Genomic DNA, 56,364 nt, shown 5'->3' on the forward strand with positions numbered 1-56,364 from the left:
GGCCCGAGGCGGTCGCCTCCCGGCCGAGCCGTGAAGAAGCCGAAGACGCCGTCCGCGTGCTGTTGCGCTGGGCCGGCGACGATCCCGCGCGCGAAGGCCTGCTGGACACACCCGCACGCGTCGTGCGCGCGTACGAGCAGTTCTTCGCCGGCTATGCGCTCGACCCGCGCGACATCCTCGCGCGCACGTTCAGCGAAGTCGACGGCTACGACGAGATGATCGTGCTGAAGGACATCCGCTTCGAGAGCTACTGCGAGCACCACATGGTGCCGATCATCGGCCGCGCGCACGTCGCGTATCTGCCGAACCATCGTGTCGTCGGCATCTCGAAGCTCGCGCGCCTCGTCGATGCGTTCGCGAAGCGCCTGCAGATCCAGGAAAAGATGACCGTGCAGATCGCCGACACGCTGTTCGACGTGCTGCAGCCGAAGGGCGTCGGCGTGATCCTCGAAGCCGCGCACCAGTGCATCTCCACGCGCGGCGTGCACAAGCCGGGCGTCGAGATGGTCACGTCGCGCATGCTCGGCACGTTCCGCACCGATCCGTCGACGCGTCGCGAATTCCTGTCGATCGTCGCGAATCCTTCCTCGGTCAACCTGACGAATACCTGATGGAGCAGACGAAGCAAACGGCGCACGCGCCCGTCGTGCTCGTGACCGGCGCCGCGCGCCGGGCCGGGCGCGCGTTCGCCGAGTATTTCGCGGCGCACGGCTATCGCACCGCGGTGCACTACGACCGTTCGGCCGATGCCGCGCAGGCCGCCGCCCGCGCGATCGCCGAACGCGGGCACGATTCGGTGGCGCTGCAGGCCGACCTGTCCGATGCCGCGCAGATCACCACGCTGATCGACCAGGTGTACGCGCGCTTCGGGCGCCTCGACGTGCTGGTCAACAACGCGTCGGTGTTCTGGCAGGACCATTTCCCGAGCTTCGATCTCGCGGCGTTCGACCAGGCGTGGGCCGTCAACTGCCGCGCGCCGATCCTGCTCACGCGCGCGTTCTACGAACGGGCTCGCGCGGCCGGCACGCAGGGCGTGGTCGTGAACGTGGTCGACCAGAAGATCAAGGAAAACTTCCACCGCGACCATTTCAGCTACACGGTCGCGAAGGCCGCGCTCGGCAACCTGACGCAGATGCTCGCGCTGTCATCCGCGCCGGTGCTGCGCGTGAATGCGGTGTTCCCGGGGCTGATGCTGCCGAGCGACGACCAGACGCAGGCCGACTTCGAACACGCGAGCCGCGCCTCGACGCCGCTCGCGCGCATCGCCGGCCCCGACGACGTCGCCAGCGCGATCCTGCTGCTGACGGGCAATGCGTACAACGGCGTGGATTTCGTCGTCGATGCGGGCCAGAACCTGATCCGCGTGGACCAGGACGTGCTGTACAAGCACCGCTCGCCGGACGGCAAGCACTGACGCTTCGATGAACGAAGGCTGCTGCACGCCGCCCTCGTGCGCCGGGCCGAGCGGGCTTCGCACCGCTCACGCCCGCGAACGCCGGACGGCGGTCCGGCCGCCGATCCATTCCGCGTCATCCGCCGCGTTGCGCGGAACGGCGCCCGCGCATTCGCTGCCGCGTTACGGCTTCTCGGCGCTCCCGCCTTCGCGGACCTTGCCCTGCGCGACGCTCGTGCCGGGCGGCACGCTGTGCGTGAGCCACACGTTGCCGCCGATCACCGAGCCGCGCCCGATCGTCACGCGGCCGAGAATCGTCGCGCCCGCGTAGATCACCACGTCGTCCTCGACGATCGGGTGCCGTGCATTGCCCTTCACCAGCGCGCCGTCGCCATCGGCCGGGAAACTCTTCGCGCCGAGCGTGACGGCCTGGTACACGCGCACGCGCTCGCCGATGATCGCGGTCTCGCCGATCACGACACCAGTGCCGTGGTCGATGAAGAAGCTCGGGCCGATCTGCGCGCCGGGGTGGATGTCGATGCCGGTGGCCGAGTGGGCGATTTCATTGATGAACCGCGCGAGCAGCGGCACGCCGAGCTGGTGCAGCGCGTGGGCGAGCCGATGGTGCATCATCGCCAGCACGCCGGGATAGCACAGCAGGATCTCGGTGATGTGCTGCGCGGCCGGGTCGCCCGCGTACGCGGCCTGGATGTCGCTGACGAGCAGCGCGCGGATCGCCGGCAACTGCCGGCCGAATTCGCGTGCGATCTCGAACGCACGTTCGTCAAGCTCGGCGAACGGCGTATCGACGTGCTCGGGCAGGAACGGCAACGCGCGGCGGATCTGTTCGGACAGGATGCGCAGCGTGCTTTCGAGCGTGTGGCCGACGTAGTAGTCGACGCTTTCGTCGGTCAGGTCGGGCGCGCCGTAGTGCGTCGGAAACATCGACGCGCGCAGGCCGGTCACAATCTTGCAGATTGCATCGCGCGACGGCAGTTCGCGGATGCCGCGCGGATGGCGCGTGCGATGGAGTTCCTCGCGCGACTCGCGCAAGCCGGCGACGATTTCTTCGAGGCCCCACTGACGGGCGGGTGATGTCGACATATGCCAATGCGGGCAGCCGCGCGCGGATGCGCGGCTGCTAATAAAGTGACGGGTTCCGCAAGATTACCGCGTTTTTTGTCCGGGAGCGGCGCCCCGGGGATCGGCCGGACGGCCGGCGCTGCTCGACCGCGACGGCGTCACATCGAGATGCTGCTCGCGTCGATCCAGCGCACGGCCCAGTCGCGCGCGTGCGCGATCGCGTCGCCTTCGTCGTTGAACTGGAGCTCGATCGGAAAAAAACGGTTCGCAACCAGCTCCCCGTCGCTCGATCGGGAGATCACGACGTAGGGCTTGAATGAACCGTCACTGGCGCGTGCGGGCGCGCAATTCAACAGATAACCGCGGTGCGTGAAGGCAGTAGTCGCTTGCATGAATCCGCCACCTCTAGTCCCTTGCTTTGTTGTTCACTACCCGTCTTTAAGGGTGCTGCGGCGCCCCGGCGCGGGCAGAGGCGGCGAGACTTCATCCCCTGTCGCCGCTTCGCAGGAAAAGAATCATACTCTGTAGAAAACGCGTCTTCTAGCTGAAATAAATCATGACAAATCAGTGCGCGTCGCGCGACCGCGGCGATCGCCCGCGCGCCTTTTCCCGTCGTGCCCGGAACGGGATTTGCTTCGATCCGGAGCGTGTCGCCGCCAGGAGAGCCGTGATGGAATCATCCGCTCAAACAGGTCGTGCGCATCCGCGCAGCGTCGAACTCGACAACGACGACACGCACGACAGCACGGTCGATACCGACGGCAAGCACCGCGAAGCGTCGCGCCTCGCCGGGGTCGGGCCGATCTCGCCCGACCAGATCACGCGCAGCAACGCGTCGCTCGTCAATGCGATGCCGGAAGCCGGCGACGGCTTCGCCGGTTTCGACAGCCGCCCCGACGGCAATCATCCGGCGTTCGCGCTGCGTGCCGGCTACCGGGTGATCGAGAAAGGCTTCGACACGCCGCCCGCGGGCGACGCGCCGTTCGGTCCCGTTCACCGGATGTACGGCAGCGCGTACTGGCCCGGCCACGGCCGCCGCCCCGAGCGCGTCATCGAGTTGACCGCCGTGCCGGGATAGCCCGCGGCGTTTGAATCGATCGTTCGATTCGGAATCGCCGTCGAACGATGGCGGTGGATCGGCGCGTACGATTCGCGCTACGCGCCGATACTCGTTCGCGCGATGCCGAAGCGAACGGTTCCGCGCACGGGCCTCGGCGTTCACGGTCATGCCTGCCGCGCATCGCATCGACGCACATGCATTGACCGAAGTCATGGCGGCGCGGCGCGATTGCGATTGAATGGCGATGCGTGCCGCGCATCGGCGTGACTGCCGTGTCGGGTCGATGCGCGCGCATGCGGTTTCGCCGACGATCCGGCCACACCACGCGACACGCATCGCGCGGTGCAGCATGCGTCGCATGCATGGCCCTGCCCGGCCGCGACCGGAACCGCGCGACCGTGCGGCAGCGCGGGCATCTCGCTGCACGATCCTGCCCGTTGGTTTACTCTGCCTCGCAGCATCGCGCATTGCCCAGCCCGCTCGGCCATCCGGCCGACTTCGTTTCAACCCGCCACTCGGAGACACTATGTACAAGCGTATTCTGGTTGCCGTCGACGGCAGCGACACGTCCCGCCATGCGTTCGACGCCGCGCTGGCGCTCGCGAAAGCGCACGGCGCCGAGCTGCAGCCGTTCTACGTCGTCGAAAACGCGGCGATCTACTACAACGTGCCCGGCTACGATCCGTCCGTGCTGCGCGATCAGCTCGTCGCGCAGGGCAACACGCTCGCGCAGGATTTCGCGAAGCGGATGCAGGCCGCCGGCGTGAAAGGCGAAACGCGGCTGAACGAAGCGACGTCGCTCAACGACGTATCGTCGCTGATCCTCGACGGCGCGAAAGCGTTCGGCGCCGATCTGCTCGTGCTCGGCACGCACGGCCGTCGCGGCTTCCGCCGCCTCGTGCTCGGCAGCATCGCCGAACAGTGCGTGCGCCACGCGACGCTGCCCGTGCTGCTGATCCCGGCGGCCGCCAACGCGGACGAGCCGGCCGCCTGAGCGGCGCTCGGCAGGCGCGGCCGGTCGCGACGTTTTGTCACCCGACAGCGGCAACTTGCGGTGGGACAATGATTTCGTCGATTCAACGCCGGAGTAAACGATCATGCTGACGCCCGTCGCCACCCGCCCCGCCGCCACGCCCCATGCCGGTAGCTGGGCTCCTCGCCAGGCCGCGCACTGCTCGTCGTGCGCGATGCGGCACCTGTGCATGCCGCAGGGCCTGGCGCCCGAAGCGCTCAGTCGCCTCGAGTCGGTCATCTGCGCGGCACGCCCGGTCAAGCGCGGCGAAGCGCTGTTCCGCGAAGGCGACGCATTCGACAACCTGTACGCGGTGCGCTCGGGTTCGCTGAAAACCGTCGCGACGCGTCACGACGGCCGCGAACAGGTCACGGGCCTGCACCTTGCCGGCGAAGCGCTCGGCCTCGACGGCATCTGCGACGATACGCACCCGCGCACCGCGGTCGCGCTGGAAGACAGCTCGGTCTGCGTGATTCCGTACAGCGCGCTCAAGACGCTGTGCTCGGAAGCCGGCTCGATGCAGTTGCGCATGCACAAGCTGATGAGCGAACAGATCGTGCGCGAAACGTCGCAAACGATGCTGCTCGGTTCGCTGAATGCCGAAGAGCGCGTCGCCGCGTTCCTGCTCGACGTGTCGTCGCGCTACCTGAAGCGCGGCTACTCGCCGTCGGAATTCAACCTGCGGATGACACGCGAGGACATCGGCAGCTATCTCGGCATGACGCTCGAAACGGTCAGCCGCACGCTGTCGAAATTCCAGAAGCGCGGCCTGATCGAAATGCAGGGCCGCCACGTGCAGATCATCGACTTCGACGGCCTGCAACACCTCTGATACCGCACGGCGCGCGCCCGTCGCGCGCCGCCTGCCCAACGTCGCCGGTCAATCGAGAAACAGCGCGGCACGCGCTTTCAGCGCCGCGCTGAAATCGTCGAGCCAGCCGATCGACAGACGCCAGCTCTGCCAGTACAGATCGATGTCGATGGTTCGCCCGCGCGACATGTCGATCAACTCGCCCGCCGCCAGTTGGCGGTCGACCATCCGGTCCGGGCACATCCCCCATCCCAATCCCGTTTCGCACGCGCGCAGGTAGCCCGCGACGTGCGGTATCCAGTGCTGCGGCGGATCGAGATCCGCGCGCGTCACGCGCCGGATGAAGCGCGCCTGCAAGCCGTCCTTCGGATTGAACATCACGCACGGCGCGCGGCGCAGCGCATCGCGCGTGATCCCCGCGTCGAAATAACGTGCGTAAAACGCCGGCGAACACACCGCGCGATAGCGGATCCGCCCGAGCCGCTCCGACCGGCATCCCTGGATGGGCTCGGCCTGCGCGGTCACGGCGCCCTGCACGCTGCCGTCGCGGATGCGCGAGGCCGTGTAATCCTGATCGTCGATCACGAGGTCGAGCAGCGTCTCGCGCTCGGTGCAGAACGGCCCGACCGCGTCGATGAACCACGTCGCGACGCTGTCGTCGTTGACGGCCACGCGCAGCGTCGGCCACGCGCTCGCGATCTGGCCCGGCAACGCGGGCATCCGGCCGCCCAGTTCGGCTTCCAGCAACTGCACGCGTTCGGTATGCCGGCACAGCAGCGCGCCCGACGTGGTCGCGACGCACGGCTGCCCGCGCTTGACGAGCACGCTGCCGACCCGCTCCTCCAGCAGCTTCACGCGCTGCGACACCGCCGACGGCGTGACATTCAGCTCCTTGGCCGCCCGCTCGAACGAACCGTGCCGGATCACGGCGGCGAGGGCATCGAGCAACGCGTAGTCGAGCATTAGATTTCCTTAATCTGCATTAGGTGATTTAGCTTCTCTTATTCTCGCGCTGCTCGCAGACTAGCGCTACCCGATTCGTTCGTCTACTGCTTCCACGGCTGTCCCCCATCATGAACTGGCTCGCTTTTTCTCACGGCGCCGCCCTGTGCGCGTCGCTCATCGTCACCATCGGCGCGCAGAACGCATTCGTCCTGCGCCAGGGCATCATGCGCTCGCATGTCGGCAAGATCGTGCTGCTGTGCGCGGTGTCCGACATGATCCTGATCGGCGCGGGCGTCGGCGGCGCGTCGGTGCTCGTCGAGCGCTATCCGACCTTCGTCCACGCGGTGCTGTACGTCGGCCTCGCATATCTCGCGTGGTTCGGCATCAATGCGCTGCGCCGTGCGTTCAAGCCCGGCCACGACACGCTCGACGTGCGCGGCGACGCGGTCGCGCCGCCGCCGCAGAGCGCGCTCGCGATCGTGCTGATGACGCTCGCGTTCACGTGGCTCAACCCGCACGTGTATCTCGATACGTTCCTGCTGATCGGCACGGCCGGCGCGCGCGAGCCGGAAGGCGGGCGGCTCGCGTTCGCGATCGGCGCGATGACGGCCAGCGTCGTGTGGTTCCTCGGGCTCGGCTATGGCGCGCGCTTGCTGGCGCCGTGGTTCCGCAAGGCGGTCGCGTGGCGCGTGCTGGATGGCGCGATCGGCAGCATGGTGCTGTTTCTCGCGGCCGTGCAGTTGCGGTAGGGCGGGAGCGTCGCGGCAGACGCGGTCTGCCGCGACGTGAGGTCAGCCGGTCGCGGTCGCGACCGGTATCGCGTTCGGCGTCAGGCCGTCGAAGTCGCGTCGGGCAGCGTGCCGCCAACCGCCGCGGGCTGGTTGCTGGCGAGCTGCGGCTCGTTGGCTGCCATCGGGTCCTGCTGCTTCGCCGGATCGGCCTTGGCGAGTTGCGTGGCGGCCTGCTCGGCCTTGTCGCCCTCGTAACGCCAGTACAGGAACTTCTTGCCGCGCTTGCCCATGAAGTACTGGCGGTTGACCGACCAGCGGCTCGCTTCGGCGAAGCCGGCGTAACCGTCTTCCATCTGCTTCTTGAAGCCCGCAATCGAGTCGTGCACGTAGTGATCGAAGAACCGGTCGAACGTCGCGCGCGCCGCCGGATCGATGCCGCCGAGCCAGTTGCCGGTGACCCGCGTCGCCGCGTCGATCGCCTTGTACTGCTCCGAGATGGTCCGCGTCAGGATGCCCCCGTTGGCCCGACGCACGGCATCCGCATCTTCGTTCCATTCGCCGTCGGTGATGGCCATGTGGGGGTCCACGCCGCCCGGCGGCTTCAGCCGGCCGTCGTGCAGGCGCCGGCTGCGGCTGGCGCGCCACTGGTAGTAGCGGTTCATGTGCCAGATGATCTGCGACTCGAGCCGGTCGCTGTTCGACGCCACGCCCGCGCGACGCTCGTTGCCCTGCCCCATGTACACGTTCCAGGCCGCCTCCAGCTCGCGGGAAATCGCGAACAGCCCGCCGGCCGTTTCCATGACGTCCTTCGGCTCGCGGAACGGCACGCCGGCCTTCCAGGCCTCGATGAAGAGATTGTTCAGCGCGACGTTGGCCAGTTCGTTGGTTCGCCCTTCCTGGTAATTGCGCTCGTAGCCGCCGCCCACGTCCGAGTGCATGCCGGGGTAATACACCTCGCGGCAGTTCGCGGGAAGCTTCTGATCCTCGCGCACCGAGTCGCCGGGGAATTTCTCCCGGACCTCATGCGACGCGACATAGTGCACGCATTGCCGGACGTAGTCCGGAATGCGGATGTCGTTCGCCCATTCCGCATGGCCGCCCTTGTCGATGCCGTGCAGCACGCCGCCATAGACCGGCCCGAGGATCGCGCCCACGATGTAGGGCGCCGCCTTCTCCAGGCGGCTGCCGCCGAAGCCCGTCGACGCCACCGTATCGAGGATGCCCATGAAGTAGACGACCACTTCGGGACGCATCCCCTTCATGTTCTTCTTGTTCCACCAGAGCCGGCCGCCGATGTTCTCGGCCAGTTGCTCGGTCAGCATGCGGACGAACGCGCGTGCCTCGGTGGCGCCGCGCGAGAAACCGAACGCGGCCACGTTGATCTGGCTCACGGCCGGCATGTGGTTCGTCACGTGTTTTTCGAGCTCGCGGAGCATCCAGCGGATGCGCGCCTCGCCCTTGCTCGCGGCCGCCATGCCCAACACGCCGTCGAGACCCTTGCCCGAATCGCCGACCTTGCTGCAGGGGGTGCCGACGCCCTCGACGTACCGGCCCATCGTGCGCGGATTGGCCTTGTTGAACGGGACATGGGCGAACATCGCGAGCTTGGCGATGTTGCTGTACTTGGTCCTCGCGACGTCCGTCGAGCCGTTGCCGTCCTCGCCGTAGTTGTTGCCCGTGCCATCGAAGAAGGCCGTGAACCACACGGGCTTCGGACACTCCTTGCATTGCTCGACCCGCAGCGGATCGAGCGCCTCGCGGTGCGCGTGGCGGATCGAATCCTCGACCGGCGTGATATCGGTGATGCGTCGAATGAGGGGAGGATTGCTCATGGCGGTTACGCTCCTGTTCCGATCAGGTGTCCGGCGTCAATTCCACTGGGCCGGCTTCTTGCGCCCATAGAACGGATTGGGAATTTCCTTCAGGCACGCGCGGTCGGCCAGCTTGGGCTGCGCGTCACGCTTGGACAGGGCCACCTTCGGGTCCGGGCCGTCGACTTCGAAATCCATGTCGCCTTCCACCCGGCCATCGGGGAAGAAGTGCAGCACGATGCCGCCGCTCTTGTCCTTGACGGGCGGCCGCGTGACCGTGATCTCGCCTTCGCACCACGCCATCCCCGGCTGGGTTTCCCGGTGCGTGTACGGGTCGTAGTTCGCGGACGACGCTTCCATCGCGCGCTTGTCGACCACGCGCTCCCACCACACCTTGAACGTCTTCGGGGTCTTCCAGCGGAAATCCCACGCGAGACTCGGGCGCGAGCCGCCCCCGCCGGACCAGTACTTCGCATTCCGGGGCGTGGCGTGCGCGCCGTCGGCGCTCGCCGCGTCGTCGAGGCTGTTCTTGTCGGGCGGCAGCAGATAGACGCCGTAGATGTCGTAGTCCGTATAGTTGAAGGACCCGGCGGTGATGACGTCGTAGTTCGGGTCGTTCCATTTATTCACTTCGCCCGGCGCCAAGCTGTCCTTTTCGGCATCGTTCACGCTCTTGCTGCAGGCAGCCGTGGAGAAAACCATCACGGACAGCAAGGTGATCCAGCAGCGGTTCATATTGAACTTCCTTCTCTTTCAGTCGATTTCATTCGCGTCGCGTCGCGCACGCGCCATCACGCGGCCGCTTCCTGCATCCGCCGCCAGTCTTCCGCCGACACCCGCGCCAGCGCCTCCGGAAACGCCTGCCCCTGCGCTACCGCGTCGAACACGGCGGCCATCGCCGGATCCTCGTCGAAGCGCGCGCCGTACCGCAACGCCAGTTCGCAATAGATCAGCAGCGACGCCGCGCTGTCGGCGCCGTGCGCACGGCAGCGCGCCAGTTGGTCTCGCACGAAGTCGTAGTGCTGCGCGGCCGGCAACGACGCCAGCAGCGCGGGCTTTTCGACCCGCAGCCGCTCGAGCAGCGTGTACGGATAGCACGCGGCGAGCAGTTCGTCCTCCTGCGCCTGGGTCAACTGCAGCGGAAATTCGGCGGCCTGCCTGACGTCGGCGGGCGCGGCGATGTCCGCCGTGCGAAGCTGCAGCGCGGTATCGCGGTGAATCCAGTGCCGCACACCCTGCGCCAGATACGCGCGATGCGCGGCGGGCAGCATGTCGAGCCAGAACGGCAGCACGCGCGGATCGAAGAAGCGCATCAGCATCACGCTCTCCATCTGCTCGAGCTGGACGTCCACCATCGGCGCCAGATGCGCGGCCAGTCGCGCGAGCGACAGCGGCGACACGAGCACGCTCGCCGCCGGCCATGGAATGCTGCGCACCTCGATCGCGTCCGCGGCATCGGCGCCGTCGGCGCCCGGCTGCCATTCGAACAGCAGCGGCCCGACGATTCTCGCCTCGTCGTCGGCGTCGTCGAGCAGCGAAGCCGCGACGAACGCGGGCCACGACGCCTTCTCATCGTCCGGCAAGGTATCGAGCAAGGCACCGTCGATCAGGACGTAAGCGCGCAGCCCGTCCTGCGACGACAGCGCCGCCTGCAGCGCGTCGGCCGCCTGCGCGGCTGTCGGGTCATTCGTCATGCGCTGCCCTGCCTCACGCCTTGGCCGCGAACGGTGACGCCATCGACGCCGCGTTGACCATGCACGGCGCGCACGCCGTGCCCGGGAACGCGCGCGCGGGCACCGGCAGGCTGTCCGGCCCGATGAACGTATGCGACGCGGCATGCGCGGTGAATTCGCCCTTGGTCCCGTGCACGATGCCGCTGCCGTTCCAGCGCGTATAGCTGGTGCCGCCGTTGATCAGGACTTCTTCCTTCGCGGTGATGGTGATGCGGTTCGCATCGACCTTCACGTCCAGCTTGGCCAGCACGTTGATGCTGTCCTTCAGCGCCTGGATGTCGATGTCGGCGGCGGCGGCCACGAGCCGGATGCCCTTCTCGAACGCGGCGACGCGCACCGCCTCCTGCGCGCTGACCAGCATGCTCTTGCCCGCACCGATGCTCGTGTGGGCGCCGCTCGTCAACGCGACGTGCTGATCGCTCGCGACATGAGTCGACCCCGTCGTCGTGGCCAGGATCCCGGCCGGGCTGGCGAGCGCGAGAAACGGCTGCGCGAACTCCGGAAACTCGCCTTGCTGCGGATTGCCGCCGCTGCCTCTCAGGCCGTCGTTCTGCGTGCGAAGCGCCTGGTGGACGGCATCCTGGTCGCCGGACTCCTGCGCCTTCACGTCGTGCGCGGAACCCGACAGCGACTCGTGCAGGTCGTGCGCCTTGTCGAGACGGGCGACGGTCTCGCCGATGTCGGTCGCGTGGGCACGCGCGTCGTAGCGCGCCTCGCTGGTGACGAGCAGGCCCTTGGCCGCCCGCACCGCGCCATGCGCGTCGGTCCGCAACTCGAAGCCGCGGGCGCGCTGATCGGTGCGCCCCTGGGTTGCATCGATGCGGACGTTGTGCCCGAGCGTCAGCTCGCTCGCGTCGGTATCGCTGCGCAGCTTCAGCTGGAGCTGCTGCGGCGTGTCGTCGAGCAGCACGTGGTTCGAACGCCCGCCCGCCGCGTTGCCGCTGTCGCCCGACAGCTCGCGGCTGCGCAGGCCGGTCAGCACGTGCTGGTCGGGCAGCGCCCACGGCGGCATCCGTTCCGCGTTGTACGTGGTGCCCGACACGACGGGGCGATCGGGATTGCCGTCGAGGCACATCACGAGCACCTCGCTGCCCACGCGCGGATGCGCGATCATGCCCTTCTCGCCGCCCGCCCAGCCGGCGGCCACGCGGATCCGCGCGCTGATCTGCGCCGCACGATCCCAGTGATAGACGATGCAGACGCGGCCATATTCGTCGACGTCGACGCTGCCGGCCCCTTTCGCGCCGGCGACGGTCGCGGTTTGCGGCGCCAGCACGCGCACCGGTTCGCTGTTGAACCCGCGGCCCGGGCGCCACGGCGTACGTCGATGGCCCGCGACGAAGCGGTTGCGATACTCGGGTTTGCCGTCGGCCTGCAGGTAATTGTTCGCCGCTTCGTGACGGGCTTCGAGAATCAGGTACTCGTGATCCTGCGGGCTACCCGACGCCGCGCTGAAGTGATCGGACAGCTGGAACCAGCGGCCGGGCAGGATGCCGTGATGGTTGCCGGCCGCGTCGAAACGCGTCGCGGCCGCCTCGATCTCTTCCATCCGCACGCGCGCGAGCGCATCGCCGGCGCGCGTCTGCTTCGCGAACCCGTAGTGCCCCACGTACTCGTGATGCTCGACCTGCGGCGCGACGCCCGGCGGATGCAGCGTCGGAATCTGCGCATGGGCCGCATGCGGCGCCTTGAAATCGAACGCGGTCGCGCTGTAGCTGCCGGCGGACAACGACCGCACCGCGGACCATTGGGAAATGGCGTCGGCGGCCATCGGGCCGTCGTGGGTCTGGAAACGGATCACCGGCGAGCGGCCGTCGACGGCCGGGCACTGCACCGTGCTGTCGTCGCCGACGATCAGCTTCAGGCCTTTCTCGTCGTGCTCCCACCAGTACAGGAACCCGACGGCTTCCAGATGGCGGACGATGTAGTTCCAGTCGCTTTCGCCGAGCCCGCCGCCCTGGACGTTCATCGTGCGCGCCGGATCGTCGCCGCGCACGCGCCACTCCCACGACGGCGCGAGCCCCTGGTAATCGGCGAGCAGCGTGCCGATCTGCTGCTGAAGCGATTGGCCGAGGAACAGGCGGTTGTTCACGCGAGTCCGCAGGAAATGGCTCCACGGGCGCAGCACCGCGCGGTATTCCGCAATCGAATCGTCGTTGCGGACCAGCGAAAACGCGGTGCAATAGCCGGTGAAATAACGCAGGCCGCCGTCGGGGCGCACCATCGACACCGCGAGCAGCTTGCCCAGCATGTCGGCCAGCGTGATGCCCGCCTCGCTGGACAGCAGCGTCACGTCGAACGTGAAATCGATCCCCAGCCCTTCGTGCGCGACGAGACGCTCGGCAACCAGCCGCGCCGGACGTTGCCGCCCGTACGCGTCGGTCACCGACGGTGCGTCGTCGTGCGGAAAAGACAGCGCGAGCAGGCGTTTGTCTTGCAGGAAAAACGGGGTTCGAATGAATGCCGCCAGGTCAGCCATGACCGCCTCAGAATGATTTTTCGTTCGTATGGAAACGGCCCGCTGCCATCCCTAATTTTGGGATGAAAGGATATCGTAGACAACGCAGCGCGACAACGTTGACGCCCTACGTCATTTCCCTGTGCCGGCACGGAAAATCGGTAATAAATACAGCACGTTGCGCGCGTGGGAGCCGGTGCTCGAACGGACGTCGCCGCCATGATGACGTCGCCTCGTCCGGCATCCCGACGCACGCGCGCGAAACCCGCCGGTTGCTGCGCCGGCGGCGGAACCTCGCCACGCGCTTCGCCGTCTCAACGCGACCGGCTTCACGTCCCGCAGTCCCTCCCGTCACCCGCAGCTTACGGAGCAGAACATGGCACATCGCACCCTCGGTACATCCGGCATCCAGGTTTCGCCGCTCGCGTTCGGCGGCAACGTCTTCGGCTGGACCGTCGACGAAAACGCATCGTTCGCGTTGCTCGACGCGCTCGCCGACACCGGCATCAACTTCATCGACACGGCCGACGTCTATTCGGCCTGGGTTCCCGGCAATCACGGCGGCGAATCGGAAACGATCATCGGCAAGTGGCTGAAGCGCTCCGGCAAGCGCGAGCAGGTCGTGATCGCGACCAAGGTCGGCCTGCTCGACGCGCGCGCGGGGCTGTCGAAAGACAACATCCTGAAGGCCGTCGACGATTCGCTGCGCCGCCTGCAGACCGACTACATCGACCTGTATTTCTCGCACCGCGATCTCGCCGACACGGCCCCGCTCGAAGAAACGCTCGGCGCGTATCAGACGCTGATCGACGCGGGCAAGGTGCGCATCATCGGCGCGTCGAACTACAGCGGCGCACGCCTGCGCGAGGCCGCCGCGATCAGCGCGCGCGACGGGCTGCCCGCCTACCAGGTCATCCAGCCCGAATACAACCTGCTCGACCGCGCCGACTACGAACGCGATCTCGAGCCGGTCGTGCGCGACCTGAAGCTCGGCGTCGTCAACTACTACGCGCTCGCGAGCGGGTTCCTGTCGGGCAAGTACCGCAGCGAAGCCGACCTGAAGAAGAGCGTGCGCGGCGATCGCGTCGCCGGCTATCTGAACGCGCGCGGCCTGCGCATCCTCGCCGCGCTCGACGCGGTGTCGGCGAAGCACAATACGCAGCCGGCCGCGATCGCGCTCGCGTGGCAGATCGCGCGGCCGACGATCACCGCGCCGATCGCGAGCGCGACGTCGCTCGCGCAGCTCGCGCTGCTCGGCGAGGCGATCCGCGTCACGCTCGATCAGGACGACATCCGCCGGATCGACGAAGCCAGCGCCCCCTGAAGTCCGCCGCGGCGGCAAGCCGATGGAATCGCACGGGCAGGCGGCTCCACGGCCTGCCCGCGATTCGCCCAGGGCGGATGGATACAATGGCGAGCATCCGATGGCCGCGGGGCTCGACCGGGCTTCTTCGCGCCGAATCAAAACCACGCATAAGAAACCGCCGATGATCCACCTTGCCCGCCGCTCCCGTGCTGCCCGTCATGTCCGTCCGCTCGCCACGACGATCGCCGCGCTGCTCGCCTGCGCACCGGCCGTATCGTTCGCGGGCTGGTACGAAATCGCGAACTACACCGGCACGATCGGCAACGCGCCGGTGCACGTGTCGCTGCAGACCTACGACGCGATCAACCACAACGACGCGGGCCGCTGGCGCGTCGACGGCAGCTACTATTACGACGCGCATCGCAAGCCGATCCCGTTGCGCGGCCAGCGCGAGCCCGACGGCCGCCTGACGCTGTGCGAAGCGTCGTCGCCCGCATCGAACGCCGACGCGCCGGTCGTGCCGGCCGCCTCGCCGTCACGACCGAAGCCTTGCCCGATCGCGCTGACCGTCAGCGGCAAAGCGGCGACCGGCACGTGGGACGACGGCCGCAAGACGCTGCCGATCACGCTGAACGAAGTCGGGCGGCTGAACGACACCGACGACCCGCATCCGCAACTCGACGGCAGCGTCGATATCCCGATGTGGTATCGCACCAAGACGCACATGCTGGTCGGCGTCTACGCGCTGTCCGACAAGTGCGGCGTGGCGATGCAGTCGCTGCGGGCCGTGAACATCGCGACGGGGCGCGTCGATCGCACCATCGCGCTCGACTGCGACGCGGGGATGGTGATGACGTCGATCTACGCGAACGTCACCGGCGCGCACCGGGCGGACCACGTGAGCGTCGAATTCCGCGACGGCAAGATGGGCTACGCGGAGGACGTGTCGCTCGGGCTGCCATCGTCCTCGTCGAAGCCGAAGTAAGCCGGCCACGCCTACCCCACAAAGCCGCATACGTGTCTTGACTCGCACGGCCGCTTTCGTTGACCCGGACGGCCATCGATCGCGCAATCGCGCGCCGCGCCCCGCTGCAAGCGCGTCACGCGCATGTCCCGGGTCTTTCACGGATTGACCGCGACGTTCGGCGTGCCCGAGACTGCGCCGCTCGGGCCGTCATCGGGAGAACGTCATGCCGGACACCAGCACGGAGATCGCCACGATCTCGACGCGCGCCGTACGCGGCGCCGAGCGCGTCGACTTCTGGGTCGACCACGTCGCACGCACGCTCGTGCGGATCGAATGCAGCGGAAAGTCGTCCGAAGGGATCGATGCGTCGCTGCGCAAACGCGATCTCGGGCTGTTCCGCGCGTGCGACATCGTCGCGAACCGGCACGCGGTCGTGCGCACGTCGCACAACATCCACGCCGACCAGCGCGACGCCGTGTTCATCTGCCTGATGCACGAAGGGCACGGCTATACGTTCCAGGACGTCGACTGCATGCAGCACGGGCCCGGCGACCTCGTGCTGTACGACACGTCGATGCCGTACGGTCACGGCTTTCCCGCCGACATGGCGATGACCGTGCTCGACGTGCCGCGCGACGTGTTCGAAGCCCGCGTCGCCCCGTGGCGCTACCGCAGCCTCGTCAAGATCGATCGCGACGACGGGGTCTCGTCGTGGGCCGTGCGGCAGGTGGTTGCGCTGCTCGCCGCGCCGCAGGAGCCGACGCCCGACGCGCGCGAACGGCGCGCCGCCGCGATCCTCGAGCTCGTGCAGTCGATGCTGCGGCTGCGCGACGGCGACGCGTCGCCGACGAAATCGACGGTCCACACGCTGTCGCGCGCGAAGGCGTTCATCGACAGCCATCTCGCCGACGACGATCTCGACAGCCGGTCGGTCAGCCGCGCGATCAACCTGTCGCCGCGCCAGCTCGCCCGCGTGTTCGAGATCGAAGGCACGCCGCTCACGCGCTACATCCTCGCGCGGCGGCTCGAACGCTGCCGCGCCGACCTGCGCGACCGGTCGCTGAAGCACCTGACGGTCAGCGAAATTGCGTTCCGCTGGGGCTTCAACAACAGCGCGCACTTCAGCCGCAGCTATCGCGCGCGGTTCGGCGAAACGCCAAGCGACACGCGCGCGCCGGCCGACACGCGCTAACCGCTGCCACCCGCTCCTCGCACCGCCGCTCGCCGCATGTCCCGCCGAGGCAAGCACGGCGTCCGCGTCGGTCAAATCGGGCCGCAACCCGCTCGCTAAGCTGGCTTCCTGCGCGGCGGCATTCGTTCCGCCGCCCGACAGCAAGGAGAAGAAGCGGGATGGAGACGTACGACCACATCGTCGTCGGCGGCGGTTCGGCCGGCTGCACGGTTGCGCACCGGCTGGTGAAGGCCGGCCGGCGCGTGTTGCTGCTCGAGGACGGCCCGAAGGACGACAGCCTGTTCATCCGGATTCCGGCGACGTTCATCCGCGTGCTCGGCACGCAACGGACGGTGACGTTCGAGAGCGAGCCGCAGCCGGGCGCCGCGGGACGCAAGACCTACGTGCCGCAGGGCCGCACGCTCGGCGGCGGCAGCTCGGTCAACGCGATGCTGTACGTGCGCGGCACGCGCGACGACTACGACGACTGGGCCGCGCTCGGCTGCACCGGCTGGGGCTGGGACGACGTGCTGCCGGTGTTCAAGCGCGCCGAATCGCATCTGCGGCTGTCCGAGCCGTTCCACGGCACCGACGGGCCGTTGAAGGTCGGCGACACGCGCTTCCGGCATCCGCTGAGCCTCGCGTTCGTGAAGGCCGCGCAGGAAGCCGGCATCGCGTACAACGACGACTTCAACGGCGCCGCGCAGCATGGCGTCGGCTTCTATCACACGACGATCTTCGACGGCCAGCGCGGCAGCACCGCGGCCACCTATCTGGCCGACGCGATCGCCGATCCGAACCTGCGCGTGCTGACCGGCTGCCGCGTGACGCGCATCCGGTTCGACGGGCGCCGCGCGAGCGGCGTCGAATGGCGCACCGCGAGCGGCGCGACGGGAGCGGCCGCCGCGCGCGCCGACGTCGTGCTCGCGGCCGGCGCGCTGAGCACGCCGAAGCTGCTGATGCTGTCGGGCATCGGCCCCGGCGCGCACCTGCACGCGCACGGCATCGACGTGCTGCACGACAGCCGCGACGTCGGCGCGCACTACCAGGATCACCTCGAGGTATCGATCTACGGCCGCACCCAGGCACCGGTCAGCCTGCTCGGCGAGGATCGCGGGTGGCGGGCGTTGCGGCACGGGCTGCAATGGATGCTGTGCCGCTCCGGCCTGCTGACGTCGAACGTCGTCGAATCGGGCGCGTTCGTCGATACGACCGGTGGCGGCCGCCCGGACATCCAGTTCCACGTGCTGCCGACGCTCGTCGGCGACGTCGACCGCGCCCCGCTGCCCGGCCACGGCCTGTCGATCAACCCGTGCCTGCTCCGGCCGCGCTCGCGCGGCACCGTGCAACTGCGCGGCAACGATCCGGCCGCGCCGATCCTGTTCGACAGCGGCGCGCTGTCGGACCCGGCCGACGTCGAGGGCCTCGTGCGCGGCGTCAGGCTCGCGCGGCAGATTCTCCGCGCGCCATCGCTCGCCCGCCTCGTTCGCGAAGCCGAGACGCTGACCGACGCCGCGCTCGCCGACTACGTGCGGCGTCGCGCGAAAACCGTCTATCACCCGGCCGGTACGTGCCGCATGGGCAGCGACGCGCACGCGGTCGTCACACCGCGTCTCGCCGTGCAAGGCGTCGACGGGTTGCGGATCTGCGATGCATCGGTGATGCCGCGCATCGTGTCCGGCAACACGAACGCGCCGACGATCATGATCGCGGAGCGCTGCGCGGCGTTCATGTTGACGGCGTGACGCAATGCACGTGCGTGTGCGCCGCAGCACGCCGTGCCGAAAACGCAGACGGCGCGTGATGCACGCGCCGCCGTCGACCTGTCGGAAAACCGGCGTCAGCCCGCGGCGTCACGCGCCGCGTCGCGCAGCGCCATCGGCGACGCGCCGTAGCGCTCGCGGATCGCGCGGCTGAAGTGCGCCTGGCTCGAAAACCCCCAGCGAAACGCGATCTCGCCGATGCTCGTCTTGCGCAGCCGCGCGTCGGTCAGTTCGCGATGCGCGTGCGACAACCGCTCCGACCAGATGTGCTGCGTGATCGACTCGCCTTCGGCCGCGAAGAGGCGCCCCAGATGCCGCAGCGACAGCCCGACCGCATCGGCGACGGCCTGCGGCCCGAGTTCCGGTTCGCCGAGATGCGTCGCGATGTATTGCTTCGCGGTCAGCAGGTACGACAGCGACGCGCGCGATGCGCCCGCGCCGTTCACCTCCGCATCGACGAGCGCCGCGATCAGCGTGCGCGTGTGCTCGGCGAACCGCGCGGCGTCGCGCTCGACCGGCGCCTTCATGAACCGCTCGACGCTCGCGCGCAAGGTCGCGCCGAGCATCGCGCCCGCACCCGGCTTCGGCGCGATCCGCAGCGGCAGCGCGGCCAGCTCCGCATCGAGGCGGTCGTCGAGCGTCGTGATCGGGATATCGATCAGCAACTGCCGCATCGGCGTCAGGAATCCGAACAGATACGGCACGCGCGTGTCGTAGACGACGACATCGCCGGCTTCCGCGAGCAGGCACCGGTCGCGCTGGATGAAATACGCGCGCCCGCTCAGGATCTGGCACGCGAACAGCGATTCCTTCGGCAACTGGCGCACCAGCGCTGGGCTGCGCTCGATCACGTGATCCTGCCCGCTGATGTCGGCGATGCCGAGGCCCGGCAGCGCGATGTCGGTCTTCTCCACTTCGAGCCCGGCCGGCGACAGCGACGAGCAGCGCAGGCCGACCAGCGTCGCCGCGTTGAACGCATCCCAGTACGCCATCCTGTCGCGCGCCGGCACGTCGGCCGTCGAACCTCGCGTGCGTGAAAAAACGGTCGAATTCGTCACGTCGCCTCCTGCTGGCGCCTGTCGTGCGGAGCGGCACGGATTGGGGGATGGTTCGTCTGGATCCTGGTGCGATGCAATGTCCGGCGCGGTCAAGCAATTCGTCCAGCCCAGTCAAGAGCGGCGCGCACCGGCTGGCTAAAGTCGAGCCCACGACACCCCTACATACAAGGAGACACACCGTGGTCGACAAAGCCGTATCCGAATTCTGGCAAAACATCCCGGCGATTGCCAATCCGTTCAAGCCCGATGCGCTGCCCGAAGCCTACATCCCGAACGCGGCCACCGACGACGAGCGCTATTACGTTCCGTTCACCGAAACGGTTTCATCGCGGCCGCTGTGGATCTCGCCGTCGCAGAACAAATGGTGCGACATCCTGATGGCGAAGGAAGCCGGGCTCGTGAACCGGCACTATCACCCGCACGAGGTGTTCGCGTACACGCTGTCCGGGAAATGGGGCTACCTGGAACACGAATGGACCGCGACGCGCGGCGATTTCGTGTACGAGACGCCGGGCGAAGGCCACACGCTCGTCGCGTTCGATCACCCCGAGCCGATGCGCGCGTTCTTCATCGTCAAGGGCCCGCTGATCTGGCTCGACGACGAAGGCAATCCCGACGGCTACTTCGACGTGCACTCGTACATCGCGATGTGCAAGGCGCATTACGAGAAGGTCGGCCTCGGCGCGCAAGCGATCGAGAAGCTGTTCCGCTGACGCGCGGCGAGGCTCACGATGACTTCCCCGTCCTCCTCCCGGCCCGCCTGGACGTACGAGAACAGGCTGCTGCTGATCCTGTTCATGACGTTCGGCTTCGTGTTCTTCGACCGCCTCGCGCTGTCGTTCCTGTTTCCGTTCATGTCGGCCGAGCTGCACCTGACGAACACGCAGCTCGGCATGGTGTCGTCCGCGCTCGCACTCACATGGGCGCTGTCGGGCGCCGCCACGGGTGCATGGTCCGACGCGCGCGGCACCCGCAAGCCGCTGCTGATCGCGGCCGTGCTCGGCTTTTCCGTGTGCTCGGCGCTGTCGGGCCTCGTCGGCGGCTTCGCGAGCCTGATCGCGTTTCGCGCGCTGATGGGCATCGCCGAAGGGCCGGTGCTGCCGCTGTCGCAATCGCTGATGGTCGAAAGTTCGACGCCGAGCCGCCGCGGGCTGAACATGGGCCTGCTGCAGGGCTCGGCCGCCGGCCTGCTCGGCGCGATGATCGGCCCGCCGGTCGTGATCGGCATCGCCACCGCGTACGGCTGGCGCGAGGCGTTCTACGTGTCGTGCATTCCGGGCTTCCTGATCGCGTTCTGCATCTGGCGCTGGGTGCGCGAAGCGCCGCCCGGCGGCGTGCGCCACGCGCAGGCCGACACCACCGCGGCACCGGCCGCCGGCGGTGCGACGGTCAGCCGCTGGGCGCTGCTGAAGGAGCGCAACATCCTGCTCTGCGTGCTGATCAGCTGCTGCTTCCTCACGTGGTTCGTCGTGATCATCTCGTTCGCGCCGGTATTCCTCGTGGAAAGCCGCCACCTGTCGCCGGCCGACATGGGCGTCGTGATGACCTGCCTCGGCGCCGCGTGGGTGTTCTGGGGCTTCGCGGTGCCGGCGATCTCCGACCGGATCGGCCGCAAGCCGACGATGATCGCGTTCGCGCTGATCGCGGCCGTGTGCCCGGTCGTGCTGATCCACGTCGGTTCCGTCTGGGCGCTCGGCGCGCTGGTGTTCGTCACGTACACGGGCCTCGGCTGCTTCACGCTGTTCATGGCGACGATCCCGGCCGAGACGGTGCCGCCGCGCGCGATCGCGAGCGCGCTCGGGCTGATCATGGGCGCCGGCGAGCTGATCGGCGGCTTCGTCGCACCGACCGTCGCCGGCTTCGCCGCGGACAAGTACGGCCTGCAGTTCGCGATGTGGACGTCGACCACCGGCGCGATCCTCGCGTGCGTGCTGTCGTTCGGCCTCGTCGAAACCGCGCCGGCCGTGCTGCGCAAGCGCGCGCTCGCCGGCGCCGCGGCCGGCCGCCTCGATACGCAAAACCTCGGAGGACGCTGACATGCGCGCACTTCAATGGCATGGCCCGCGCGACGTCCGTCTCGTGGAAATCGACACGCCGCACGTCGGCCCCGGCGACGTGCGCATCGCGGTCGCGTATTGCGGCATCTGCGGCAGCGACCTGCACGAATATGCGGACGGCCCGCACGCGATTCCGGTCGACGCGCCGCATCCGCTGTCGCGCCGCACCGCGCCGCTGACGCTCGGCCACGAGTTCTGCGGCACCGTCGTCGAAGTCGGCGCAGGCGTGACGACGCTGCGCGCGGGCGACCGCGTCGCGGTCGAGCCCGAGTATCGCTGCAGCCAGTGCGCGTACTGCCGCGCGGGGTCGTACAACCTGTGCGTGTCGATGGGCTTCGCCGGGCTGATGGGCGACGGCGGGATGGCCGACTTCGCGGTCGTGCCCGCCTACATGCTGCATCGCCTGCCCGACGGCGTGAGCCTCGAACAGGCCGCGGTGATGGAGCCGGCCGCCGTTGCGCTGCACGCGCTGCGACGCGGCGAGCTGCGACTCGGCGAGACCTGCGCGGTGTTCGGGCTCGGCCCGATCGGCCTGCTGCTGATCATGCTCGCGAAGCGGCAGGGCGCGACGACGATCGTCGCCGTCGACGTGTCGCCCGAACGGCTCGCGGCCGCCACGCGCTTCGGCGCGACGCACGCGTTCGATGCGCGCGGGCTCGATGCGTCCGCGCTGCAGGACGCGATTCGCGCGGCCACGGGCGGGCTCGGCGTCGATGCGAGCTTCGAGGCGGCCGGATTGCAGGCCACGTTCGAATCAGCGATGCGGGCACTGCGCAAGGGCGGCCGCGTCGTGATGGTGGGCCTGATGCCGCACGCGGGTTTCGACGCGTTCCGCGCGGTCAACGACGAACTCACCTTCACCGCGAGCGTCGGCTATCGGCATGCGTACGAAGACCTGCTGCGCATCGTCGCGTCGGGCGCGCTCGACCTCACGTCGATCGTCACGCGCACCGTGTCGCTCGAAGACGCCGTCGCCGACGGCTTCGACGCGCTGCTCGCCGATCGCACGCAGATCAAGATCCTCGTTTCACCCGCGCAGCGGCCAGCCCGTCGCGCCACCACCATCGGGAGTGCCGAACATGAATCGTCAGTGGGCGTTTGACGGGCAGTCCGTCGTGGTGACAGGCGGCACGTCGGGCATCGGCGCGCGCACCGCGCTGCGGTTCGCGCAGGCCGGCGCGTCGGTCGTCGCGCTCGGGCTCGACGCCGCCGGTCCGCACGCGCCGGTGCATGACCGCATCCGGTGCGTGGAACTCGACGTGGCCGACGGCGCGGCACTGACGCGCACGATCGCCGGGCTGCCGCGGCTCGGCGCGCTCGTCAACGGCGTCGGCATCAGCCGCCACGCGGACGAATACCGGATGGACCAGTTCGAGCACGTGCTGAACGTGAACCTGACGTCGGTGATGCGGGCCTCCGACGCCGCGCTGCCCGCGCTGGCGGCCACCGGCGGCAGCATCGTCAATATCGCGTCGATGTACACGTACTTCGGCAGCAAGGACCGGCCCGCGTACAGCGCGAGCAAGGGCGGCATCGCGCAGCTCACGCGTTCGCTCGCGCAGGCGTGGGCCGATCACGGCATCCGTGTGAACGCGGTCGCGCCGGGCTGGATCGACACGCCGCTCAGCAGCGCGCTGATGGCCGACACGCAGGCGTCGCGCCGCATCGTCGAGCGCACGCCGCTCGGGCGCTGGGGCACGACCGACGAAGTCGCGGAAGTGATCCTGTTCCTGTGCTCGCCCGGCGCGTCGTTCGTCACCGGCGCGGTCGTGCCGGTGGACGGCGGGTATTCGACGGTCTAGCGCTCGACACGCCGCGCATCGACGGATCGACGCGGATCTGCCGAGGCGCGTTGCACGTCACGGCTTCCCGTGACCGTCGCCGAACCGGGTTCGCCCGGTTCCCGTTTCTTCATATCAATCAGTAGTCCCATTAAAAAATATCCGGCTCGACCGGATCATGTGAGGAGCACTTTGGAGATGACGAAAAAGACCTTTCTGGCCCTCGCGGCCTGCACGCTTCCGGCCGCGGCATTCGCCCAGAGCAGCGTGACGATGTTCGGGCTGATGGATGCCGGCATCAGCTACGTCAGCAATCAGGGCGGCCACGGCGCCGCGAAATTCGACGACAACATCTTCTTTCCGAACCTGCTCGGCTTCGAAGGCAAGGAGGATCTCGGCGCGGGCACGCGCGCGATCTTCCGGCTCGTCAACCAGTATTCGCTCGGCAACGGCTCGATCATCGGCGGCGGGCTGTTCGCGCGCACGGCCTATGTCGGGTTGCAGAACGACCGGTACGGCACGCTGACGCTCGGCAACCAGTACGAATTCATGGTCGATGCGCTGGCCGCCAGCGGCAACGAGATCGCGCAGGATCTCGTCGGCCTGTACGGCTTTCGCAACGGGCCGTTCGACCGGCTCGCGCTGCCGAACAACCCGACCGGCGCATTCGACTGGGACCGCGTCGCGGGCAGCAATCGCGTCGCGAATTCGGTCAAGTACACGAGCCCGTCGCTGTCGGGCCTGACTGTCGGCGCGCTGTACGGCTTCGGCAACGTCGCGGGATCGATCGGTGCGAACAACACGGTCAGCATCGGCGCGAGCTACGATCGCGGCCCGTTCGGCGCGGGCGCCGCCTATACGAACCAGAAATACGGCGCGGCCGGCGGGCTGCCGCCCACCAGCGTGCGCAACTGGGGCGCGGGCGTGCACTACACGTTCGGCACGGTCACGGGCAAGGCGCTCGTCACGACCGTGCACAACGCGCGGAACGGCGCGGGGGCGTGGTCGGCGGAAGCCGGCGCCGCGTGGCGGCCGTCGCCGGTATGGGTGATCGGCGCGAGCTACACGTACATGAAAGGCAACGACACGCTCGACAACGCGCACGCGCACCAGTTGCTCGCCGCCGTCCAGTACTGGCTGTCGAAGCGCACGATGGTGTACGTGGCCGGCGTGCATCAACGCGCGAGCCACGGCAGCAATGCGCAGATCAACGGCGTGATGGATGCGAACGGCGCATCGAGCGGCGCGCTGCAGTCGATCGCGCGGGTGGGGTTCAGTACGCGGTTCTGATCCGGCGCGGGCTGTCGACGTTCCGGCAGCCCGCGCGGTTCGCCGACAACACGATTGCGCGCGCAGGTCACAGAAACAGCAGCGCCGGATTCAGCGCCGTTTCGTCGCACGGCCGCGCACGCCAACCCAGCGCCACCGGAACCGAATAAAGCCGCCGCGCGCCGAAACGCGGCCAGAAATGGCACAGCCCGGGCGCGATCACCTGCACCACGGACAACCCGATGTCGGGCCGCGTCTTGTCGACGACGAGCACGTCCATCCCGGCCGCCGCGATCCGCCCGACACAATGCGCGATCGCCGCCGGCAACGACGCGATATCGAGCGGCTGCCACGTCGAATGCGTCGTGGCGGGCGTGCCTGGCGCCGGATACAGAAATCCCGTCGACGAAAGCATGTCGCGATCCCACGGATCGGGCGCATCCGCCGCGATATCGAGCAACTGGTTGACCTCGGTCAGCGCGCGCTGCACCGCGATCCTGCCATCAGGATGACAGCCGAAACCGATCGAGAAACGTCCGTCCTGCAGATTTTCCGCGAGCGCGGCCACGGTCGGCACCGTGAGATCGGTGGTGATGTCGAGCGCCCACACACGCCATCCGAACGTCGCGTATTCGTGCACGAGCGCGTCGAAGTACGGATCGGCGAAGCTCGCGAGATCGATGCCGGGGCGTTCGATCCGGTTGTACCACCAGATCGCGACCGCATCGCGCTCGATCAGCTCGAGCATGCCTTGCAGCATCGCCTCGTCGAGGCTCGATCCCGCCGCGCAGCCGTTCGGATTGTGCACGCAGGCGGCAGGCGCCCGCGCACTGTCGGGCGTTTCCGCGTAGCAATAGCTCAGCGGCACGAGACGGCGCCGACCGTCGACGAGCGACCACGCAGGCGTCCAGTCGATCACGTCGCGCGACGTGAAGCGCGGCGGCACCTGCTTGCGGACATCGCGCGTCAATGCGTTGATCGCGTCGCGCGCGTCGAATTGCCGTTCGCTGAACTGCTGAAGCGCGTTCACGTGGATCGGCTCGGCGTCGCAAGCCGGATCGGCGCGCAGGCCGTCGATGCTGCCGGTCACCGTTGCCTCGTCGCCTTGATACACGCTGCTGAAGCGTTCGAGCGCCTCGCACAGCGCGCTGGTGCGGGCCTGCTCGTCGGTGCGCCCCTTGCCGGAGCAGAGCCTGTCGAACCGGTTGCTGTCCGGTACGGCGGCCGGGCACACGAGAAAGCCCGACGCATAGACCTTGCGCAGGCCCGCGTGCCGCTTCGGCATCGGATGCAGATACGCGATCGCGCCGCTGACCGGCGAGATCAGGTGCGCGTGGCGCGCGAACACCTGCTGCGGATCGGCGGTCCGGTAGCCGCCGTCCGCGCGCGCCAGCGGCGCAGGCGCGGCGAGCCGCGGCGCACGCGCCGCCTGCTCGCGCATCCACAAGGGATGGCCGCAGCACGGGCATTGCGGCCGCCTGACCACGCGGTGCCGTTCGACGGTCAGCGTGTCGAGGCGCTGCGCGACGATATGCGTCTGCAAACGCTCCGCGACCGCGCGGTTGACCGCGATCTGCTCGACCGTCGCGGCCACGAGCGCGGCCGCCGCCGCGGCCCCGGCTCGCGAGGCTGCCGGCGGCACGTGCGTCGCGTCGCGGCCATGACGGCGCGCCAGCAGCGCCTCGACCGGCCGGTTGACGCGAATCCAGTAGCGCACGCATTCGACGCACGGCGCGTCGGCAAGCGCGTCGACGCCGCCGGCCAGCAACGGCCCGATCAGCGTCTGCACACCGCCGGCCGCGACGACGAGCAGCGCACCGCCGCGCGCCGCCACGCGGGCGGCGCATGCGGCGAGATCGTCGCGGTCGTGCGTATCGACGATCGCGACGGTCAGTTCGGCTTCCTTGGCGATGCCGATACCGGCCATGTCGAGCGCGCGCCGGAGCGGCGCGCCGTCCGCACCGAACGTCTCCACCGCGACCCGCAGTTGCGCGACGCGCGCGCACGCCGCGTCGCCGTCGAGCCCGGCGCGCTCGAAATAGCCGCGCGCCGCATCGTCGCCGTGCGGCGGATCGGCGCGCACGTAGCCGCGCCGCACCAGATGGTCGAGCCGCGCGAGCACGTCCCATTCGCCGAACGTGCCGGCCAGCGACGTCACGATCTCGGCAATCGTCATGCGCGCTCGCAGGCACGCGGCGATCCGCACGAAGATCGCGCCGGACAGCATCGCGCGCTTGAATTCGTCGACGACGAACAGCGTATCGGGCCCGGCATCGAGCACGAGCAAGTGCGGCTTGAAGCGCAACACGCGCGAAAGATCATCGAGCATGCATCGGGCTCCGTGCGACGGGTCGGACAAACGTCGCGCGGCCCGGGCAACCGCTCCGGGCCGCGTGACGGTGCGCGGGTCGGCCGCGCCCGGTCAACAGCAGGTGAACAGGTAACACGGCCCCGCGTCGCAGTAGGCCGCGAGCGCCACGGCCTCCTCGTCCAGGTGCACCGGCTGCTCCGGTATGCCGACCGTCATCACGTTGCGCGGCAGGTTCCAGCTCCCGCCGCCTTTCCCGTCGCTCGTCCAGCCATGATCGCCGCCCGTCTTCTCGATATCGATGTCGATGATCCACGGGCACTGATAGCCGAAGTATTTCGCGAGCGTATCCAGCGGCCGGTCCAGCAATTCGGTCTTGAACGCCGGGTCGCGCCACGAAAGCGCGATCGCACGCAGATAGACCTTCTGAAACTCCAGCATCGATTCGAGCGTCGGATTCGCGTTGTCCTTTGCCATGTCGGTTTCCCCGGAGTCATTCCATGATGGTGATGTGGTCCGCGTTGTACGCGGCCAGCGCCTGCGCGAACTGCGTCTCGTCGGCCGGCGCGGGCGGCAGGTACAGCGTGAGCCTGTTTTTCTGGCCGGCCGTCCAGTCGCCGTTGACGGTCGGCGTCCATTCCGACGATTTGAGCTGCACCTTCAGGTCGAGCTTGAACGGGAAGTGATAGTCGAACTGCTCGCGCAATGCGTGGACCGGATCGGCCTCGAGCTTGTCGAGAAACGCCGGCGAATGCCACGCGAGGGCGATCGCCCGGATGACGGTCGCGCGGTATTCGAGAAACTGTTCGTACGTCGGTAATCGAAGATCCTTGCTCATCGGTCTGCTCTCCTGAATGACGGGTTTGAACTGCTTACGGCAACGACTGCAACGTCGCTTCGGCGAGCCTGGCGATGCGGCCCATGCCCGCCGTCGTTGCAATTTCGACTGCGCGCCGGCATGCGTCCAGCGCGGCCACGCCGCCGCAACGCGGATCGGCCCGGCACAAGTACTCGCTCTGCTTCAGCAATAGTTGTGCTTCGTAATACCGTTCGCCGCTCGATTCGCACCAGGCGAGACACTGCCCGATCTGCGCGAGCGCCGCGTCATGGTCGCCGCGTTCGGCATCCAGTTCGGCCAGCAGCGATGCGTAGTAGGTCAGCCCAAGCAGGCCGCCCGACTGCCGCTGCGCGTCGAGATGCGCGACGACGCCCGCGCGATCGCGTTGCGTCCACGCGTGAATGATCGCGGCGTAGTGCCCGACCGCGCGCAGCCGGTGCGCGTCCGCGAGGCGGAGAATCGCCTCGGACACTGCTCGCGCCGCGTCGCGATCGCCCGCGAGCTGATGCGTGCGCGCGAGGTACATCATCGTGACGCCGAGCGTCGGCAGATGATCGAGGCAGGTCGCGCGATACACGGCTTCGTGCGCCATCGCGAGCGCCGGCTGAGGATCGTCGTCCATGCACCAGCGCACGCTGGCGAGCGACGCCATCGTCCATGCGCGCGTATCGAGCCCCAGGATGCGCCGGTGCCCCGCGTCGCGTCGCACGTCGTAACCGGCCAGCACCGCGTCGAACGCGGCACGCGCGCGCGCATAGTCGCCGTCGACCCACAGGCTCATGCCGCGCATCGCGTCCGCCGCGACCTGCACGCCCGCCTCGCCGCGCTCGGTCGCGAGCGTGTCGAGCCGCTTGCCGATCCGGCGCACGGTCGCGCGGTCGCCAGCGACGTGGTAGTAGGTCGACAGCGTCCACAACGCGCTGATCTCGAGCTCCGGGTCGTCGAGCGTCTGCGTCTGCCGCAGCAACTGTTCCGCATGCTCGCGTACCTGCGCATCGGCCCAGCCGAAGCGCGCCATCGTCGCGTGCGTCAACGTGGCGCGGATGCGTGCGCGGTCGTGCTCGCGCTGCGCGTGATCGGCGGTGGCGAGCCAATCGAACACGGCCTGCCCGTAACGGATCGCATCGTCGTATCGCGAACGTTCGAGCGCGCGGCGCGCCGCGTCGATGCCGTGCGCGATCGCGTCCGCGCACGCGCCGGCGCGCGCGAAGTGTCCGGCGACGCCGAACGCATGCGCCCCGGCGCCGCGATCGGCCTGCGCGAGCAGCGCACGGCCGACGCGCGCGTGGTTGCCGCGCCGCACCGCGGGCGGCATCGATTCGTATGCGGCGTCGCGAATCAGCGCATGGCGGAACGCATAGAACACGCGGTCGCGCCGATGTTGCGCATACACGATCCGCTCCTCGCGCAGCAGCCGCAGATGCGCGTCGAGCGTGACCCGATCGTGCGGCGACGCGTCGGCGAGCAATTGCGCATCCACTTCGAGCCCGATGGTTGCGGCGAGCTGCGCAGTGTCGCGCGCGTCGTCGATCCGGTCGAAGGCCAGGCCGAGCATGCCACCGAGGCTGAGCGGCAGCGGATACGGGTCCGTTGCCGCAGGCCCCGCGAGCGGACCGTCCGCGCCGCTCACCGTCAGCTCGCGCGCGACGGCCTCGATGAACAGCGGAATGCCGGCGGTGCGATCGGCGAGCCGGTCGAGCCACACCGGATCGAACGCGCCCGGGCCCAGATGCGCCGACATCAGACGTTGTGCGTCGTCGCGCGGCAGGCGGCGCAGCACCACGCGATCGGTCGCGCCGCGCCAGCGCGCGAGCTTGTCGGGGCGCGACGTGAGCACGATGCACAGTGCCGCTGCGCGCGGCGAGTGCTGCAGATACGCGAGAAACTCCTCGGTCGAGCGATCGAGCCACTGAACGTCCTCGATCACGAGCAGCACCGGCGCGCCGTTGCCGAGCGACACGATCAGTTGCTCGAGGACGTCGAACAGCGCGTGCTGCTCGCGCGCGCTCGACCACAGCAGCCCGTTCGCATCGCAGGGCAGCCCGAGCCAGGTCGCGAGCGCGACACGCGCCGCCGCATGGTCGCAATCGAGCGGCGCGATCATCGCGTCGATCGCCGCGAGCGCCGCGCCGGGCGCGCGATCGGCGTCGACCTGCCAGTGCGCGGCGATGAACCGCAGGACCGGAAACAACGCGTGGTTCTCGCGTTCGGGCAGGCAGCCGCACTGCGCGAAGGCATGGCCGCGGGTCCGCACGGCCTCGCACAGCTCGTGCACGAGCCGCGACTTGCCGAAGCCCGCATCGCCGATCACCAGCCGCGGCACGCCGGGCGGCGCCGGCTCGCCGCGCCTCGCGCGACGATGCCGCTCGTGCGCGTCCTGCCACGCGCGCAGCAACGCGTCGAGCTCGCGCGCGCGGCCGACCATGGGCGTGCGCCTGCCGGCATCGAGCGAATCGAACGGCGTATCGGCGTGCCGCTCGCCGAGCAGTTCATGAACCGGCTGCGACACGACACCCGCGCGCGCGAGCCGCAACGCGGTCGGCCGCGAATCGGCATGCCGTTCGAGCACGAGCCGCGCATCGTCGCTGATCAGAATCTGTCCCGGGCCGGCCAGCCGCAACAGCCGCGATGCCGCGGCGGGCGTCGACACGCCCGACATGTGCGACGCCTGCGCGAGCACCTGCCCGACGTGAATCGCGGCGGCCACTTCGACCCGCCAGCCTTCTTCCGCGCCGGCAGCAGCACGGCCGCCGGCGGCCGGCGGCACCGGCAGCCGCGCGCGCTCGGCGACGCGCACCATGTCGAGCGCCGCCCGCACTGCCCGGCGGGCGGGCCGGTCGATGTCGCCTTGCAGGCCGAAATGGAACAGCAGCGTGTCGCCGAGCCGTCCGCCCGCATGCGCGCCGTAACCGACAGCGATATCGGCGCACTTCGTCAGCCACTGTTCCTCGTAGCCGTCGAGCACCATCCCGTGCTCGGTTCCGGCATGGCGCTGGCGGCCCTCTCCGGCGATCGTCACGCAGCAGCACAGGGTAGTGATCTGCCGGTACTCGCCCACCTCCGCGATCGTCTCGCCGCGCGGCGCAAGCGGTCGCGAACGCGCGTGCCGGCCGGCGCGACCGGCGTCGAACTGGCCGACGAGCGCGGCGAAGTTGAGCGCACGAAACTGCGCCGCGAGCGCCTCGGCCGACGCGGCGCGCTGCCGCGGATTCTTGTTCAGCGCATGCCGCAGCACCGCGCCGAGCGGCAGCGCCGCGATCGACGGCGGGAGCGCCACATCCACCGGGCTCAGTTGCTGATAGAGGATCTCGGCCACGCTTGCGCCTTGCATGACGACCTCGCCCGTCAGGCATTCGATCACGATCAGGCCCCACGCATACAGGTCGCTGGCGGGCGTCGGCGGCTCGTTGCGCAACTGCTCGGGCGCGCAGTAGGGCGGCGAGCCGAGCACCTCGGTCGCGAGCGTCGCGGTCTGGCGCGCGATGTCTTCGGTGCCGGGCAGCAACGCGCCGATGCCGAAATCGAGCAGCTTCGCGTGCGGCCCGTCGTCGGCCATCGCGATCACGATGTTCTGCGGCTTCAGATCGCGATGCACGATGCCGCGCCGATGGGCGGCCGCGAGCGCGTCGAGCACCTCCGTCATCAGCCGCCCGGTGTCGATGGCCGACAGCGGCCCGTCCGCCGCGAGCCGGTCGCGCACCGTCCGGCCCTCGACCAGTTCGAATACGGCGAACAGCCGCCCGTCGGGCGCCTCGCCCTGGTCCAGCAGCGCCACGATGTTCGGATGCCGCAGCGCCTCGCACAGGCTCGTCTCGCGCCGGAAGCGTGCCCGCCGTCGCATCCGCTCCGGCGCAACCAGCGCGGCGTCGTCGCGCATCAGCTTGAGCGCGACGGCGTGCCCCGTCTCGTCGCAGGTCGCCCGAAACACCACGCCGTTGCCGCCTTCGCCGAGCAGCGCGCCGAGCCGGTAATGCCATTTGCCGGCGAGCGTCGCGAAAGGCGCCGCGCGCTTCGACGGTTCTGGTGCGTCCGGGCGGACGGCGGGGTGAGACGCGGTCGGTAGCACGGCCGGTTCTCCCGCGTTCACGGGCAATGGACGACCGGGCCCGGCACCGCGCGCGGCACGCCGAGACGCGGCCCGACGGCCGGCACCGACTCGCATTCGAGATGCTCGCCGCGCATGATCCGGAACGGCACATCGCCGAAGCGGACGCTGCCGCGCCGACGCTCCACGAGCTGGCTCGCGCCCAACCCCGGCAGCGCCGCGAACTGGCTCCGGGCGCGATGGATCTGCACGTTGACATGGGACGCGTCGATGCCGAGCATGCGCGCGAGCCGGTCGAGTTCGATCCACCCTTGCGTGGCGGCGTCGTAGCCGGCCTGCATGTCGGCCGAGCGCGCGCGGGCAAGCGTGACGAGGCTGTAGTGATGGGCGCGTTCGCCGAGGTCGACCACGCCGCCACGGACATGCAGCAGCATGCGCACGTGCTCCTCGTCGCGGCTGACGAAGAATTCGAGCAATTGCGCCGGCGCGGCCGGATCGGCGGGGGCGGCGAGCATCACCGTCGAGCCGTGGCGCGCGAGCGCGAGGCGCCACGCGAAGTCGCCGGTCGACACTTCGTCGCCGTCATGCAGCGCGCGCGGCGGCAACGTGTCGTCGCACAGCCATTCGCCGGCCGGCGAACGAACGATCGTGACCGGCTGCGCGGCAGGCGCCGGCAGGATCTGGCATGGCGCGAGCACGATCGGCGCGGCGGCGCCGCGGATCGGCCACAGCGTATCGGCCGGATCGTCGAGCGACTCGACGCGCCACGGCGCGATGCCGGCCCTGCCGAAGCGGATCACGTCGCCTTGCTGCAGCACCGCATGCTCGCCGTCGCGCAGCGAGACGCCCGATACCGACGTGCCGTTGCTGCTGTGATCGTGGAGCTCCCAGAGCCCGCCGACCCAGCGGATATGGGCGTGGACGCGGGACACCGAGCCGTCCCGGATGACCGTGTCGCAGCGCGCGTCGTCGCGGCCGAACACGTGATACGCGCGGAGCAGGCATGCGTCTCCGGAAGCGTCGTTCTTGAGTATCGCCATGGCCGCCCCGTGTCGGATTCGCCCGGATCGTTCGAGTGACGCATCGACGCTGCCGGGCAAGCGATTGCTTCAATGATCGCGAACAGTGCCGCCCGTTCGCCGCCTCGTTACCTGTTTTTCTGGTCAGCTTCCTGCAAGGGTCGCCCAAGCGTCGCGCGTTATTTCGGCAAATTGAATGGTCGATCGCTTTGTTGTTTTAAAGTCTGGCATCCCGATGAAAATCCTGCCAAATAAAATCGTGCTCCGCAACCGGCATACCTGGATAACGATTTTATATTGCAATGCTTTACCTTTTCGATGAATTTTCGGGTGACGGATAAAGGGTCGAAATTCTTCATCGTGGCTCGCTCTGCCGTGATCCATGCGCCATGGCCGACACGATGATATTGAATGACGGAGTCGGATTAATGACCTTTGCCAACGCGGAATTCTTGTTTGCACGGTGGAAAATAAAATAAAACCGTTTCGATTTTTAAAATAGTTTTCTTCGGCGTTTTTATAATCTTCCCTGTTTAACTTATTCATGAATCCCGCCGCATCGCGGCGAATGTCTCGCGGGGTAGTCGGCAAACGCAGGTGTATCCGCACGACCATGCATCGGGAGGCGTCGATCGAACGGCCGCGACACCGGATGCGGCATCGCGCCCGCCCGGTCGCCGGGATCGATTCACCCACGACATCGCAGGAACGCCCCCAACGGCCGCCTCGTCGCACGCCCCGCCCCACCATCCCGCCCTCAATAATCCCCTTGACGCTGTATCTTTCGATATATATCTTTAGATATGTTTTACGACACACAGGACACGATCATGCGACACAACCACTTCCGCGGCCATGCCCGATGCGACGGTCATGGTGCGCATGACCACCCCGAGGGATTCGCCGGTCTCTGGTACGCGATCGGTCGCCACCGTCGCGGCCACGATGCATTCGGCGGCGGCCCGTTCGGCGGCCGTGGCGGGCGCGGCTTCGGCGATTTCGGCGACGACGGCATGCCGCGCGGCCGCCAGTTCAGCTCCGACGATCTCCAGCTGCTGCTGCTCGCGCTGGTGGCCGAACAGCCCAGCCACGGCTACGAACTGATCAAGGCGCTCGACACACGCTCGAACGGCTTCTACAGCCCGAGCCCCGGCATGGTGTATCCGGCGCTCACCTATCTCGAGGAAGTCGGCTTCGTCGCGTCGCAAGCGGAAGGCAACCGCAAGCGCTATGCGCTGACCGACGCAGGCCGCGCGCATCTCGACGCCCAGCGCGAACGCGTCGACACGCTGTTCGCGCGCCTCACGCACCTCGCCCGCAAGATGGAGTTCATGCGGCGCGCGTTCGCCGGGGAATCGGCGGGCAACGAAGCGCAGGACGAATCGCAAGCCGGCTGGCTGCCGGAATTCGTCGAGGCGCGTCTCGCGCTCAAGCGCGCGCTGCTGCACAAGAGCGCCGCCGACGCCGACGAACAACGCCGCATCGCGGCCATCATGCGCCGCGCGACGGCCGAAATCGAAGGCGGCGCCGGCGCGTGATCCGCGCCGTCCCGTCACCACCCAAGGAGAACGGATCGATGCAGAACACATCCGAGCGCACCGTCACCCGCGTGCGCCACACCCTCAAGTTCCGCCTGCTGCAAGTGCTGCGCGTGCATCCCGTGACGCCGCATCTGCTGCGCGTCACGCTCGGCGGCCCCGATCTCGCGGATTTCGAATCCGCGTCGTTCGACGATCACGTGAAGGTATTTTTCCCGCCGCCGGGCGCGGAACGCCCCGCGCTGCCGACGCTCGGCGCGAACGGCCCCGAGTTTCCGGCCGGCGAACCGAAGCCGGTCGCGCGCGACTTCACGCCGCGCCGCTTCGACCGCGCCGCCCGCGAACTCGATCTGGAATTCGTGCTGAACCATCCGGGCCCGGCATCGCAGTGGGCCGCGCAGGCACGCGTCGGCCAATGGCTCGGCATCGGCGGCCCGCGCGGTTCGTTCGTCGTCCCGACCGGTTTCGACTGGCATCTGCTGATCGGCGACGATACGGCGCTGCCGGCCGTCGCGCGGCGTCTCTCGGAATTGCCGGCCGGCGCGCGCGCGGCGGTCGTGCTGGAAGTCGCGGATCGCACCGCGCAGATCTCGTTCGATACGCGCGCCGACGTGCATGAAATCTGGCGCTTTCGCGCCGAAGCCGACGCGGCGGACGGCGATGCGCTGCTGAATGCCGTGCGCGACCTGCCGCTGCCGTCGTCCGGCGACGGCTACGTGTGGGCGGCCGGCGAAGCGCTGTCGATGCGCGCGGTGCGCCAGCACCTGACCGGCGAGCGCGGCGTCGACAAGTCGCGCATCCGCGCGGCGGCCTACTGGAAGCGCGGCGCGGCGGCCGTGCACGAAACGCTGGAAGACTGAGCGGGGCGGATACCGCTCGACCGGCGGCTGAAACAATCGTGGCGCCGGCGCAGCAGCGGGCTTGGCACCGGCATCGCGGCGGGTATATATGTATGTCTGCGACGCCGCTGTCGGGCGACAGCCGCCGCAGCCCGCCCAGGAGCGCCCGGTCATGACAAAAGAAAGCCACGCTTCGCCTTTCCTTCGCCACCTGAAGATCGCCGGTTATTGCGGCCTCGCCGCGGTCGTCCTCGCGCTGTTCGTCGCGATGTGCGCGATCCTGAAGGAAAGCGCCCTCGACCGCGATGCCGCGCGGCATCCGGCCGATACGCCTGAACTGCACGATGCGGGCGGCAGCCCGTCCGCCTCGGCCGAATCGGCCCGCACATCCGGCTCGTCCGGCTGACGGCGTTCCGCCGCTTCCTTCTGCTTACGGCGCCTGCCGGCGCCCCATCACGACCGCATGCACCGAATCGCCGAGCCGTTCGAGCAGCGCGGTCACGCGTTGCCCGTACAGGTGCGCGGCCAGCGCGCCCACCGTGCCGACCAGCACCCCGCCCGCCATGTCGAACGGCCAGTGCACGCCCGCATAGACGCGCCCCCACGCGATCGCCACGGCCATCGCCGCCATCACGAAACCGGTGACCCGCGTCGTGCCGCCGAGCAGCAGGCCGACCGCCATGCTCCACGCGAACGTCATGTGATCGCTCGGAAACGAACTGTCCGGCGCGTGCGGAATCAGCTGCGTGCCGGCGCCGGCCATGAACGGGCGCGGCGAGAACCAGACATGCCCGAGCATCTGCGCGAGCACGAGCGCCACGCAGACGCCGACGCCGGCTTCGATCGCCTGGCGCCGCGCGGGGCGTGCGCCGAAGATCCAGGTCAGCAGCAGCATCGCGGGCAGCGCATAGACGAGCCAGTCGGCGGCGAAGATCGCGAGGCGGGCAACGCCCGGGTGCGGTGCACCGCCGGCGTTGATGGCGGAAAAGAGGGCGAGATTGAGGTTCTGCATGAATCCGGTTGCGTGGGGCGTCAAGGATCGGCCGGTTGCCCGGCCGGAGTCGAACGATGCTAGAGCGTCGCCGCTTAAGCGGTGCTTAATGCGGCAGCCGCCCGGACAAGGCCCGCGCGGCGAACGCACTTAGAGCCTGCACTGCAACACAAGTTCACACAATTGTCATATTCCCGCGCGACCGTTTCCCGTAAAGGCTCACCCTTGCTCCCGTAAAGACTCACCCTTTTCACACGATGACGTCATCGATGCGTGCGACCATGGCCCGGCCGGCACGCCGTCCAGGCCGTTTGTCTCATTCATCTCAATATTTACGCCGCAAATTATTCGAAATCGGCAACAATTAATTCCAGATGCGGCATCGCACAACGGCAACGCACAGGCATACGATTACGTCCACTCATCCACGAAACGATCAACAACAAGGAGTCCGCATGAAACCCAGCGATGTCCGATCGAAAGCGTTTGCGATGCCGTTGACCAGCCCTGCGTTCCCGATGGGCCCGTACCGTTTCGTCGATCGTGAGTTTCTGATCATCACGTACCGCACCGATCCGGACCGCCTCCGTGAAATCGTCCCCGAGCCGCTGCAGGTCACCGAGCCGCTCGTCCACTACGAATTCATTCGCATGGCCGATTCGACCGGCTTCGGCGATTACACCGAAAGCGGCCAGGTGATCCCGGTCGAATACAACGGTCAGGCGGGCGGCTATACGCTCGCGATGTATCTCGACGATCATCCGCCGATCGCCGGCGGCCGCGAGCTGTGGGGCTTCCCGAAGAAGCTCGCGTCGCCCACGCTGCACGTGAACACCGATCACATCCTGGGCACGCTCGACTACGGCAAGGTGCGCGTCGCGACCGGCACGATGGGCTACAAGCACAAGGAACTCGACATCGACGAGCAGACGAAGCGGCTCGCCGGCCCCAATTTCCTGCTGAAGATCATCCCGCACGTCGACGGCACCGCGCGCGTCTGCGAACTGGTGCGCTATTACATGCAGGACATCAAGATGAAGGGCGCATGGACGGGCCCCGCATCGCTGGAGCTGGCGCCGCACGCGCTCGCGCCGGTGGCCGATCTGCCGGTGCTCGAGATCGTCGAGGCGCGCCACCTCGTCGCGGATTTGACGCTGGGCCTCGGCGAAGTCGTCTACGATTACCTGGCTCAGTAACACGTCCGCAGTCCTTTCTCCCTGTCAATCCTTTCACCACGGGAATTCGAACATGAGCAACCTGAATGGCAAGACCGCAGTCGTCACGGGCGCCGCGAGCGGCATCGGCAAGGAAATCGCACTGGAGCTCGCCAAGGCAGGCGCGGCCGTCGCGATCGCCGACCTGAACCAGGACGGCGCGAACGCGGTCGCCGACGAGATCAACAAGGCGGGCGGCAAGGCGATCGGCGTCGCGATGGACGTGACCAACGAGGAAGCCGTGAACACCGGCATCGACAAGGTGGCCGAAGCGTTCGGCTCGGTCGACATCCTCGTGTCGAATGCGGGCATCCAGATCGTCAACCCGATCGAGAACTACTCGTTCGCCGACTGGAAGAAGATGCAGGCGATCCACGTGGACGGCGCGTTCCTGACGACGAAGGCCGCGCTCAAGCATATGTACAAGGACGATCGCGGCGGCGTCGTGATCTACATGGGTTCGGTGCACTCGCACGAAGCGTCGCCGCTGAAGTCGGCGTACGTGACGGCCAAGCACGGTCTGCTCGGCCTGGCGCGCGTGCTGGCGAAGGAAGGCGCGAAGCACAACGTGCGCTCGCACGTCGTGTGTCCGGGCTTCGTGCGCACGCCGCTGGTCGACAAGCAGATTCCGGAGCAGGCGAAGGAGCTCGGCATCAGCGAAGAGGAAGTGATCAAGAAGGTGATGCTCGGTAACACGGTCGACGGCGTGTTCACGACGGTGCAGGACGTCGCGCAGACGGTGCTGTTCCTGTCGGCGTTCCCGAGCGCCGCGCTCACGGGCCAGTCGTTCATCGTCAGCCACGGCTGGTTCATGCAATGAAGCCGCACGCCCGCACCGAAAAGCAGGCCGTGGATGCGGCGGACCTGCACCACGAAGCCGGCGCGCCGGCGGCCGCACGGTCGCTGCCGTACGAAACGATCGCGCTCGTCCTGCAGGGCGGCGGCGCGCTCGGCGCGTACCAGGCCGGCGTGTTCGAAGGGCTGCACGAGGCGGGCATTCCGCTCGACTGGATCGCGGGCATCTCGATCGGCGCGCTCAACACCGCGCTGATCGCCGGCAATGCGCCCGAGCATCGCGTCGAGCGCCTGCGCGAATTCTGGGAAACGATCTGCCAGCCGGCGTTCTTTCCGACGATTCCGGCCGCGTTCGAATTCGCGCTGTTCAACAGCATCGACCAGGTCCGCACGTTCTTCACCGCGTCGCAGGCCGCCAGCGCGATGATGCAGGGCCAGCAGGGCTTCTTCGTGCCGCGCTTTCCGCCGCCGCTGCCGGGCGTGTCCGACCATCCTGAAAAAATCAGCTGGTACGACACGTCGGCGCTGCGCGCGACGCTGCTGAAACTGTGCGATTTCGACCGGATCAATTCGGGCGAGACGCGCGTGTCGGTCGGCGCGGTCAACGTCGGCACCGGCAACTTCGTGTACTTCGACAACTCGCGCATCCGTCTCGCGCCCGAGCATTTCATGGCGTCCGGTGCGCTGCCGCCCGCGTTCCCGCCCGCCGAGATCGACGGCGAGTATTACTGGGACGGCGGTGTCGTGTCGAACACGCCGCTGATGGAAGTGCTCCGCGCCCGGCCGCGCCGCGACACGCTCGCGTTCCAGGTCGATCTGTGGAGCGCGCGCGGGCCGCTGCCGCGCACGATGGCCGACGTCGCCGAGCGCACGAAGGACGTGCAGTACTCGAGCCGCACGCGTTTCGTCACCGACACGCTGCAGCGCGAACAGCGCTACCGCAACGTGCTGCGCCACGTGCTCGAACAGGTGCCGGAAGAGCAGCGCAAGAACGACCCGTGGTGCGTCGAGGCCGAAGCGATGTCGAGCGGGAAGAAGTACAACATCCAGCATCTGATCTATCAGCAGAAGGCGTACGAGCATCACTACAAGGACTATCAGTTCGGTCTGTCGACGATGCGCGACCACTGGTCCGCGGGTCTCGACGACATCCGCAAGACGCTCGCGGTGAAGGACGGCCTCGCGCTGCCCGTCAACGACGCGGGCTTCGTCACGCACGACATTCACCGCCGCCGGTAATGCCGTGTGCAACGGGCCGGCATGCTGCATGCGCCGGCCCGTCCTCCTTTCCGATTCGACATGCCGATTTTCATTGCGCTATTCGCGCTCATCGCCCTCGGATGGGGCGCCGTTCACCTGTTTCACGTCATCGCCGCGCAGTTCGGCCAGCCGGTCGCGATCGCGGCCGCCGTGCTGGCCGCCGCGCTCCTGGTCGCGCTGATCGCGTGGTGGCTCAAGCGTCGCCGCGACATCGCACCGAACACGAAGGAAGAAGGCTGGACGCACGTCGTGCATCGCGCATGGGGCGAGTTGCGCGTGTCCGCGACGCAAGGGCTGCTGTGGCTGTCGCATGACGGCGCGGACGGCCGCTATACGCTGTCGCAGCTCGACGGCTGCGAGGCCGCGCCGATCGACGGCCGCTGGCATCTCATCGTGCGCGTGCGCGACGCCGTGCGCGGCGAATGGAAGCTGCCGATGATGGACAAGCGCGATGCGCAGCGCTGGGCGCGCGTGCTCACGCTGGCGAAGGACAACCGGCTCTGAACGCGCGTGCGGGCCGCACGGCTCGCACGGGCCGATCGCACAATGGTCGGCTATCGCGCACCGAGCGCCCACAGCGCGTCGAGCACGTGCTGCGTCGCCCGTTCGACCGGGCCGGCACGATGGGCAATCCCCAGCTCGCGCCACAACGCCGGACGTAGCGGCCGCATGACGATGCGCGCATCCGGCAGCGGGGCGCCCGCCTCGTGCGGCAGCAGCGTCGCGCCGTACCCCGCGGCGACCAGGCTCTTGATCGCATCGTTGTAGTTCAGTTCGATCCGCGGCTCGGGCCGATGGCCGCCCAGTGCGAACCATTCGGTCGTAAGCCGCGACAGGCGCGTCGTCGCATCGTTGAGGATCAGCGGCCGCGCGGCCAGATACGCCGGCGTCACACGGGCCGGAAGCGGCCAGTCCGCAGGCAGGAAAGCCATCACCGGATCGCGACGCCACGGCCGGATCGACAGCCCCGCGACCGGCGCCTGCGGCAGCGCAACCAGCCCGACATCGAGCGTGCCTTGTGCAATGCGCGCCAGCGTATCCTGCGACGTGAGCACTGCGATCTGCACGTCGATATCCGGATGCTGCGCGCGCAATCCGGCCACCGCCTGCGGCAACAGATGCGCGATCGCGCCGGTCGATGCGCCGAGCCGGACGCGCCCGCTCAACCCCTGCACCTGTCGCTGCACGTCGTCCAGCGTGGCTTCGACCTCGGCCAGCAGGCGCCGCGCCCGCTCCACCAGCACTTCGCCGATCACCGACGGGCGCACGTTGCCGCGTGTGCGCGACAGCAGCGGCGCGCCGACGCGGCTTTCCAGCTCGGCGACATGCAGACTGACGGTCGGCGGGGCGAGGTGAAGCCATTGCGCCGCCGCCACGAAGGAACCCTGGTCCGCGATCGCGACCAGCGTACGCAGGCGGTCCAGACTGATCTCGCGCATCGCATCCCTCTCGTTCAGGAAAGCTGAATCATACGATCAGCAAATTCAACTTTTCCTATTCTAGGCGTTCGGTGGACGATACGGTTTCCCCCGACGACCGAACGCGACGCACACGACCATCATGAGCTTCCCCACTGTCTTCATCGACGGCGACCAAGGCACGACCGGGTTGCAGATTCACGCGCGTCTGCGCGACCGCACCGACGTACGGCTGCTCACGCTTCCTGCCGCCGAACGCAAGGACCCCGCGCGCCGCGCCGATGCACTCAACGCGTGCGATATCGCCGTCCTGTGCCTGCCCGACGCGGCCGCGCGCGAAGCGGTCGGCTTCATCCGGAACCCGGCGGTACGCGTGATCGACGCGAGTTCGGCCCATCGCACGCAGCCCGACTGGGTCTACGGCTTTCCCGAGATGGCCGACGGACACGCGCAGGACATCGCACATGCGAAGCGCGTGACCAATCCCGGCTGCTACCCGACCGGCGCGATCGGCCTGCTTCGCCCGCTGCTGCAGGCCGGGCTGCTGCCGCGCGACTACCCGGTGAGCATCCACGCGGTGTCCGGTTACTCGGGTGGCGGCCGGGCGGCCGTCGACGCATTCGAATCGGCCGACGCCGCCACGCGCGCGTTGCCGCTGCAGGTGTACGGCCTCGCGCTCGAACACAAGCACGTGCCCGAGATCCGGCAGCATGCGGGTCTCGCGCACCGCCCGTTCTTCGTGCCGGCCTACGGTGCCTATCGGCAAGGCATCGTGCTGACCATTCCGATCGAGCTGCGTCTGCTTCCGGCCGGCGTGACCGGTGAGCGGCTGCATGCGTGTCTCGCGCACCACTACGCGGACGCGCGCCACGTCGACGTGACACCGCTCGCGGACGCCGCCGCGGCAACACATCTCGATCCGCAAGCGCTGAACGGCACCAATGATCTGCAGCTCGGCGTGTTCGTCAACGAAGCGCGCGGCCAGGTGCTGCTGTCCGCGGTGTTCGACAATCTCGGCAAAGGCGCATCCGGCGCGGCCGTGCAGAATCTCGACTTGATGCTCGGTGCGTCGAGCGCCGTGTAACGCGCCCGCAGGCGCCGTGGGCGGCGCCTGCGCACGCCCCCGTAAAAGCTCACCTTTAGCCGGTTTCAGGCCGTATCGTCGCTCGCGACGGCATTCAGGCCGGCCAGCGTCTCCACCAGGAAATCCACGCACACGCGTACCTTCGCCGACGCCGCGACGCGTTCCGGATACACGGCCCAGATGTTCGCGGGCTGAAGCGCGTCCGGCAGCACGCGGCACAACGCGCCGCGTTCGATCAGCGGCCCGGCCTCCCAGATCGAGCGCAGCACGATGCCGCGCCCGGCCAGCGCCCATTGCACGGCCACCTCGCCATGGTTCGTCGACAGTGCGCCGCCGACCTTCACCGTGGCCGTTTCGCCGCGCACGGTCAGCCGCCATACGCCGAACGGATGATCGCGCTCCTTGATCGCGAGACAGTCGTGCGAGGCCAGATCGGCCAGCGAGCGCGGCGTTCCGCGGCGGGCCAGATAGTCGGGCGACGCGCACAGCACGCGATGGTTCGTGGCGAGGCGGCGCGCGATCAGGTGATCGGCGATCTCGTCGCCGATGCGCACGTCGAGGTCGTAGCCTTCGCCGGCCACGTCGACGAGCCGGTCGAACAGATCGAGCCGCACGTTCAACTGCGGATAGCGCGCACTGAAGTCGAGCAGCGCCGGCGCGACGACGTGCCGGCCGAAGCCGAAGCTGCTCGACAGGCGCAGCGTGCCGCGCGGCACCGTGCGCGTGGTCGACACGTCCTCGACGAGATGATCGACGTCGTCGAGAATCTTCTCCGCGCGCGCGAACACGCGTTCGCCGGCTTCGGTGACCGTCATGCGGCGTGTCGAGCGATGCAGCAGGCGCGTGCCGAGCTGCGCCTCGAGCATCGCGATGCGCTTGCTGACGTACGCGGGCGATACCGCGAGCTGCTCGGCGGCCGCGCTGAAGCTCGCGAGGCGGACGACCAGGCTGAACACGCGCAGGTCGTCGAGGTTCGGCGATTTATTCACGATTCGTGGAAAGTCGATTAACTTTTGCGTGATTTTAATCCGGATGGAAATAAATAGAATGACGTGACGGGCCGTTGCCTTCCCGGCAGCTGGCCGACCAGCCAAGGAGATTTGCATGACCGACAGGACTTACAGGATTGCCGTGATCCCCGGCGACGGCATCGGCCGCGAAGTGATGCCGGAGGGGCTGCGCGTGCTCGCCGCCGTGACCGCGCGCTTCGGCGTGCGCTTCGACTTCGTCGAGATCGACTGGGCGAGCTGCGACTACTACGCGCGGCACGGCAAGATGATGCCGGACGACTGGAAAGCGCAGCTGTCGGACATGGATGCGATCCTGTTCGGCGCGGTCGGCTGGCCGGCGACCGTGCCCGATCACATTTCGCTGTGGGGCTCGCTGCTGAAATTCCGCCGCGAATTCGACCAGTACATCAACCTGCGGCCCGCGCGCCTGTTCGACGGCGTGCCGTCGCCGCTCGCCGGCCGCCGCGCCGGCGACATCGATTTCATGATCGTGCGCGAGAACACCGAGGGCGAATATTCGTCGGTGGGCGGCACGATGTTCGAAGGCACCGAACGCGAAGTCGTGATGCAGCAGTCGATCTTCACGCGGCACGGCACCGAGCGCGTGCTGAAATTCGCGTTCGAGCTCGCGCAGCGGCGCGCGAAGCGCGTGACCGTCGCGACGAAAAGCAACGGCATCGCGATCAGCATGCCGTGGTGGGACGCGCGCGCGGCCGAGATGGCCGAACGCTATCCGGAAATCGCGGTCGACAAGCAGCACATCGACATCCTGTGCGCGCGCTTCGTGCTGCAACCGGACCGCTTCGACGTCGTCGTCGCGTCGAACCTGTTCGGCGACATCCTGTCGGATCTCGGGCCGGCGTGTACGGGCACGATCGGCATCGCGCCGTCGGCGAACCTGAACCCCGACCGCACGTTCCCGTCGCTGTTCGAACCCGTGCACGGTTCCGCACCCGACATCGCGGGGCAATACATCGCGAATCCGGTCGCGATGATCTGGTCGGCGGCGATGATGCTCGACTTCCTCGGCAACGGCACGGGCCGCGAACGCGACGCGCACGATGCGATCGTCGCCGCCATCGAGGACGTGCTGCGCACGGGGCCGCGTACCCGCGATCTCGGCGGCCATGCAGGCACGCAGGAAGTGGGCGAGGCGATCGCCGCGCGGGTCGCCGGTTGAGGGGCGCGTCCGGCGTTCGCGCCGGGCGGCACTGCGTGAATAGTCTGCGGTGAGCGGCACGCGATGCGGTTGCGCACTTGTGCAGACTCCGCCGATACGTCGCGGTGAAGTCGAGCGGTGAGCGACGGCACATCGCAACGCGCACTGTTTGCGCGGATCTTCGTTGACGTCGAAATCAATTCGATCGGTGAGTTGCACGTCGCGCTCGCACCCACCGATCGTCAACACACGTTCGCTTCGACGCGATCGGTGAGATGCATCACGCAGCGACGCACACCGCAGCACGTCGAGACGTCCGCCGCTGCATCGGGCGCAAGGCCGCGTCGACCGGGTCGAAGCACACAGTCCGACGCAGCATTTCACCTCGTCCCGAAAAATCTCACCTTCAACGGACGGCTCCCGAATTTCCTCACCATTGAACCGCGGGGACGCGTTCGCCGCTCCGTTGAGCGCGTGCGCGGCATCACAGCCCGAGGTCGGACAGCCCCGGATGATCGTCCGGACGACGACCAAGCGGCCAGTGATAAAGGCGGTCCGCCTCGCGAATCGGCAGATCATTGATGCTCGCGTGGCGATGCGCCATCAGGCCGTTCTCGTCGAACGCCCAGTTCTCGTTGCCGTACGAACGGAACCAGTTACCCGCATCGTCATGCCACTCGTACGCAAAACGCACCGCGATGCGATTGCCGTCGAACGCCCACAGCTCCTTGATCAGCCGGTAGTCGAGTTCGCGCGCCCACTTCCGCTGCAGCAGCCCGACGATCTCGTCGCGGCCCGTCACGAATTCCGCGCGATTGCGCCAGCGGCTTTGCGGCGTATAGGCGAGCGACACGCGTTGCGGGTCGCGCGTGTTCCACGCGTCCTCGGCGGCGCGCACTTTCTGGCGCGCCGTGTCGAGCGTGAAGGGCGGAACGGGCGGACGAACTTCGGGGGAAGCGGACATGGGTTGCTCCTGTTCAGGGTTGTGGCCGCGAACGCACGCAGCCGGTTCGGGTTCGCTGCGTCGGCTACCGCGACACGGCATCGAGCAGCAGTTCGGCCGTCGCGCGCGCATCGCGCGCGGCGTTTGCATCGCCACTGACGAGCGCCACGCCGATCGCGCCGTCGATCAACACGAGCCACTGACGCGCGATGCGCGCGAGCCCGCGGCGCTCGATGCCGGTTTCGTCGGCACAGGCGTCGAAGCGCTCGCGCACGAACGCCAGCAGACGCGCCTTGTGCATGCGGGCAACGACGCGCACGGGATCGTCGGCGTCGGGTATCTCGCCCGCCGTATTCAGGAACGCGCAGCCGTGAAAGTCCGGCTGCCCGAACCAGTCGCGCAGCACGTCGAACATGCCGAGCAGTTGCGCGCGCGGCGTCTTGCCGCGCGCCAGCGTGGCGTCGACGAACCAGCGCATCCAGCGCTCGTCGCGACGTTCGAGCGCGGCGACCACCAGCGCCTCTTTCGATTCGAAATGCGAATAAAAGCTCTTTCGTGCCGCGCCGGATCGCTTGACGATCGCATCGACGCCGGTCGCATGGATGCCGCCCGAATAGATCAGCGCTTCGGCTGCGTCGAGCAGCCGGTCGCGCACGCCCGGTTCGCCGGAGGAGTCGAGAAGTGTGTTCATGGGTTTACGGTAGAACGATCGTTCTCCGGCGTCAACCTTCATGTGAAAAGCCCTGCCGGCGAGAGGGCCTCGTCGGGTCCTGGCGGAGACATCGAGGCCGGCCGCGTTTACGACATTTTTTCTTGAAGCGGCGACGCGACGCTCACTACACTTCGGTCACCCTGTCTGGGCGAAAGGACATCATGCAGCGACCGGAATCCGCGCGCCCCGCGCGCGCCTATGCGGCTTATGCGAAACGGCTCGACGGCCGCGTCATCGTGCGGCGCTTCGACCCGCGCAGCGATTCGTACGACACGCTGACCGCGCTGCTGCATCGCGCGTTCGCGCCGCTCGGCGCCTTGGGCTTCAATTGCCCGTGCGTCGATCAGCCGGCCGCGGCGACGCGCGAACGCGTGCTGACCGGCGAGTGCTTCGTCGCACTCGGCAACGCGCATCTGGTCGCGACGATGACGATGCGCTCGCACGATCCCGATTCGCGCTGCGATCCGTATCGCAGCCGGCGCGTCGCGACGCTCGAGCAGCTGGCCGTCGATCCTGTCTGGCAGGATCGCGGCATCGGCCGCGCGCTGCTCGCATTCGCGCAACGTCGTGCCGCCGCGCGCGGCGCGACGCATCTCGCGCTCGACGCGCCATACGCGGCGGCTCGGCTCATCGCGTTCTGTCGTCGCGACGGATTTCAGCCGGTCGACGTGGTGCGCTTTCCGGGGCACAACTACGACAGCACGATCCTGTGCAAGGCCGTCGGCGGCGCCGACGGCAGCACGCGCGCGCACGGCACGATGCAGATCGACGTCGCGCGGCAAGCCGGTGCGGCATCGTGAAACCCGATGTGCGCAAGCGCGATGACGACGACGATCGCGCACGGCTCGCCATCCGGCAGGCACGCGTGCGGGCGGCGCTACGGCTGCGTGGCGTGATGAAGCTGACGATCGTCACGATCGCGGTGGCGCACGTGTTGACGTTCGCGTTCGAAGGCGTGCTGGCCGCAGCCGGTTTCGCACCGGACGCGGCGACCGTGCTGCTGTTCCGCTTCGTGACGTGCGCGCTCGTGAGCTTCTGGCTGCAGGCAGATGCGTTGCGCGCGTACCGGTACGCGGCGCAACACGGGTTCGTCACGGCTCCCGGTGCGCATGGCGATCCGCTCGACGTTGCGCCGCAGTGTCCGAAGCGCTGGCTCGTCGTGTTGAGCCTTCAGCTCGACCCGCGCGGATCGAATGGTGAACGGATCAAGTAGCGGTCGGCGCACCGATCGAAGCCGATCGCCCGCGCATCAGTGAGTCGCAACGCGGGGGTGCGGCTCACGGTTGAGGTTTCGGTTCGGCATGATGTCGCATAGGGTGGCGGGCGAACGCGTGCACGCCAAGCGAAGCGGGGAACTGCGGGGAAGTGGAGAAACAGGCGCCGGATGGCGTGACGGGAGAGAAGCGAAGCAGCTGCCGACCGGTGAAGCGAACGTGCAATTGCCGGTCACCGATGCGGGATCGTGCGGCGATTCGGCACGCAAACACAGCTCCCGAATAATCTCACCTCAAGCGCTGCGTCACGCGTTTCGACGTGTGACGGTGCGCGTGCAAACGAAAACGGGGCAGGCGGCGATCGCGCCGCGCTGCCCCGTCTCGACACTCAGTCGACTCAGACGGTCCAGTCGAGAATCACCTTGCCGCTTTCGCCGGACAGCATCGCGGCGAAGCCTTGCTCGTAATCGTCGGCCGCGAAGCGGTGCGTGATGATCGGCGACAGGTCGAGGCCGCTCTGCAGCATCGCGACCATCTTGTACCAGGTCTCGAACATCTCGCGGCCGTAGATGCCCTTGATCTCGAGCCCCTTGAAGATCACCTGGTTCCAGTCGATCGCCGTCTGCGCGGGCGGGATGCCGAGCAGCGCAACCTTGCCGCCGTGGTTCATCGCCTCGAGCAGGCTCGTGAACGCGCTCGGCACGCCCGACATCTCGAGACCGACGTCGAAGCCTTCGGTCATGTGCAGGTCGGCCATCACGTCGCGCAGCGACTCGCGCGCGACGTTGACCGCCCGCGTCGCGCCCATCTTGCGCGCGAGCTCGAGCCGATAGTCGTTGATATCGGTGATGACGACGTTGCGCGCGCCGACGTGCTTCGCGATCGCGACGGCCATGATGCCGATCGGGCCGGCGCCGGTGATCAGCACGTCCTCGCCGACGAGGTTGAACGACAACGCCGTGTGCGTCGCGTTGCCGAACGGATCGAAGATCGACGCGAGATCGTCGGAAATCTCCGGCGGAATCTTGAACGCGTTGAATGCCGGAATCGCCAGGTATTCGGCGAACGCGCCTTCGCGGTTCACGCCGACGCCCACCGTGTTGCGGCACAGATGCCGGCGCCCGGCGCGACAGTTGCGGCAGAAACCGCACGTGATGTGACCTTCGCCGGACACGCGATCGCCGATCGCGAAGCCGCGCACTTCCTGCCCCATCTCGACGATCTCGCCGACGTATTCGTGGCCGACGTGCATCGGCACCGGAATCGTCTTCTGCGCCCAGTCGTCCCACTTCCAGATATGGATGTCGGTGCCGCAGATCGCCGTGCGGCGGATCTTGATCAGCACGTCGTTGTGGCCGACTTCGGGGCGCTTCACCCGCGTGAGCGTGAGGCCGGGGCCGCGTTCGAGCTTTGCCAGTGCTTTCATGGTCGCGCCTCCGTCAGATGATGCCGAGCGACTTGCCGACGCGCACGAACGCGGCGACCGTCTGGTCGATCTGCTCGGGCGTATGCGCGGCGCTCATCTGCGTACGGATGCGCGCACGGCCGCGCGGCACGACGGGGAACGAGAAGCCGATCACGTAGACGCCTTCGCCGAGCAGCCTGTCGGCCATGTTCGTCGCGAGCTGCGCGTCGCCGAGCATCACCGGGATGATCGGATGCGCGCCGGGCACGAGCGTGAAGCCGGCTTCGGTCATCTGCTTGCGGAATCGCGCGCCGTTCTCGCGCACGCGCTCGCGCAGCTTCGCGCCTTCGTCGCTGCCGAGCAGTTCCAGCACCTTCAGCGACGCCGCGGCGATGCTCGGCGTGAGCGTGTTCGAGAACAGATATGGACGCGAGCGCTGGCGCAGCAGCTCGATCACCTCGCGACGCGCGGCGACATAACCGCCCGAGGCGCCGCCGAGCGCCTTGCCGAGCGTGCCCGTGATGATGTCGACGCGGCCTTCGACGCCGCAGTGTTCGGGCGTGCCGCGGCCGTGCGTGCCGATGAAGCCGACCGCATGCGAATCGTCGACCATCACCAGTGCGCCGTAGCGATCGGCGAGATCGCAGATGCCTTTGAGATCGGCGATGATGCCGTCCATCGAGAACACGCCGTCGGTGGCGATCAGCTTGTGCCGCGCGCCCGCGGCATCGGCTTCCTTGAGCTTCGCCTCGAGGTCGGCGAGATCGTTGTTCTTGTAGCGGAAACGCTTCGCCTTGCACAGGCGAATGCCGTCGATGATGCTCGCGTGGTTCAGCTCGTCGCTGATCACTGCGTCGTTCTCGTCGAGCAATGTTTCGAACAGGCCGCCGTTCGCGTCGAAGCAGCTCGAATAGAGGATGCTGTCCTCGGTGCCGAGAAACGCGGCCAGCGCGCTTTCCAGTTGCTTGTGGACGGTTTGCGTGCCGCAGATGAAGCGCACCGATGCCATGCCGAAGCCGTCCTGGTCGAGGCCGGCCTTCGCCGCGTCGAGCAGGCGCGGATCGTTCGCCAGACCCAGATAGTTGTTCGCGCAGAAATTGAGCACGCCGGCACCGCCGGCGAGCCGCACGGCTGCCGCCTGGGGACTCGCGATCTCGCGCTCGGTCTTGTAAAAACCGTCCGCGCGGATCTGGTCGAGCGTCCCGCGCACCTGGGCGAGAAAGGCATCACGCATCGCAAAGCTCCTGACAGGGATTCGCATTCCGCAGCGCACTGCTCGTGGCGGCGCAACGGCCTGCTACTGTTATAGTCGGTCGTTCGGTTGACCGCACTTATCCGATATTTCGAACTGGAATTCGAAATATCGAACAACTCTAAGCGAACGGAATCCAAATGGCAAGTTCCTCCGGATCGCGGCGCCCGCCCGCCGCAGCCGCCCCGCAACCACCGGCCGCGACCCCGCCGCGCGTGGGCGAGCAGATCCAGCGACTGCGCAACGAGCGCAAGCTGACGCTCGACGACCTGTCGCGCGCGGCCGGCGTATCGAAATCGATGCTCTCCGAGATCGAACGCGACAAGGCCAACCCGACGATCGCCGTCGCGTGGCGGCTGACGAACGCGCTCGGCATCACGCTCGACGAACTGTTCTCGCAGCCGAAGGCGCCCGAGACGATTCGCGTGGACGGCCCGCACGACATTCCGACGCTCGCCGGCCACGACGGCCGGTACCAGCTGCGCGTATGGGGCCCGATCGACCTCGCCGGCAAGTTCGAGTGGTACGAGCTGACGCTGCCCGGCGGCGGCGCACTGGTATCGAACGCGCACGAACCGGGCACGCGCGAACATCTCACCGTGCTGCAGGGCGCGATGGAAATCGAGGCCGCCGCCGCCAGCCGACGCCTGAAGACGGGCGACACCGCACGCTACCCGGCCGACGAGCCGCATGCGATCCGCAATCCCGGCAAGGCCGAAGCGCGGGCACTGCTGATCGTGATCCATCGCTGACGGCGCGGATAGTCGGCCAAAAGGCCAATCGCAGGCCTGTTGCGGAAAACACTGTATGTTTGTACAGTATACGGACATTCCGCCATGCACGGGCCGGAGCCGGCGCACCGAGGCGCCCGCCCTGGTCGACAGGAGCCTGCAATGACAGAAGAACAAGATTTGGCCGCGCTCAGCTTCAAGGCTGCCGCGCACGACCTCGAATTGATCGTCCGCCATATCGCCGGGCGCTACATCCGTCAGCGCGTGCCGCTGACGTGGCGCCTGCTGCACGCGATCGAAGCCGAAGCGCTCGCCGATCTCGGCTTTGCGAGCCGGCACGACGCGGGCATGCGCCAGTTGTTCGAACGGCCGTCGGACATGACGTTTCCCGAAACCGACGATCCGATCGACTTCGGGCGCTCGAATGCGCTGCCCGCGGTCTTTTCGTTCGCCGTTCTCGCCTATGAAGCCGCGGCAACGGCGCACGACACCGCGCGTCCCGCGCGCGCGCTGCGCCCGTCCAAGGCGTGGGGAGACTGATGGCCCAGCCCCGGCCGAGCCGCACGGCGGCCGGTTCACCCGTTCGATGCCCGAGACGTTGCGGAAAGGGCTACCATATACGCAACTAACGGAATTAATACCATGTCCCTTCCCGCCGCTCCCGACACTGCCGCACACCCGGAAGAAAAGGATCTGTTCGACCGCGATGCGTCCGACTGGGTCGCGTCGCCCGAAGCTGCGTTCGACGCATGGCTGGCCATGCAGGACTATCGCCGCTCGTCAGCCGATGTCTATCGCGCACAGTGGGGCGCGTTTCTCGCGTGGATGCGCGCGCATCAAAAGAACCTGGCGACGGTCGATACACCGACCATCGCGAACTTCGTCGGCGAGTTGCCGATCAAGAAAACGCAGCGGATGCGCTATCTCCGGCTGATCGAGCGCGTGCTCGACCATATCCGCCGCACCGAGTACGCGTCGACCAATCCGGCCCGCTTCATTGCTCAGGATGGCGAAGCGAACTGGCGCAAGGCGCGCGACAACGAGCCGACCGGTTTCCTCACGCCGGCAGAGCGCGCGACGTTGCTCGCCTATCTGTTTTCGCCGATCGGCGTATCGGGTTCCGCATACTGGAAGGAGCGTCGCGACCGCGCGCTCGTCGCTGCATTTCTCGGCGCCGGCATCAAAACCGGCGAAGCGCGCTCACTTACGATTAGTTGCATCAATACGAGTGGCACGTCGCTGCGGATCGAGTCGACGCATCCGGATTATTCGCGGGAGACCCATCTGGCCTCGTTTGCGATCGCTTTGCTCGAAGCCTGGCTCACCGAGCGCAAGCGCCAGGAGATTCCGGGAGAACTCGTCTTCCCCGCATCGCATGCCGGGCGACCGATGCACAAGGCGACGATGCTGCGCGCGATCGATGCGATCGTCGAATCGGCCGGGCTCACGTCGTCACGCACCGCGCGCGCCAGCCCGCAAACATTGCGCAACACCTATGCGGCGGAATTGTTCGAGCACGACGTGCCGCCCGAGCGGGTCGGCAAATGGCTGGGCTTCATGCGGCCGATCTCGTCGAATCGCCTGCATCGCGCGTGGAAAAACTGGCGCGACGGGCTGGCCGACCACAACGGTGACGCGTCCGGCCGCGACGAAACTCACTGATCGGGAACCGGCTGCTCACGCGAAGCGATCCGTGAGCAGCCTTGTGTGGCGCAGCCTCACCGTTTCAAAGCTCCCGAAAAATCTCACCTCAAGCTTCCCGGATCATCTCACCTGTGCGGCGCCGCTGGCCTCCCGGTCAGGTGTGCGCAAAACGCGCGACGGCTTCGAAGCGGGACGGCCAGGTGCCGGAAGCGTGCTCGCACTCGGGGCACGCGACTTCAAAACCTTCGTCGCCGTGCGACAGTTCCGGTTCGCCATCGCAATGCGGGCACTGGGTCGGCGCCGGAATCTCGTGATCCAGCGCGGTGCCGATCGCGGCATACGCATCCGCGTCGAGTTGTCCCGCCTCGGCCAGGCGCCGGATCAGCGCGGCGATTTCCGGATTCATTCCGCAGTTCGCGCGCAACGAACTCACGTCACGCGTTGCGCGCTCCAGTTCGTCGCTCTGCGTACGCAGCTGTTCTTCGAGCCGGTCGGCGCGCGCCTTGGCCGAACTCAATTGCTGCAGGAAATCGAACTCCTTGCGCTGGACGTCGCGCAACCCGCTCTGGTAAGTCGACGCCATGCTGCGCAACGAGTCCAGTTCGACCAGCATCGGTTTGACGCGACGCTCGGCTTCGGCCACCGCATCCTTGATTTGCTGCGCATAGTGCTCGGTACGCTGCTGTAATTCGGCTTGCAGCGCATCGATGCGGTCGCGCAGGGCGGCGTTCTGTGCCTGTTCGGCTTCGATCCGGCCGGCAGCCGCGGCCAGTTCCTTTTCCAGTCGTGCGACTGTGGTGAGCAAAGTTGCTTCGCTTGCCGAACCGTGAGTCGTTTGCGACGCGAGCTGAACCTCGAGTTCGGTCACCCGCGCCTGCAATTGTTCGTTTCTCGCTTCCCCGCGCGCGAGCGCCCCTTCGAGCGTTTCCTGGCGGACGGTTGCGTCACGCAACCGCTGTTCGGCTTCGGCCATGTCGGCGCGAACCTGCTCGCGGTCGCCATCGAGGCTGTCGCGCGCCGCTTTCAATGCTTCTTCATAGAGTGCGCTCAGCAACGCGCCGGCTTTTTCCTCGACGGCTTTCGGGATCGCCGCGCCGTCCAGCCTGATCTTGGACGCGGAACGAATGCGCTCCCAGAAATGGTCGATGTCTTTCGGGATGTCACTGGCGCTGCCGGTCTGGGTGAGATCGCGGACGTTGGCGGCCGAGGGCCGGATGCCGAGATCGAAGAACAAGCGTTTGCACGCATGCAGTGACAGTTCCTGGCGCCGTGCACCGCTTGCGCGCAGCGATTCCAGTTCTTCCCGAATGACTTGACGCATTTCGTCCAGGGTCATGACCACACTCGCAAACTATGAAATGTTGCAATCATAACGAAATACGTATTTATTGATACTTGTTTCGAGGGTCCGTTGTGAATTTACGTCGTTTTGCACAGAAATCGGATCCATAAGCCCATCTGGTCGAAGGAGGCTCGGAATTCCGTGAAACAAAGCGAAGAAAATCAGCCAAGTCCTTGTCTTGCAAGCATTTTCCACCGAACCGCGAATTTCGGCCTTTGTTTCACATGACACCGGATCCGGTTGCCGGTCGGTGTTCAGGGGTTGGGTGTCTGTGGAAAACTCGTCAGCCGATGTCTTGAGAGTATTAGAAGTAAACACCCTTGAACCCTTAGTTAAAAACGTTAACGCCACGGCACAGCCTTATGGAGCAAGGCTTTCCGGCCGACAAGGTGAAGTTTTACGGGAGCCAAGGTGACCTTCTGCGGGAGCTGACGTGATGGGGTTCGGGGAGCTGCGTGAGCCGTTGCAGGAAGGGTCGTGAGCGGATTCGGGATCACAGTAAAACACGCGTTTTCCCAAAGGTGAGGGTTTTCGGGGCCTCACAGCCATGGAACCCGCGCTGTGCCTGACTGCACAGTTTTCTGCCTGTGCAGACATAGGTGAGAATTTGCAGGACCCGCTTCACGCCCCGATTTTGCCCATCTTTTGGGCAGATTTGACGAAAGGTGAGGTTTCACGGGACTCCACGGGAATTTGCTGTGAGGATTTCCGGGAAGCGAACGCCATTTTGCACAGCAAAAGTGCTCTCGGGAGCCTGTGATGCCCCAAAGGTGAGGTTTTTCGGGAGGGAAATCCGGGTTTTCCTGTCCCGATCCCGTTAAGGTGAGCTTTTTCGGGGCATGGATCACAGACCGTGATCCGGCTTACAGGTGAGATTTTCCGGGAGCCGCAGGTGCTGAAAAAATGGGCAAAGGTGAGGCTTTTCGGGACCTGTTGCCGGCCAAATTCGCTGAAAAGCCCGCCAGGACTGGAAGAAATCTCGTTTTTGCTGTGCCACTTTTTGGCACAGGTGAGATTTTTCGGGGGCTGACATACGGTTGTCGTATGAAGGATTCCGGTCCAAAGGTGAGGTTTTTCGGGGGATCCTGGCGCGGCACAGCCAAATGCCTACTGTGCATAAGTATCGGAAGAGATTGGAGTTTTTGATACCGCGCCGGTTACGGTGAGGTTTTTCGGGAGCGTTTTCCGTGCCCGCTGCTGTGCCGCATTTCGTCGGTAAGGTGAGCGTTTTCAGGAGTCGTTGGCAGCCGATCCCGCGCGGGTCGGGCGTTCGTCGGTAGCCGGATGAATCAGCAGGCTGTGCTTGAGGTGAGTATTTTCGGGACCGGATACGATTTGCGCGCTGTACAATGCGCGCCCGGGCTGGCCAAACACGCGCTGATCGGGCTGCGCGTGCCGGTTTCGACGGCGCTTTTGCATGTGTCGAAGCCGAATCGATCTCCCGGCGCGCCACGCCTGTACATGCATACAGGCCCGCTGGGCGGCGGTCGACGAGATCCGGTGAGGTGCAATCGCGAGCCGGTGTCGAACTCACGGCTGCGCAGTCGCAAAATTACGACAAATCGAAAGGTGAGCCGATACGGGAGCCAATTCCGCACGTGTCGAGCACAGGTGAAATTCTGTGAATCGGCGCATGCCGCGGCACGTCTGGAAGAGTCCGGAACGCCGCAACGGCGGACCGGTGAGCGTTTTCGGGAGCCGTTCGGGTGAGTGCCGTTTTGCCGGCGCGCTTCACCGGCTATGGTGAGCATGTCGTTCTGGACGCACATCACCGCAGGCGCTATCCTTCCGGGAAACTTCTCCTCCGACCCGACGTATGGCCACGACGAAGCGCGCCAAGAAAACCGATGTGGATGTGGTGAGTGCCAGTTCAGCCGAATTGCGAAAGGCCGTCGAGGCGATCGCCATTCAGCCGAAGAGCGGCAAGATCACGCTCCTCACTCGCAAGCTGTTCAATGTCCTGCTGGCCGTCGCGCAGCAGGCCGACGACTCGGGCGATACGTATCGCGCACTGCTGTCGGACATCGTCGCCAACTCCGCTTTCGATTCGAACGACACCGCCTTGGTGAAGGAACACCTGCGCCGCATGGTGTCGGTGCAGGTCGAATGGAGCACGGGGACGTCGAGCCAGAAGCCTGGCCGCAAGTGGGGGATCTCCACGCTGATCGCGGATGCGGAAATTCTCGAGGATCCGACCACCCGCCGCGTGTGGGTCGAATTCTCGTTCGCGCCGAAGATCAAGAAGAAGCTGCTCGACCCGGTCCAGTACGCGCGTCTGAGCCTGCAGTTCCAGAGCCAGCTGCGCAGCAGCGCGGGTCTCGCGCTGTACGAGATCTGCGTGCGCTACCTGACGAACCCGAGCCACCTGACGATGCGTGAGCCGTGGGAATGGTGGCGGCCGATCCTGTCGGGCACACCCGACACGGAAGCCGGCGACGAAGCGAAGCGCGAGTACAAGTACTTCAAGCGCGACTACCTGCGCCCGGCGATCGCGGAAGTCAACGCGGTCACCAACATCTTCGTCGAGCTGATCGAGCACCGCGAAGGGCGCCGGGTTGCCGAGATCCAGTTCCGCGTGACCGAGCGCAAGCAGCCGATGCTCGCGCTCGACGAACATCCGAACGTGTTCGACAGCACGCTGGTCGACCGGATGGTGAAGCTCGGGATCCCGCTGAAGGAAGCGCAGACGCTCTACGCGGACAGCGAGGAAAACCGGATTCGCGCCGCACTGCAGATGACCGAGCAGCGGATGCGCAGCACGACGCTCCCGCCGGTGCGCAGCGCGCCGGCGCTGTTCAAGGATGCGCTGAAGAAGGGGTATGCGCCGCCGGTCGAATCGGTCGATGCGCTGCCTGCCGGCACGCCGTCCGCGAAGGTCGCGGCTGCCCAGCCGGACGATCTGAAGGCCCGCCTGCTGAGCGAGTTCGCGGCGTTCCGCCGCAAGGAAGCGAAAGTGCTGTACGAAGAGCAGGGCGACGCGGAGCGCGAAGTGGCGCGCGAGTCGTTCGAATCCGAGGCGTTGCCGACGATGGGCTCGCATCTGCGCGACGACTGGCGCAAGCGCGGCCTCGATTCCAAGCTGGCCGAGACGGCCTTTTTCGACTGGCTGGCCCAGAAGACCTGGGGCGAGCCGACGGACGGCGACCTGCTGTCGTTCACGCTGAACCAGTCGCGGGCCGCTTGAGGCCCGCTCA

Annotated in this window: 52 protein-coding genes (1 of these 52 only partly in view); 30 read left to right on the forward strand and 22 right to left on the reverse strand. The window is 67.5% G+C overall.

Going from position 1 to position 56,364, the window contains the following annotated elements; translation table 11 throughout:
• Nucleotides 1-611, forward strand: the 3' portion of a protein-coding gene (gene folE / locus H0X95_RS08195; protein WP_006482320.1) for a GTP cyclohydrolase I FolE. 25 nt of this gene lie to the left of the window's left edge; the window shows 611 of its 636 coding nt (coding positions 26-636); the start codon falls outside the window, past its left edge; the stop codon is at nt 609-611.
• Nucleotides 611-1,414, forward strand: a complete 804-nt coding sequence (locus H0X95_RS08200; RefSeq protein ID WP_006482287.1) for an SDR family oxidoreductase — start codon at nt 611-613, stop codon at nt 1,412-1,414. Before folE ends, H0X95_RS08200 begins: the two co-directional genes overlap by 1 nt.
• Before the next feature lie 162 nt (nt 1,415-1,576).
• Here the strand turns inward: H0X95_RS08200 and epsC are convergent, their stop codons facing one another.
• Together epsC and H0X95_RS08210 are read right to left on the reverse strand one after the other, a co-directional pair.
• A complete protein-coding gene (gene epsC, locus H0X95_RS08205; RefSeq protein WP_006482285.1) occupies nt 1,577-2,497 on the reverse strand; it encodes a serine O-acetyltransferase EpsC in 921 nt (306 codons plus the stop codon).
• 137 nt (nt 2,498-2,634) lie between these two features.
• Nucleotides 2,635-2,868, reverse strand: a complete 234-nt coding sequence (locus H0X95_RS08210; protein WP_006480138.1) for a hypothetical protein — start codon at nt 2,866-2,868, stop codon at nt 2,635-2,637.
• Nucleotides 2,869-3,146: 278 nt separating this feature from the next.
• Between H0X95_RS08210 and H0X95_RS08215 the strand changes: the two genes are divergently transcribed.
• The 3 genes from H0X95_RS08215 to fnr all read left to right on the forward strand — a co-directional run bounded on the left by H0X95_RS08215 (nt 3,147) and on the right by fnr (nt 5,380).
• A complete protein-coding gene (locus tag H0X95_RS08215; protein ID WP_034203084.1) occupies nt 3,147-3,554 on the forward strand; it encodes a DUF3005 domain-containing protein in 408 nt (135 codons plus the stop codon).
• A gap of 508 nt (nt 3,555-4,062) precedes the next feature.
• Entirely contained in the window at nt 4,063-4,530 is a 468-nt protein-coding gene (locus tag H0X95_RS08220) for a universal stress protein (protein WP_006482283.1), read from the forward strand.
• Between the two features lie 103 nt (nt 4,531-4,633).
• Nucleotides 4,634-5,380: a fumarate/nitrate reduction transcriptional regulator Fnr gene (gene fnr / locus H0X95_RS08225; RefSeq protein ID WP_006482294.1), complete on the forward strand. Its 747-nt coding sequence runs from the start codon at nt 4,634-4,636 to the stop codon at nt 5,378-5,380.
• A gap of 48 nt (nt 5,381-5,428) precedes the next feature.
• Here the strand turns inward: fnr and H0X95_RS08230 are convergent, their stop codons facing one another.
• Nucleotides 5,429-6,322, reverse strand: a complete 894-nt coding sequence (locus H0X95_RS08230; protein ID WP_006480142.1) for a LysR family transcriptional regulator ArgP — start codon at nt 6,320-6,322, stop codon at nt 5,429-5,431.
• 110 nt (nt 6,323-6,432) lie between these two features.
• Between H0X95_RS08230 and H0X95_RS08235 the strand changes: the two genes are divergently transcribed.
• A complete protein-coding gene (locus H0X95_RS08235; RefSeq protein WP_006482350.1) occupies nt 6,433-7,053 on the forward strand; it encodes a LysE/ArgO family amino acid transporter in 621 nt (206 codons plus the stop codon).
• An 80-nt stretch (nt 7,054-7,133) separates the two neighbouring features.
• Here the strand turns inward: H0X95_RS08235 and H0X95_RS08240 are convergent, their stop codons facing one another.
• The 4 genes from H0X95_RS08240 to H0X95_RS08255 are packed head-to-tail and all read right to left on the reverse strand — an operon-like array spanning nt 7,134 to nt 13,058.
• Nucleotides 7,134-8,867 carry a T6SS phospholipase effector Tle1-like catalytic domain-containing protein gene (locus tag H0X95_RS08240; protein WP_006482310.1) on the reverse strand — a complete coding sequence of 578 codons (1,734 nt, stop codon included), beginning with the start codon at nt 8,865-8,867 and terminating at the stop codon, nt 7,134-7,136.
• Nucleotides 8,868-8,903: 36 nt separating this feature from the next.
• The gene (locus tag H0X95_RS08245) at nt 8,904-9,581 is read right to left on the reverse strand and encodes a DUF3304 domain-containing protein (RefSeq protein ID WP_059720964.1); all 678 of its coding nucleotides are present in this window, start codon (nt 9,579-9,581) and stop codon (nt 8,904-8,906) included.
• 56 nt (nt 9,582-9,637) lie between these two features.
• A complete protein-coding gene (locus H0X95_RS08250; protein WP_059720965.1) occupies nt 9,638-10,540 on the reverse strand; it encodes a DUF4123 domain-containing protein in 903 nt (300 codons plus the stop codon).
• 13 nt (nt 10,541-10,553) lie between these two features.
• Nucleotides 10,554-13,058 (reverse strand): type VI secretion system Vgr family protein, encoded by a 2,505-nt coding sequence (locus H0X95_RS08255; protein ID WP_034203088.1) that lies wholly within the window; start codon nt 13,056-13,058, stop codon nt 10,554-10,556.
• A gap of 355 nt (nt 13,059-13,413) precedes the next feature.
• Here H0X95_RS08255 and H0X95_RS08260 point away from each other — a divergent pair, with 355 nt between their 5' ends.
• The 4 genes from H0X95_RS08260 to H0X95_RS08275 all read left to right on the forward strand — a co-directional run bounded on the left by H0X95_RS08260 (nt 13,414) and on the right by H0X95_RS08275 (nt 18,226).
• Nucleotides 13,414-14,361: an aldo/keto reductase gene (locus H0X95_RS08260; RefSeq protein WP_048986186.1), complete on the forward strand. Its 948-nt coding sequence runs from the start codon at nt 13,414-13,416 to the stop codon at nt 14,359-14,361.
• 100 nt (nt 14,362-14,461) lie between these two features.
• Nucleotides 14,462-15,328 (forward strand): hypothetical protein, encoded by an 867-nt coding sequence (locus H0X95_RS08265; RefSeq protein ID WP_080403490.1) that lies wholly within the window; start codon nt 14,462-14,464, stop codon nt 15,326-15,328.
• Nucleotides 15,329-15,533: 205 nt separating this feature from the next.
• Entirely contained in the window at nt 15,534-16,502 is a 969-nt protein-coding gene (locus H0X95_RS08270) for a helix-turn-helix domain-containing protein (RefSeq protein ID WP_125332564.1), read from the forward strand.
• Between the two features lie 158 nt (nt 16,503-16,660).
• The gene (locus tag H0X95_RS08275; protein ID WP_058902472.1) at nt 16,661-18,226 is read left to right on the forward strand and encodes a GMC family oxidoreductase; all 1,566 of its coding nucleotides are present in this window, start codon (nt 16,661-16,663) and stop codon (nt 18,224-18,226) included.
• 95 nt (nt 18,227-18,321) lie between these two features.
• On the opposite strand, the gene H0X95_RS08280 is transcribed toward H0X95_RS08275, so the two are convergent.
• On the reverse strand, nt 18,322-19,302 hold the full coding sequence (locus H0X95_RS08280) for a helix-turn-helix domain-containing protein (protein WP_034203091.1): 981 nt from the start codon (nt 19,300-19,302) through the stop codon (nt 18,322-18,324).
• Between the two features lie 179 nt (nt 19,303-19,481).
• Here H0X95_RS08280 and H0X95_RS08285 point away from each other — a divergent pair, with 179 nt between their 5' ends.
• The 5 genes from H0X95_RS08285 to H0X95_RS08305 all read left to right on the forward strand — a co-directional run bounded on the left by H0X95_RS08285 (nt 19,482) and on the right by H0X95_RS08305 (nt 24,430).
• The gene (locus tag H0X95_RS08285) at nt 19,482-20,015 is read left to right on the forward strand and encodes a 2,4'-dihydroxyacetophenone dioxygenase family protein (RefSeq protein WP_006488523.1); all 534 of its coding nucleotides are present in this window, start codon (nt 19,482-19,484) and stop codon (nt 20,013-20,015) included.
• An 18-nt stretch (nt 20,016-20,033) separates the two neighbouring features.
• Nucleotides 20,034-21,338 carry an MFS transporter gene (locus tag H0X95_RS08290; protein WP_059720967.1) on the forward strand — a complete coding sequence of 435 codons (1,305 nt, stop codon included), beginning with the start codon at nt 20,034-20,036 and terminating at the stop codon, nt 21,336-21,338.
• Nucleotide 21,339: 1 nt separating this feature from the next.
• Nucleotides 21,340-22,461 carry a 2,3-butanediol dehydrogenase gene (locus H0X95_RS08295; protein ID WP_058902471.1) on the forward strand — a complete coding sequence of 374 codons (1,122 nt, stop codon included), beginning with the start codon at nt 21,340-21,342 and terminating at the stop codon, nt 22,459-22,461.
• Complete coding sequence (locus H0X95_RS08300; protein ID WP_059720968.1) at nt 22,439-23,161, forward strand: SDR family NAD(P)-dependent oxidoreductase; 723 nt, start codon at nt 22,439-22,441, stop codon at nt 23,159-23,161. Before H0X95_RS08295 ends, H0X95_RS08300 begins: the two co-directional genes overlap by 23 nt.
• Nucleotides 23,162-23,338: 177 nt before the next feature.
• Nucleotides 23,339-24,430 carry a porin gene (locus H0X95_RS08305; protein WP_034203094.1) on the forward strand — a complete coding sequence of 364 codons (1,092 nt, stop codon included), beginning with the start codon at nt 23,339-23,341 and terminating at the stop codon, nt 24,428-24,430.
• Between the two features lie 67 nt (nt 24,431-24,497).
• Here the strand turns inward: H0X95_RS08305 and H0X95_RS08310 are convergent, their stop codons facing one another.
• The 6 genes from H0X95_RS08310 to H0X95_RS08335 all read right to left on the reverse strand — a co-directional run bounded on the left by H0X95_RS08310 (nt 24,498) and on the right by H0X95_RS08335 (nt 33,165).
• Nucleotides 24,498-26,738 carry a TOMM precursor leader peptide-binding protein gene (locus H0X95_RS08310; RefSeq protein ID WP_196446018.1) on the reverse strand — a complete coding sequence of 747 codons (2,241 nt, stop codon included), beginning with the start codon at nt 26,736-26,738 and terminating at the stop codon, nt 24,498-24,500.
• Between the two features lie 93 nt (nt 26,739-26,831).
• Nucleotides 26,832-27,194 carry a BMA_0021/BMA_0022 family TOMM bacteriocin gene (locus tag H0X95_RS08315; protein ID WP_006494601.1) on the reverse strand — a complete coding sequence of 121 codons (363 nt, stop codon included), beginning with the start codon at nt 27,192-27,194 and terminating at the stop codon, nt 26,832-26,834.
• 16 nt (nt 27,195-27,210) lie between these two features.
• Nucleotides 27,211-27,555, reverse strand: coding sequence for a BMA_0021/BMA_0022 family TOMM bacteriocin (locus H0X95_RS08320; protein ID WP_006488524.1), 345 nt, complete (start codon nt 27,553-27,555; stop codon nt 27,211-27,213).
• Nucleotides 27,556-27,589: 34 nt separating this feature from the next.
• On the reverse strand, nt 27,590-31,642 hold the full coding sequence (locus H0X95_RS08325) for a TOMM system kinase/cyclase fusion protein (protein WP_196446019.1): 4,053 nt from the start codon (nt 31,640-31,642) through the stop codon (nt 27,590-27,592).
• On the reverse strand, nt 31,639-32,640 hold the full coding sequence (locus H0X95_RS08330) for an FHA domain-containing protein (RefSeq protein ID WP_034178667.1): 1,002 nt from the start codon (nt 32,638-32,640) through the stop codon (nt 31,639-31,641). Before H0X95_RS08330 ends, H0X95_RS08325 begins: the two co-directional genes overlap by 4 nt.
• Before the next feature lie 123 nt (nt 32,641-32,763).
• Nucleotides 32,764-33,165, reverse strand: coding sequence for a hypothetical protein (locus tag H0X95_RS08335; RefSeq protein ID WP_196446020.1), 402 nt, complete (start codon nt 33,163-33,165; stop codon nt 32,764-32,766).
• A 284-nt stretch (nt 33,166-33,449) separates the two neighbouring features.
• Between H0X95_RS08335 and H0X95_RS08340 the strand changes: the two genes are divergently transcribed.
• From H0X95_RS08340 to H0X95_RS08350, 3 genes are all read left to right on the forward strand, one after another.
• The gene (locus H0X95_RS08340; RefSeq protein WP_012492994.1) at nt 33,450-34,157 is read left to right on the forward strand and encodes a PadR family transcriptional regulator; all 708 of its coding nucleotides are present in this window, start codon (nt 33,450-33,452) and stop codon (nt 34,155-34,157) included.
• A 38-nt stretch (nt 34,158-34,195) separates the two neighbouring features.
• Nucleotides 34,196-35,017, forward strand: coding sequence for a siderophore-interacting protein (locus H0X95_RS08345; RefSeq protein ID WP_006494605.1), 822 nt, complete (start codon nt 34,196-34,198; stop codon nt 35,015-35,017).
• Between the two features lie 151 nt (nt 35,018-35,168).
• Nucleotides 35,169-35,402 carry a hypothetical protein gene (locus H0X95_RS08350; protein ID WP_006485180.1) on the forward strand — a complete coding sequence of 78 codons (234 nt, stop codon included), beginning with the start codon at nt 35,169-35,171 and terminating at the stop codon, nt 35,400-35,402.
• Between the two features lie 24 nt (nt 35,403-35,426).
• Here the strand turns inward: H0X95_RS08350 and H0X95_RS08355 are convergent, their stop codons facing one another.
• Nucleotides 35,427-36,008 carry an undecaprenyl-diphosphatase gene (locus tag H0X95_RS08355; protein ID WP_059720973.1) on the reverse strand — a complete coding sequence of 194 codons (582 nt, stop codon included), beginning with the start codon at nt 36,006-36,008 and terminating at the stop codon, nt 35,427-35,429.
• Nucleotides 36,009-36,442: 434 nt separating this feature from the next.
• Here H0X95_RS08355 and H0X95_RS08360 point away from each other — a divergent pair, with 434 nt between their 5' ends.
• The 4 genes from H0X95_RS08360 to H0X95_RS08375 are packed head-to-tail and all read left to right on the forward strand — an operon-like array spanning nt 36,443 to nt 39,760.
• Nucleotides 36,443-37,183 carry an acetoacetate decarboxylase gene (locus tag H0X95_RS08360; RefSeq protein WP_006485181.1) on the forward strand — a complete coding sequence of 247 codons (741 nt, stop codon included), beginning with the start codon at nt 36,443-36,445 and terminating at the stop codon, nt 37,181-37,183.
• 52 nt (nt 37,184-37,235) lie between these two features.
• Nucleotides 37,236-38,021, forward strand: coding sequence for a 3-hydroxybutyrate dehydrogenase (locus tag H0X95_RS08365; protein WP_006485158.1), 786 nt, complete (start codon nt 37,236-37,238; stop codon nt 38,019-38,021).
• Nucleotides 38,018-39,235, forward strand: a complete 1,218-nt coding sequence (locus tag H0X95_RS08370) for a patatin-like phospholipase family protein (protein ID WP_196446021.1) — start codon at nt 38,018-38,020, stop codon at nt 39,233-39,235. Before H0X95_RS08365 ends, H0X95_RS08370 begins: the two co-directional genes overlap by 4 nt.
• 60 nt (nt 39,236-39,295) lie before the next feature.
• Nucleotides 39,296-39,760, forward strand: coding sequence for a hypothetical protein (locus H0X95_RS08375; protein ID WP_058902464.1), 465 nt, complete (start codon nt 39,296-39,298; stop codon nt 39,758-39,760).
• 50 nt (nt 39,761-39,810) lie between these two features.
• Here the strand turns inward: H0X95_RS08375 and H0X95_RS08380 are convergent, their stop codons facing one another.
• Nucleotides 39,811-40,695, reverse strand: coding sequence for a LysR family transcriptional regulator (locus H0X95_RS08380; RefSeq protein ID WP_006485167.1), 885 nt, complete (start codon nt 40,693-40,695; stop codon nt 39,811-39,813).
• Nucleotides 40,696-40,816: 121 nt separating this feature from the next.
• Here H0X95_RS08380 and argC point away from each other — a divergent pair, with 121 nt between their 5' ends.
• Nucleotides 40,817-41,758, forward strand: a complete 942-nt coding sequence (argC, locus tag H0X95_RS08385) for an N-acetyl-gamma-glutamyl-phosphate reductase (protein ID WP_059722237.1) — start codon at nt 40,817-40,819, stop codon at nt 41,756-41,758.
• 65 nt (nt 41,759-41,823) lie between these two features.
• On the opposite strand, the gene H0X95_RS08390 is transcribed toward argC, so the two are convergent.
• The gene (locus tag H0X95_RS08390; protein WP_006485150.1) at nt 41,824-42,747 is read right to left on the reverse strand and encodes a LysR substrate-binding domain-containing protein; all 924 of its coding nucleotides are present in this window, start codon (nt 42,745-42,747) and stop codon (nt 41,824-41,826) included.
• A 115-nt stretch (nt 42,748-42,862) separates the two neighbouring features.
• Between H0X95_RS08390 and H0X95_RS08395 the strand changes: the two genes are divergently transcribed.
• Nucleotides 42,863-43,948, forward strand: coding sequence for a tartrate dehydrogenase (locus tag H0X95_RS08395; protein WP_059722235.1), 1,086 nt, complete (start codon nt 42,863-42,865; stop codon nt 43,946-43,948).
• A gap of 463 nt (nt 43,949-44,411) precedes the next feature.
• Here H0X95_RS08395 and H0X95_RS08400 read toward each other — a convergent pair whose 3' ends face one another.
• Both H0X95_RS08400 and H0X95_RS08405 read right to left on the reverse strand, forming a co-directional pair.
• Nucleotides 44,412-44,891, reverse strand: a complete 480-nt coding sequence (locus H0X95_RS08400) for a nuclear transport factor 2 family protein (RefSeq protein WP_006485164.1) — start codon at nt 44,889-44,891, stop codon at nt 44,412-44,414.
• 64 nt (nt 44,892-44,955) lie between these two features.
• On the reverse strand, nt 44,956-45,561 hold the full coding sequence (locus H0X95_RS08405) for a TetR/AcrR family transcriptional regulator (protein WP_043205268.1): 606 nt from the start codon (nt 45,559-45,561) through the stop codon (nt 44,956-44,958).
• A gap of 182 nt (nt 45,562-45,743) precedes the next feature.
• Between H0X95_RS08405 and H0X95_RS08410 the strand changes: the two genes are divergently transcribed.
• Together H0X95_RS08410 and H0X95_RS08415 are read left to right on the forward strand one after the other, a co-directional pair.
• Complete coding sequence (locus tag H0X95_RS08410; protein ID WP_059722234.1) at nt 45,744-46,382, forward strand: GNAT family N-acetyltransferase; 639 nt, start codon at nt 45,744-45,746, stop codon at nt 46,380-46,382.
• Complete coding sequence (locus tag H0X95_RS08415; protein WP_059722232.1) at nt 46,379-46,795, forward strand: hypothetical protein; 417 nt, start codon at nt 46,379-46,381, stop codon at nt 46,793-46,795. The genes H0X95_RS08410 and H0X95_RS08415 overlap by 4 nt, the downstream gene beginning before the upstream one ends.
• A gap of 398 nt (nt 46,796-47,193) precedes the next feature.
• Here H0X95_RS08415 and tdh read toward each other — a convergent pair whose 3' ends face one another.
• Both tdh and H0X95_RS08425 read right to left on the reverse strand, forming a co-directional pair.
• Nucleotides 47,194-48,222, reverse strand: a complete 1,029-nt coding sequence (gene tdh / locus H0X95_RS08420) for an L-threonine 3-dehydrogenase (protein WP_006480187.1) — start codon at nt 48,220-48,222, stop codon at nt 47,194-47,196.
• Between the two features lie 13 nt (nt 48,223-48,235).
• Nucleotides 48,236-49,435, reverse strand: coding sequence for a glycine C-acetyltransferase (locus H0X95_RS08425; protein ID WP_006496225.1), 1,200 nt, complete (start codon nt 49,433-49,435; stop codon nt 48,236-48,238).
• Nucleotides 49,436-49,593: 158 nt separating this feature from the next.
• Here H0X95_RS08425 and H0X95_RS08430 point away from each other — a divergent pair, with 158 nt between their 5' ends.
• The 3 genes from H0X95_RS08430 to H0X95_RS08440 all read left to right on the forward strand — a co-directional run bounded on the left by H0X95_RS08430 (nt 49,594) and on the right by H0X95_RS08440 (nt 51,846).
• Entirely contained in the window at nt 49,594-50,205 is a 612-nt protein-coding gene (locus tag H0X95_RS08430) for a helix-turn-helix domain-containing protein (RefSeq protein ID WP_006496226.1), read from the forward strand.
• Between the two features lie 141 nt (nt 50,206-50,346).
• Nucleotides 50,347-50,724: a DUF2471 family protein gene (locus tag H0X95_RS08435; RefSeq protein WP_006485149.1), complete on the forward strand. Its 378-nt coding sequence runs from the start codon at nt 50,347-50,349 to the stop codon at nt 50,722-50,724.
• A 102-nt stretch (nt 50,725-50,826) separates the two neighbouring features.
• Nucleotides 50,827-51,846, forward strand: a complete 1,020-nt coding sequence (locus tag H0X95_RS08440) for a tyrosine-type recombinase/integrase (RefSeq protein ID WP_059722231.1) — start codon at nt 50,827-50,829, stop codon at nt 51,844-51,846.
• A gap of 136 nt (nt 51,847-51,982) precedes the next feature.
• Here H0X95_RS08440 and H0X95_RS08445 read toward each other — a convergent pair whose 3' ends face one another.
• Nucleotides 51,983-53,164, reverse strand: coding sequence for a DNA-binding protein (locus tag H0X95_RS08445; RefSeq protein WP_059722229.1), 1,182 nt, complete (start codon nt 53,162-53,164; stop codon nt 51,983-51,985).
• A 1,822-nt stretch (nt 53,165-54,986) separates the two neighbouring features.
• Here H0X95_RS08445 and H0X95_RS08450 point away from each other — a divergent pair.
• The gene (locus tag H0X95_RS08450) at nt 54,987-56,354 is read left to right on the forward strand and encodes a replication initiation protein (protein WP_006480193.1); all 1,368 of its coding nucleotides are present in this window, start codon (nt 54,987-54,989) and stop codon (nt 56,352-56,354) included.
• Nucleotides 56,355-56,364: the final 10 nt, after the last annotated feature.

The sequence above is a fragment of the Burkholderia sp. 9779_493 genome, from assembly GCF_015712215.1.
Classification (GTDB): domain Bacteria; phylum Pseudomonadota; class Gammaproteobacteria; order Burkholderiales; family Burkholderiaceae; genus Burkholderia; species Burkholderia cenocepacia.

Bases quoted from the DNA above. Each gene is read 5' to 3' on its own strand.
- H0X95_RS08200 (WP_006482287.1), top strand. From the start codon at position 611: ATGGAGCAGACGAAGCAAACGGCGCACGCGCCCGTCGTGCTCGTGACC.
- epsC (WP_006482285.1), bottom strand. From the start codon at position 2,497: ATGTCGACATCACCCGCCCGTCAGTGGGGCCTCGAAGAAATCGTCGCC.
- H0X95_RS08210 (WP_006480138.1), bottom strand. From the start codon at position 2,868: ATGCAAGCGACTACTGCCTTCACGCACCGCGGTTATCTGTTGAATTGC.
- H0X95_RS08215 (WP_034203084.1), top strand. From the start codon at position 3,147: ATGGAATCATCCGCTCAAACAGGTCGTGCGCATCCGCGCAGCGTCGAA.
- H0X95_RS08220 (WP_006482283.1), top strand. From the start codon at position 4,063: ATGTACAAGCGTATTCTGGTTGCCGTCGACGGCAGCGACACGTCCCGC.
- fnr (WP_006482294.1), top strand. From the start codon at position 4,634: ATGCTGACGCCCGTCGCCACCCGCCCCGCCGCCACGCCCCATGCCGGT.
- H0X95_RS08230 (WP_006480142.1), bottom strand. From the start codon at position 6,322: ATGCTCGACTACGCGTTGCTCGATGCCCTCGCCGCCGTGATCCGGCAC.
- H0X95_RS08235 (WP_006482350.1), top strand. From the start codon at position 6,433: ATGAACTGGCTCGCTTTTTCTCACGGCGCCGCCCTGTGCGCGTCGCTC.
- H0X95_RS08240 (WP_006482310.1), bottom strand. From the start codon at position 8,867: ATGAGCAATCCTCCCCTCATTCGACGCATCACCGATATCACGCCGGTC.
- H0X95_RS08245 (WP_059720964.1), bottom strand. From the start codon at position 9,581: ATGAACCGCTGCTGGATCACCTTGCTGTCCGTGATGGTTTTCTCCACG.
- H0X95_RS08250 (WP_059720965.1), bottom strand. From the start codon at position 10,540: ATGACGAATGACCCGACAGCCGCGCAGGCGGCCGACGCGCTGCAGGCG.
- H0X95_RS08255 (WP_034203088.1), bottom strand. From the start codon at position 13,058: ATGGCTGACCTGGCGGCATTCATTCGAACCCCGTTTTTCCTGCAAGAC.
- H0X95_RS08260 (WP_048986186.1), top strand. From the start codon at position 13,414: ATGGCACATCGCACCCTCGGTACATCCGGCATCCAGGTTTCGCCGCTC.
- H0X95_RS08265 (WP_080403490.1), top strand. From the start codon at position 14,462: ATGGCCGCGGGGCTCGACCGGGCTTCTTCGCGCCGAATCAAAACCACG.
- H0X95_RS08270 (WP_125332564.1), top strand. From the start codon at position 15,534: ATGCCGGACACCAGCACGGAGATCGCCACGATCTCGACGCGCGCCGTA.
- H0X95_RS08275 (WP_058902472.1), top strand. From the start codon at position 16,661: ATGGAGACGTACGACCACATCGTCGTCGGCGGCGGTTCGGCCGGCTGC.
- H0X95_RS08290 (WP_059720967.1), top strand. From the start codon at position 20,034: ATGACTTCCCCGTCCTCCTCCCGGCCCGCCTGGACGTACGAGAACAGG.
- H0X95_RS08295 (WP_058902471.1), top strand. From the start codon at position 21,340: ATGCGCGCACTTCAATGGCATGGCCCGCGCGACGTCCGTCTCGTGGAA.
- H0X95_RS08300 (WP_059720968.1), top strand. From the start codon at position 22,439: ATGAATCGTCAGTGGGCGTTTGACGGGCAGTCCGTCGTGGTGACAGGC.
- H0X95_RS08305 (WP_034203094.1), top strand. From the start codon at position 23,339: ATGACGAAAAAGACCTTTCTGGCCCTCGCGGCCTGCACGCTTCCGGCC.
- H0X95_RS08310 (WP_196446018.1), bottom strand. From the start codon at position 26,738: ATGCTCGATGATCTTTCGCGCGTGTTGCGCTTCAAGCCGCACTTGCTC.
- H0X95_RS08315 (WP_006494601.1), bottom strand. From the start codon at position 27,194: ATGGCAAAGGACAACGCGAATCCGACGCTCGAATCGATGCTGGAGTTT.
- H0X95_RS08320 (WP_006488524.1), bottom strand. From the start codon at position 27,555: ATGAGCAAGGATCTTCGATTACCGACGTACGAACAGTTTCTCGAATAC.
- H0X95_RS08330 (WP_034178667.1), bottom strand. From the start codon at position 32,640: ATGGCGATACTCAAGAACGACGCTTCCGGAGACGCATGCCTGCTCCGC.
- H0X95_RS08335 (WP_196446020.1), bottom strand. From the start codon at position 33,165: ATGAATAAGTTAAACAGGGAAGATTATAAAAACGCCGAAGAAAACTAT.
- H0X95_RS08340 (WP_012492994.1), top strand. From the start codon at position 33,450: ATGCGACACAACCACTTCCGCGGCCATGCCCGATGCGACGGTCATGGT.
- H0X95_RS08345 (WP_006494605.1), top strand. From the start codon at position 34,196: ATGCAGAACACATCCGAGCGCACCGTCACCCGCGTGCGCCACACCCTC.
- H0X95_RS08350 (WP_006485180.1), top strand. From the start codon at position 35,169: ATGACAAAAGAAAGCCACGCTTCGCCTTTCCTTCGCCACCTGAAGATC.
- H0X95_RS08355 (WP_059720973.1), bottom strand. From the start codon at position 36,008: ATGCAGAACCTCAATCTCGCCCTCTTTTCCGCCATCAACGCCGGCGGT.
- H0X95_RS08360 (WP_006485181.1), top strand. From the start codon at position 36,443: ATGAAACCCAGCGATGTCCGATCGAAAGCGTTTGCGATGCCGTTGACC.
- H0X95_RS08365 (WP_006485158.1), top strand. From the start codon at position 37,236: ATGAGCAACCTGAATGGCAAGACCGCAGTCGTCACGGGCGCCGCGAGC.
- H0X95_RS08370 (WP_196446021.1), top strand. From the start codon at position 38,018: ATGAAGCCGCACGCCCGCACCGAAAAGCAGGCCGTGGATGCGGCGGAC.
- H0X95_RS08375 (WP_058902464.1), top strand. From the start codon at position 39,296: ATGCCGATTTTCATTGCGCTATTCGCGCTCATCGCCCTCGGATGGGGC.
- H0X95_RS08380 (WP_006485167.1), bottom strand. From the start codon at position 40,695: ATGCGCGAGATCAGTCTGGACCGCCTGCGTACGCTGGTCGCGATCGCG.
- argC (WP_059722237.1), top strand. From the start codon at position 40,817: ATGAGCTTCCCCACTGTCTTCATCGACGGCGACCAAGGCACGACCGGG.
- H0X95_RS08395 (WP_059722235.1), top strand. From the start codon at position 42,863: ATGACCGACAGGACTTACAGGATTGCCGTGATCCCCGGCGACGGCATC.
- H0X95_RS08400 (WP_006485164.1), bottom strand. From the start codon at position 44,891: ATGTCCGCTTCCCCCGAAGTTCGTCCGCCCGTTCCGCCCTTCACGCTC.
- H0X95_RS08405 (WP_043205268.1), bottom strand. From the start codon at position 45,561: ATGAACACACTTCTCGACTCCTCCGGCGAACCGGGCGTGCGCGACCGG.
- H0X95_RS08410 (WP_059722234.1), top strand. From the start codon at position 45,744: ATGCAGCGACCGGAATCCGCGCGCCCCGCGCGCGCCTATGCGGCTTAT.
- tdh (WP_006480187.1), bottom strand. From the start codon at position 48,222: ATGAAAGCACTGGCAAAGCTCGAACGCGGCCCCGGCCTCACGCTCACG.
- H0X95_RS08425 (WP_006496225.1), bottom strand. From the start codon at position 49,435: ATGCGTGATGCCTTTCTCGCCCAGGTGCGCGGGACGCTCGACCAGATC.
- H0X95_RS08430 (WP_006496226.1), top strand. From the start codon at position 49,594: ATGGCAAGTTCCTCCGGATCGCGGCGCCCGCCCGCCGCAGCCGCCCCG.
- H0X95_RS08435 (WP_006485149.1), top strand. From the start codon at position 50,347: ATGACAGAAGAACAAGATTTGGCCGCGCTCAGCTTCAAGGCTGCCGCG.
- H0X95_RS08440 (WP_059722231.1), top strand. From the start codon at position 50,827: ATGTCCCTTCCCGCCGCTCCCGACACTGCCGCACACCCGGAAGAAAAG.
- H0X95_RS08445 (WP_059722229.1), bottom strand. From the start codon at position 53,164: ATGACCCTGGACGAAATGCGTCAAGTCATTCGGGAAGAACTGGAATCG.
- H0X95_RS08450 (WP_006480193.1), top strand. From the start codon at position 54,987: ATGGCCACGACGAAGCGCGCCAAGAAAACCGATGTGGATGTGGTGAGT.